Below are 57,671 nucleotides of genomic sequence, written 5' to 3'. Positions count from 1 at the left end.
CGCCGGCAAGCCGCTCCGACAGCCCGGAGACGTATCTTCTGGCGACCGGTTTTCGAGGCCGGCCGGAGGAGTAGGGGCGGCGAGTTTGCTGGGGAGGGGCGGAGGAGCGCCCCAAGTCTTCAATGAACCTGGAGCGCTCGAATGGAATGCAAAGATTATGTCACCGGCACCGTGATACCCGGCACCATAGCACGCAGCGATGTGTGCGCCGCTAGAATGTCGTTGTACAAACGATTGTTGTCTTTTTCCCGGATCGTTACGATCAATGCATAGGGTACCGATGCGCTGCGCTTCCCAACACCACCATGCGAGCGGGCGTGATGTTGAATGTCGAAGACCGGGCGCGCGAGGGTAGTGGGGTTAAAGCGACGGGTCTGGCGCTTAACCGCTTCCCATCGATGGGCATCTTCGCGAAGTTCCTGCTCAGTTTGGAAATGATCTCCGCTGCCGAAAAAGCGCTTTGTCGGGTGCAACCGAGGACGGCCTTGTTCAGTCACGCCAGGATCCGACACCGTTTCTGGACGAAAAAAGATCTGGGCACCAACCTGAGTATAGCTAACCGCGTCCTCAGGTTCGATTGGTGAGGCTACGACGAAGGTTGCGGACAACTCAACGCGTTGTGTGAATCCCGCAGCGGGGCATGGGATCGGATAGCGGCGCATTGATTGAAGCCCTAGTTCTCCCTGAAACACCACAGTCGCTTCGTCATCTGCGCACGCGATGATATCGGCGAGGTCATGGCGAACGCTTCCCCAACCGATTTCGTCGCGACTCTTGCCCTCGTCTTGAGCGGTATGAAAAAGCACGGCACGGATCGCCGTTGGAGATAACCGATCGAATGTTGCCTTGAGCCCCGAGGCTAGTCGAGTGACCGTAGGTGCCGCGAAACTCGTTCCCATAGTACCGCTGGCGATCCCATGATCTGAGATTGCAAAAAAAGGGTCGATCTCTGTTCCGCCAACAGCGACACAATCCGGTTTTACGCGCCCCGGCGAGCGACCCGGCCCGACCGCACTGTACGGCGCACGCTCCCACCCGGGGCCGAGACGGTCTAGCGCGCCGACCGCAATGACGTTAACGCCATCGGAGCAGGGTTGAACGCGATTATGACCCGCTGCAGCATCATCGTCACCGTTGTTTCCTGCCGCGCACACGATCGTCGTGCCGTTCTTCGCTGCGATCGCGTCCATGCTCGACGTCCATATGTGAACGTCATCGTCTTCAAGCGCCATGTCTGGCCCTAAGGAGAGGTTTGCGACGTCGTAGTCACCGCTCTCGAGAATATTCACGATACGATCGAGTGTCTGTGTAAGCTCGAAATCGTCGCCTTCATCATCGACCACACGCCAATGATCGATCGGTGCGAAAGGCTGTATCAATGGCTCGCCTTCCTCCAGCGGCCCGAACAATGCTGCCGATGTAACTTGCGTTCCGTGGCGGAGACCTTCCGGGAGCGGCGCACCAATCGAGGCAGGCGTCCGTGCAACGACGAGGGTGCCGAAGGGATGATCATTGGGGAGACCTCCATCAAGGATCGCGACGCGAGCGCGGTCCGACATAGGGGCGATGTGTTCGATATCGACCGAGAACGACTCGTTGATCGCAGCTGCACGGAGCGAGACGGGCCGAAAGGAGAGTTTCGGCATCCGCCGAGCTAGCCGCAGGAACGGGAACTTGACGAGATCTTCGAGCATGTCGTGGTCTGCGCGCGCATTGACGAAAGCAAGGCCGCCAATCATCCGATCGTTCAGTAGCTCGACGCCAACTACGTTGCACCAATCCTCGAAGCCCAAATAGATGCGCTCTCCGTCCTCGCCATCGCCTGCGACATGCAGGACAACCTCAAGAGGGATGTTCTCCCCCTTCATGTTCGTGCCGCGCAGTCGTTCAAGGCCTAGCGCGCGGACGGTCTCGATCTTGCGGAAATCATCCTTGAAAGCATCTGAGGGATTCTTGTTACGCGCGGGAAGAAGATGGTGAAGTGCCGGACGTGGACCCGCAATGAAGAGTTCGGTCGTTTTCGTGATCGGCGTCTTGCGAACGGACTTCAGTGGCTCAACAGTCTGCTCCCGGCTGCCAACTTGGCGAAGTCCCAGTTCTCGAAGCATGTTGGATGGATGGTAAGACCGTGCAAGATAGCTCGGGTGGAGAGTAAGGGCGACTACCGCCTCATCGTCTGGACAAGCGGCATCGGGGAGTTCGTCGACGTGCGCCAAAACCTCTTCGATCACTGGCGTTAGCGTTCGGACGCGATCCGCGAACTCGTAGGGATGTGCTTTGTCGCCCGACCCCGTGTTCTGCGTAACCTTCGTGACGAGGCTTTCCCCGTTACCGATCAGAAATTTGGTCTGGGCCACCTTCGTCATCCTTTTTCTTTTTGCGCAATGTGTCTCTGGACACGCCGGTCCACTCGCTTACGCGCCGTTGCGAATGGCCTTTTTCCAAAAGGGATAACGCGATCCGTTGGGCATCCTTGCGTGAACCACGCCCACCAGCCTCACGGATCGAGTCTAAGAGGGCGCGATCGAGCGGATCGCCGAAAAGTAGGGAGCGCTTACGAGCATTCATTACGACACTCGCCACGTCAGCGAGCGGGCGGCCGTCCATAAGTTCGGCGACCAGCGTCGCTAACTTGCCGTCGCCACCATCGCCCAGCGCCATGCGCGCGGTGGCTTGCGCAGTCTCCAAACTGCCCTGAGGAAAGTCGACCTGAAGATGGAAACGTCGCCACACGGCGCGGTCCAAGAGTTCGCCGTGGTTGGTCGCAGCCAAAAGGACGGAATGGGAGGGCCAACGGTCGATCAGCTGAAGGATGACGGTGACGATCCGTTTGGCCTCTCCGATATCCTCTTCGCCACGCCCTCTTGCGATTGCGTCGAACTCATCGAGAAGCAACACGCTCGGTCTCGCCTGCGCAGACTCCAACGCTTCGCGAAGGTTCGCGCCAGTTCGCCCGAAAAGGGAGCTCGCCACGGCGGCTAGATTGAGGACGAATAGCGGACGCCCGAGTTCGCTGGCTATCCAATGCGCCGTCATGGTCTTGCCGACGCCGGGCGGGCCGACGAACAACCCCGTGCTAATCGGAGTCAGGCCAGCCTTTTCCAATTTGCGCCGCTGACGCTGCTCTAGGATCAACTGATCGATCCGCGCCTGCAGGCGACTTGGAAGGCACGGGGCTACATTTTTCGGGTCCGTTGTCTCTATTAGGAGGTCCGTGCGGTCGATGGATGGCACAGGTAGGTCTCGTGCCACGCGCCGCATTGCTGGCGCTTGGCTGGAACCCTCGGAAACGATGTTGAGCAGTTGGTCCCCCAAATCGGATCCGTTTCGTTTGAGGCGGCGCGCTAGACGGCGTGCGGAAGCACCGAACTGCCGAACGTCCCCTGCTGCGCCAAACCGGACCATATGGACTAGGTCATCCTTCAATACCGCTATATCGTCCGCCTCACTGCCCACTTCATATCCCATATTTTTGAGACCATAAATCCGATCAATGGACTAGTCTTATCCGCTTTCGCTAAATTAGTCCACCCTTCAGTGGTCGGTCAAAACTCAATCGGAGACCTCGAAAGCCCTCCTCTCTTAAGGCGGCGAAGGATTCCATAGGCTGACCGAGGTTGGGAGGACCTTATGCGCGGTCAGCTGGTCTCTTGGATGTCGATAAGTGCGAAACTCGCCCGAGACGCAATCGTGAGGACAATCGCTTTCGCGATTGACCAACCCGGCGACGACGAGATTGGCAGCATCGTGGGACGTCCAACCGCGCAGGATTGATTGTCGCCTTCCAGTTCCTGACGTCCACCTCAGGCGGATCGTGAGAATCACCGAACGTCGGTTATGGGCTCGCCCACCGCCGTCCCGTTCCCCGGCGGCGGGTGCCTGGCCTTTGCCGCTTTCCGGCCGGTGCGGCAGCAATGCGCCCGCCAGAATCGTTTCGGCGGCCGGTGCTGCTTCTCGACAGCGGACTTCCGCCTGAACGGCCCATCAGCTCCGGTGGGCTTCTCGACCGACGGGCAGGAGCCGCCATGCCCTCAAAAGGCGGGCAGCGATCAGGCCAATCTCAACGCTGGCTCCCAAGGGCAAAGCGGCGACGCCGATGGTTGTGCGAGCCGGGAACGGTTTCGAGAACTGGCGTTCGTAGACCGCGTTCATGGCTGAGAAATCGTTCATGTCGGTCAGATAGACCGAGCACGAAACGACGTCGTCGGGGGTAAGTCCGCTTTCTGCCAACACGGCGAAAAGGTTGCGGAAGCATTGCTCTGTCTGTGCGCCGATGTCGCCGTCGATCAGTTTGCCTGTCGCGGGGTTGAGCGGCGTTTGCCCCGAAAGGTGGATGAAGCCATTGGCCTCGACAGCGTGGGAATATGGCCCGACGGCAGCGGCGCCGTCGGCATTATAGGCTTTGCGAGGCATAAGGTGTCGTCCTGCTGGGAAGGGATATCGTGGGCTACGCAAGATCTTCGCACGCTTCATACCAGCCAGGGAGCAGGCCCGATATGCGCCTCCGCCGCGCGACGCGGGCTATCCAGATCAGCCGGGCCGGAGTGCCGGAGATCGAGGCGCTCATCGGAGAACGGAACCTGGAAGGGATCGCCTACTCCGAGGCGTTGGGTTCAGGTCCTGGCGGCAGGTCCCCGGTGCCGTCTGCAAGTCGCTCAAGGTGGGCTGAGGCGAAGATTCCGGCGGCGCTCCGCCCTGTTGTCGTCATCCCGGGATCGAGCCCTGGCGTGATGAAGCGATGTTCGGGCGCTCCCGGCCCATCTGGCTGGCTCCTCCTCTGCGCACAGCAGAAGAGGGAGCGTCACCTTCTGGCGCGCGGGGTTCGGCCAAATGTGCGCTTGAAAGCATGCGCGAAAGCACTCTGGGAGTTGTAGCCAACCGCATTGGCGACGGCTGCAACGCTCTGGCCCCCGTCGAGCTTCCGCTGCGCCAGAACCATGCGCCAGTTCGTCAGGTAATCGAGCGGTGGGCGGCCGACGCGGTTGGCGAACCGCTCGGTGAAGGCCGAGCGCGACATGCCCGCCTCGGCGGCCAGCATCGGAACCGTCCAGCGGCGCGCGACGTCCCCGTGCATCGCTCTCAGGGCCTTGCCGATCCGGGGGTCCGCTAGCGCGGCGATCCAGCCCACGCTGTCTGAGGGAATGGTTGCGAGATACGCGCGGACCGCTTCGACGACCAGGATTTCCGCCAGCCTTTCGGCAACAAGCGATGCGCCCACCTCTCCATGACCGATTTCAGCCTGGAGGGAAGCAAGCGTCCGCGCGACGGCTTCGGCGTTCGGCGACGTGCAATCGATGCGCAGGAATGGCGGCAGCGCTTCGAGCACGAACGCGGCACAGCCATCCGCAAAGCCGCTGCCGCCGCCCATCATGACCGTGTCGGAGCCGTCGCCGAGGCGCACGACGTCCTGGCCCGGCGCGGCGTAAAGCGCCATGCCGTCGACCGGTTCGATCGTCGGATCGCTTGCCACCGTGTAGCTCGTGTCGCTGAGCAGGAAGACGTCGCCCTGGCTCAGAGCTTCCGCAGGATGGTCGGGAAGCAGGAGCCAACAGCGCCCGCGCGTGATCGCGACGAATTTGAGCCGCGATCGCCCATCGAAAGCGAGTGACCAGGCTCCCGATGCTTCGAGACGCGTACCCCGAACGCTTCGCGTACCGAGAGCTCTGAGAACGTCGGAAAATGGATCGGGCATGAACTTGGCGTATTGCGATAAAAATACGGCTGTTCGAGCATAGAATGTCCAGAAGGCGGCGCCTAGGTCAGATTTCGTATTCGAAACACGGAGTCTTCAAATGACCATTCAGGACAAGGTTGTCGCCATAACGGGGGCCGGGCGCGGCATCGGAAAGGCCAGCGCCATCCAGCTGGCCGAGCGAGGCGCGCATGTCGTCCTTGGCGCGAGAAGCGAAGCCGAGATCGCAGCGGTTGCGAGCGAGATCGAGGATGCGGGTGGCACGGCCGTCTACCGGGCAACGGACGTCACCAAGCGGGCGGACGTCGAAGCGCTGGTCGGCCTTGCCTGCGAACGATTCGGTCGGCTCGACGTCATGGTCAACAATGCGGGAATCGGGCCGCTCTCACGTTTCGATGCTCTGCAGGTTGAAGACTGGGACGCCATGATCGACGTCAACCTGAAGGGCGCGCTCTACGGCATCGCGGCCGCGCTTCCTGTCTTCAGCCGTCAAAATACCGGCCATTTCGTCAATGTCATCTCGACAGCCGGCATCAAGATCGTGCCGACGATGGGGCTTTATGCGGCGACAAAGAACGCGCTGCGGACCGTGACCGAAGCGCTGCGGCAGGAATCGGGGCCAAACCTGCGGGTAACCGAAGTGTCCCCCGGCTTCATCGACACGACCTTTGCCGATACCGGTATCGCCGACGCGGAAATCAAGGCGGCGATCCGCAAGCGCAAGGAAGAGATTGCCATTTCGCCGGACGCAATCGCGAGGGCGATCGCTTTCGCGATCGATCAACCCGGCGACGTCGAGATCGGCAGCATCGTGGTGCGCCCGACCGCGCAGGATTGATTGTCGCCTTCCGGTTCCTGCAGTCCGCTTCGAGCGGATCGCGAAAATCGTCGAATGTCGGTGATGGGTCGCCGCCTGCCGTCCCGTTCCCGGGCGGCGGGTATCCGGCCTTGCCGGCCCTGTCTCTCAGGCAGGGCAGCCCTGCAATCGGGGAAAGGACCGTCAGCGCCCATTTGCAAGCCGCCACCCCCATGTTAGTGACCCGCGTCAACCTCGTGCCGATTCAACCCGCACCGGCGCATCGGCCCTTCTGGAGGTGGCATGCCACGCATCATTGAATTTTCGACAGGTCGCGAAGCCCTTACCTTCGACGACGTTCTCCTGCGTCCCGCCCACAGCTTCGTGCTGCCCGGCGAGACGGACCTGACGACCCGGCTGACCCGCGATATCTCGCTGCGCCTGCCGATCATCTCCTCGGCGATGGATACGGTGACGGAATCGCGCCTGGCCATCGCCATGGCGCAGGCCGGCGGCCTCGGCGTCATCCACCGCAACCTGGAACCGGAGGCGCAGGCCGAAGAGGTGCGCCAGGTGAAGAAGTTCGAATCCGGCATGGTGGTGAACCCGCTGGTGATCGGCCCCGACGCGACCCTTGCCCAGGCGAAGGCGCTTATGCGCGCCCACGACATTTCCGGCGTGCCGGTGGTGGAAAAGGGCGGCAAGGGCGGCGCCGTCATCGGCCGTCTCGTCGGTATCCTGACCAACCGCGACGTGCGCTTTGCTTCCAATCCGGACCAGCCGGTGGCCGAGCTGATGACGCGCGATCTCGTCACCGTCACGGAGAATGTCAGCCAGGAGGAAGCCAAGCGCCTCCTGCACCAGCACCGGATCGAGAAGCTTCTCGTCGTCGACGGCGAAGGCAACTGCATCGGCCTCATCACGGTGAAGGACATCGAGAAGGCCCGCCTGCATCCGGCTTCCGCCAAGGATGCGCAGGGGCGTCTGCGCGTCGCGGCCGCGACCAATGTAGGCGATCCGGGGCTGGAGCGCTCCGAGCGGCTGATCGACGCCGGCTGCGACGTCATCGTCATCGACACGGCGCACGGCCATTCCTCGCGGGTCCTGGAAAGCGTGACCGCGATCAAGAAGCTCTCCAACTCCACCCAGATCGTCGCCGGCAACGTCGCCACCAAGGACGGGGCGAAGGCGCTGATCGATGCCGGCGCCGACTGCATCAAGGTCGGCATCGGGCCCGGCTCGATCTGCACCACCCGCGTCGTCGCGGGCGTCGGCGTGCCGCAGCTGACGGCGATCCTGGAAACCGTCGAGGAAGCGGACAGGCACGACACGCCGGTGATCGCCGATGGCGGGATCAAGTTCTCCGGCGACCTTGCCAAGGCGCTCGCCGCCGGCGCTTCCGTCGCCATGGTCGGCTCGCTGCTGGCCGGCACGGACGAGAGCCCCGGCGAGGTCTATCTCTACCAGGGGCGCTCCTACAAAGCCTATCGCGGCATGGGCTCCGTCGGGGCCATGGCCCGCGGCTCCGCCGACCGCTACTTCCAGGCCGAGGTGCGCGATTCGCTGAAGCTCGTTCCGGAGGGCGTCGAGGGCCAGGTGCCCTACAAGGGGCCCGTCGCCCAGGTCCTCCACCAGCTCTCCGGCGGCCTGCGCGCCGCCATGGGCTATGTCGGGGCGCAGAACCTTGCCGAATTCCGCGACAAGGCGGAGTTCTTGAGGATCTCCGGCGCGGGTCTGCGCGAAAGCCACGTCCACGACGTGCAGCTGACGCGCGAGAGCCCGAACTATCCCGGACAGGGCTGAACCGCCTTGCGCCTTCCCGGACGGATCGCCGCCGCCATCGACGTGCTCGCCGAGATCGAGGACCGGCACCGGCCGGCCTCCGAGGCGCTGAAGGACTGGGGCCTGTCGCACCGCTATGCCGGCTCCGGCGACCGGTCGGCGGTCGGCGACCTCGTCTACGATGCGCTGCGTCGCCGCGCCTCCATCGCCTTCAGGATGGGGGAGGAGACGCCCCGCGCGCTTGCCCTCGGCACCGCCGTTTTCGAATGGGGCGAGACGGCCGAAAAGCTGAATCAGATGTTCAGCGAAGACCGGCATGCGCCTGAGGCGATTCGTGAATCGGAATGTGAGCGACTTGAATCGGCGTCTGAAGAAGGCGCGCCGGACTGGGTGCGCGCCGACGTGCCGCAATGGGCGGCCGCCTCCTTCGAGGCGGCCTTCGGCGAGGCCTGGGTGGAGGAGGCGGCGGCCCTCGGCTCGCGGCCTCCGCTCGACCTTCGCGTCAACCTTCTGAAGACCGATCGCGACAAAGTGGCCGGCCAGCTCTCGCGCTTCGATGTCGCGCCGACGCGCTTTTCGCCCGTCGGCCTTCGCATCGCCGCCGTCGCCGGTGCCCGCCGCAACGCCAACGTGACGGCCGACGAGGCGTACCGGCGCGGCCGCGTCGAGGTGCAGGACGAGGCGAGCCAGCTCGCCGCGCTCATGGCCGCTTCCGCCTGTGCCGAGATCGCCGGCGAGGCCGCCCAGATGCTCGATCTGTGCGCCGGCGGCGGCGGCAAGACGCTCGCCCTTTCGGCCGCGCAGGGCAATCGCGGCCAGGTCTTTGCCCACGACGTCAACCGCTCCCGGCTCGCGCCGATCTACGAGCGCCTGAAGCGCGCCGAGGCGCGCAACGTCCAGGTCCGCGCGCCGGGCGAGGGGGCGCTCGCCGATCTCGAAGGCCGCATGGACCTCGTCCTCGTCGACGCGCCGTGCTCCGGCTCCGGCACGTGGCGGCGCCGGCCCGACGCCAAATGGCGCATGCGCGCGGACGCGCTCGATGCCCGCATGGGCGAGCAGGACACGGTTCTCGCCGAGGCGGCGCGGTACGTGAAGCCCGGCGGCCGGCTCGTCTATGTCACCTGCTCGCTCTTCGCCACCGAGAACGAGGACCGCGCCGCGGCCTTCACCGCCGCGCAGCCGGAATTCTCCCGCATCGATCCGGCACCGCTCTGGGAGAAGGTGACGGGAGCCGCCCCGCCGCGCTGGACGGCGCCGGGCTCCCTGACGCTGACACCCGCTTCCACCGCGACCGACGGTTTCTTCTTCGCCGCTTTCGCGCGGGGTTGACCACTCGCCGGGACATGGCTGCCGGGCGCTTGCCGGTAACCGAAGCGGCTCTAGATTCCGCATTCCGTTACCAAAAGAGAGTGACCCATGAGCGAGAACGAAGCCGACCTCCAGCTCCATTACTGGCCGACACCCAACGGCTGGAAGGTGACGATCTTTCTGGAAGAGGTCGGCGCGCCCTACGAGGTGAAGTTCGTCAATATCGGCAAGGGCGAACAGTTTCAGCCGGACTTTCTGGCGATCTCGCCGAACAACCGCATGCCGGCGCTCGTCGACCGGGCGGGACCTGGCGGCGAGCCGATCTCGATCTTCGAATCCGGCGCGATCCTTCTCTATCTCGGGCGCAAATTCGCGAAATTCTACCCGACCGACGAGCGCAAGCGCGTCGAGGTGGAGAGCTGGCTGATGTGGCAGATGGGAGGCTTCGGCCCGATGCTCGGCCAGAACCACCATTTCCGCAATTACGCGCCCGAAAAGATCCCCTACGCCATCAAGCGCTACGAGGACGAGGCCGACCGCCTCTACGGCGTCCTCGACAAGCGGCTGGAGGGGCGTGAGTTCGTCGCCGCGGGCGAATACACCATCGCCGACATGGCGATCCTCTCCTGGGCGCGCGCGCCCGAGCGGCAGGGCGTCGATCTGGCCGAATTCCCGAACATCTCGCGCTGGCGCGAAAAGCTGCTCGCGCGCCCGGCGGTCGAGCGCGGCATCAATGTCGGGGCCGACAAGCGCATGGACCTCTCGCAGGACAAGGATGCGCAGGCGATCCTCTTCGGCCAGCGCACTAAGCGGGCGAGCTAGAACGGGCAAACGCGACCGCGTGCGGGCTTGAAGGCCCGCCGCGGAGCCGGCACCCTGCCGGGCCTCAGGGATGCGGGCGGAGAGCGGGGAGATCGGCTTGGACAACGACGCGAGCGGGGGCGGCAGGCCGGCTGTCCTTTTCGTCTGCCTCGGCAATATCTGCCGCTCGCCTCTGGCGGAGGCGGCCTTCCGTGCCGAGGCGGAGCGGGTTGGGCTCGATGCGGAGGTCGATTCCGCCGGCTGCGGCGACTGGCATGCCGGCGAGCCGCCCGACCGGCGCGCCCAGGCGGTGGCGCGCCGCAACGGTATCGACATCACGCATTACCGGGCGCGCATGGTGAAGCGGCAGGATTTTTTCCGCTTCAGCCATATCGTGGCGCTCGACTTCGACAACCTTTCCCATCTTCAACGCATGCGCCCCGAGGACGGCACCGCCGAGCTGAGCCTCCTCCTCGACCATGTGGAGGGCCGGGCCGGAGAGGCGATCGCCGACCCCTATTATGGCGGGGCGGACGGCTTCGACGTCACCTGGGCGGAGGTGACGGCCGGGGCGCGCGGCCTGGCGCGCCATATCGCCGGGGCGCGATGAGCGGAAAGAGCGGCCTGGGCGAGGCCGGCGCGGCGCTTCTCCGCGGCCGGCTCGCCCGCATCGTCGCCCGCCATGGGGGCGACCTTTCCGAACTCGTCCATATCGCGCTCGAGGACGGGCGCGAGGCGATGGTCAAGAACGGCCCGGCTCCCGATGCCGAGGGCGAGATGCTCGAGGCGATCGCCGCCGCCGGCGCGCCCGCGCCGAAGGTGATCGCCATGAACGGCGACGTCCTCGTCATGGAGGTGCTGGAGGAGGGGGGCGGTGCGCACAGCGCCTCGGCAAGTCTGGGAAGGGCGCTGAAAACCCTGCATGCGGAGCGCGGCGAGCGCTACGGCTGGCACCGCGACTTCGCCTTTGGCCGTGTCGCCATCGAGAACGGCTGGGCCGACGACTGGCCCGCCTTCTGGGGCGAGCGGCGCCTGCTGACGAGCGTCCGCCATGTGGATGCGCGCCTAGCCCGCCGCCTTGAAAGCCTCGCCGCGGATCTTTCGAACCGGCTGCCGGCCCGGCCCGCCGCTTCGCTCCTGCATGGCGACATGTGGGCCGGCAACGTCGTCGCCGCCGGCGGCGAGGTGACGGGTCTGGTCGATCCGGCTTCGTACTACGGCCATGCGGAAGTCGACCTCGCCATGCTCACCCTTTTCGGCGGGCCGTGCGAGGCCTTCTTCGAGGCCTATGGGCCGCTCGAGCCGGGACATGAAGAGCGCCGGCCGATCTACCAGCTCTGGCCGGCGCTGGTGCATCTGCGCCTCTTCGGCAGCGGCTACCGTTCGATGGTGGAAAGGTTCCTCTCCGCCGCCGGCGTGTGACGCGCTCATTTGCCGGTCGCTGCAGCGGATGCGTCCGGCGCGCCGGGAAGGTAGGATCGCCGCCGCAAGGGGGCTCTCCCGCTCGATTCGGCGATGGCGCATGACGCTCTATGATCTCAAGCCGGCCTTCCAGGCACGCCTCAGGCCGCTCGTCGGCCGGCTCGCCGCGCGCGGCGTCACCGCGAACCAGGTGACGCTCGCCGCCGCTTCGATCTCGCTCATCGTCGGGACGCTGATCTGGGTCGCCGGCGCCCGCATCGCCTTCCTGCTCCTACCGGTATGGTTCGCCCTCAGGATGGCCTTCAACGCCGTCGACGGCATGCTGGCGCGCGAGCACGGCCAGAAGAGCCGCCTCGGGGCCTTCCTCAACGAGATCGGCGACGTCGTCTCCGATGCGGCCCTGATCGCGCCCTTCGCCATCCTGCCCGTCTTCGGCGGCTTCGCCGTCGGCCTCACCGTCGTCCTCGCCCTCCTGACGGAGTTCGCCGGCGTGCTCGCCGAGGCGCTCGGCGGCGCGCGCCGCTACGACGGGCCGATGGGCAAGAGCGACCGCGCCCTCGTCTTCGGCGCGGCCGGCGCCTGGATCGGCCTCGGCCTGCCGCTTCCGGGCTGGACGGTGCTTTTCTTTTACCTCCTCGCCGCGCTCCTCGTCTGGACCGTGGTCAACCGCGTGCGGGCCGGCCTTGCCGCGGCCTTCGCCGGAAGGCCCGCCGCATGATCGAGGGTCTCGCCGCCATGCTGATCGTGCTTCTGGCGCGCCTTGCGACGGGCGTGCGGGCCGAATGGCGCGGCACCGGGCCGGAGCGGCGGCGGCGCATCTATTTCGCCAATCATGTCAGCAACGGCGACTTCGTCCTTCTCTGGGCCGTGCTGCCGCCGGCGATCCGCCAGACGACGCGCCCCGTCGCCGCCGCCGATTACTGGCTCTCCTCGCCGGTACGCCGCTTCATCGCCGAGCGCGTCTTCCGCGCCGTGCTGATCTCGCGCAGCCCGAGGCCTGACGAGCCCCATCCGGTCGAGATGATGGCCGACGCGCTCGCCGGCGGCGCCTCGCTGATCCTCTTTCCCGAAGGCACGCGCAACACCGGCGAGGCGCGGCTTCTGCCGTTCAAGAGCGGGATCTTCCGGCTGGTCTCCAAGCTGCCCGAGGTCGAATGCGTGCCGGTGTGGATCGACAACCTCAACCGGGTGCTGCCGAAGGGGGAGGTGGTGCCTGTGCCGCTTCTGTGCACCGTCACTTTCGGCGAGCCGCTGACGCTCGGCGAAGGCGAGGAGAAGGAGGCCTTTCTCGCCCGCGCCCGCGCCGCGCTGATGGCGGCCGCGCCCGATGGCGGCGACCGGGACGGGGAGGCGGACGGCAATGGCGCCTGAATACCACGTCTTCGCCATCGCCGGCGGCATCCTGGCGATCCTTGTCCTCGCCTCGCTCGTCGGCGCCGCGCTCAAATGGTGGACCGGCTGGGAGCGCCCGCATGCGGTGATCGACAACCTCAACGACCGCATCAAGGCCTGGTGGGTAATGGTGGCGCTGATCACGCTCGCCTTCGCCCTCGGCCACTGGGCGGTCATCCTCCTCTTCGCCTTCGCCTCCTTTACGGCGCTGCGCGAGTTCATGACCCTGACGCCGACCCGCCGCGGCGACCATTACGCCCTGGCGGCGAGCTTCTTTGTCATCCTGCCGGTGCAGTACGGCCTCGTCTGGGCGAACGAATACGGCATCTACGCCGTCTTCATCCCCGTCTACGCCTTCCTTTTCCTGCCAATCCTCGCCGCGCTGCGTGGCGAGACGCGTCGCTACATGGACCGGGTGGCGCAGGTGCAATGGGGGCTGATGATCTGCGTCTTCTGCCTCTCGCACGTGCCGGCGCTGCTGAACCTGACCATTCCCGGCTACGAGGGGCGCAACCTCCTCCTCATCGCCTTTCTCGTCCTCGTCGTGCAGGCGAGCGACGTCCTGCAATACATCTTCGGCAAGCTCCTCGGCCGACGCCTGATCGCCCCGGCGCTGTCGCCCTCGAAGACCTGGGAAGGCTTTCTCGGAGGGGCGGGGACAGCGACGCTCCTCGGCGCCGCGCTGTGGTGGGCGACGCCCTTCACACCGCTTGAGGCGGGCGTCATGGCCGCTCTCGTCACGCTGATGGGCTTTGCGGGCGGGCTCGTCATGTCGGCGATCAAGCGTGACCGCGGCGTCAAGGATTGGGGCCAGATGATCGAGGGCCATGGCGGCATGCTCGACCGCATCGATTCGCTCGTCTTTGCCGCCCCGATCTTCTTCCACCTGACGCGGTTCTTCTTCTCCACCACCTGACGGCCCGTGGCGCCGGGCACGGGCGTCGATTCGACGCCCTCGGGCCCGCGCACCGGTGCATGACACTGGCGTGCGCGACGAAAGGAGCCCGCCATGCCGTCTTCAGATCTCCTGGTCCCCTTCTTCCTTGCCTCGGCCGTCTTCGCCTGCGTGCCGGGACCGGGGATGCTCTACGCGGCGGCGCAGACGCTCGCCGGCGGCCGGCGAGCCGGCTGGCTCTCCTGCCTCGGCTTCCATATCGCCGGCATCGGTCATGTTGCGGCCGCCGCTCTGGGCGTTTCGGCCCTTCTCCAGGCCGTTCCGGCGGCCTTCGTGGCAATGAAGATCGCCGGCGCAGCCTGCCTTGTGGCGATGGGGCTGCGCTATCTTCTTCGCCCCGCCCATGCCGAGCAGGCGCGTTCGTCGGCGGTAACGGCCCGGCGCGCCCTGCGCGGCAGCATTCTCGCCGAGGCCCTGAACCCGAAATCGGCCCTCTTCTATCTCGCCTTCCTGCCCCAGTTCGTGGACCCTGCCGCGGCGCTGCCCCTCTGGGCACAAATCTCCGTCCTCGGCCTCCTCACCAACGCCATGTTCACTCTCACCGACATGGTGCTGATCGAGGCTTCGCACTTCATGGCAAGCCGGCTGCGCGCCACCGTGCTGCTCGCGCGCCTGCGACGGCTCGGCGGCGGCGTTCTCGTCATGCTCGGTCTCCACCTTGCCTTTGCGCGCAATCCCTGAGGCGCTTCACACCGGCCATTTCTCCAGCCGGTAGGCGCTGTCCCAGAACATCCATTCCAGCTGAACCGCCCGGTCGAAGGCCTGGTGCGCGCGGGCGGCGAGCGAAGGGGAGGCGTCCGCCACCGCCTCGTCGGTCGCGCCGATCATGCCCCTGACCGCCTCGTGGAATTCCTCGCCCGCATAGGTGTCGATCCATGCCGAATAGGGGTTCGGCGAGGCCGCCCGTCCGAGAATGTCGCGCCCGACCTCGGCATAGATCCAGAAGCAGGGCAGGAGCGCGCCGAGCACCACCTCGTAGGGGGCCGCATAGGCCGTCCCCATGAGGAAGGAGACGTAGTGGTGGCAGGCGGGGGAGAGCGGTGTCGCCTCAAAGGTCTCCGGACCGATGCCGTAGGTCTTGAAGAAGGAGCCGTGCAGCGCCCGTTCCACCACGATGGCCTCTTCTGCGGCGGCGGCGAGCTGGACGATCCGGTCCGGCTCCGGCGCCTTCGCCGCGGCGATGGCGAGCGCCCGGCCGAAGCCGGTGAGGTAATGCGCGTCCTGCGTGATGTAGTGCTTGAAGCGGTCTTCGCGGAGCGTGCCGGCGGCGAGCTCGGCGTTGAAGGGCATCAGGCGGATGTCGTCGTAGAGCCCGGCATTGCGCGCCCAGGCCTCGGCGGAGAATGTCGTCACTTTCCTCTTTTCCTTCCCGCTGGCTTTCCTTTCCGCCTTCCTAGGCGATGCGCGAGGGCCTGCCTACCGCCTCCAGGGCCGTTCCGGCCCGGGGTGGCGCGTGGGTGCTTTTGCATGACAACCCGGTTTCCTTGGGCACTTTGTCGAAGCTATGCTGCCCGTTCCGCGGAAGGCTCGGCCTCCTCCGCAAGCGTTCATAACAAGGGAACAGAAAATGACATTCATCCCCTCCAGGAAGCTGGTCGCCGCCGCGATCGCGGTGGCGGGTCTGGCGCTCGCCGGCACCTCCGGCACCTCCCATGCGCAGGACATGAAGTTCTTCCGCATCGCGACGGGCGGCACCGCCGGAACCTATTTCCCGATCGGCGGGCTGATCGCCAACGCCATCTCCAACCCGCCGGGCTCGCGCCCCTGCGAGGAGGGCGGCTCCTGCGGCGTGCCGGGCCTCGTTGCGACCGCGATCGCTTCCAATGGCTCCGTCGCCAACGTCAACGCCATCGGCTCCGGCGCGGTGGAATCGGGCTTCTCTCAGTCCGACGTCGCCTATTGGGCGCAGACCGGCACGGGCGTCTTCGAGGACAAGGGCAAGGTGGAGAAGCTGCGCGCCATCGCCAGCCTCTATCCCGAAAGCATCCATCTGATCGCCAGCAAGGCCTCCGGCATCACCTCCGTCGCCGACCTTGCGGGCAAGCGCGTCTCGCTGGACGAGCCGGGCTCCGGCACGCTCGTCGATGCCCGCCTCATCCTCGGCGCCTACGGCCTCGACGAGAAGTCGATCGAGCCGGAATACCTGAAGCCGAACCAGGCGGCCGACCGCATGCGCGACGGCGCCATGGACGCCTTCTTCTTCGTCGGCGGCTTTCCGGCCGGCGCCATCGTGGAGCTGGCTTCCAACACCGACATTACCGTCGTGCCGATCGACGGCGATGCGGCCGGCAAGGTGATTTCCGACTACGAGTTCTTCGCCAAGAACACGATCCCCGCCGGCACCTATGAGGGCCAGGATTCCGACGTGACGACGCTTGCCGTCGGCGCCCAGTGGGTGACGAGCGCCGACCAGCCCGAGGAGCTGATCTACGAGATCACCAAGGCGTTGTGGAACGACAATACCCGCAAGCTGCTCGATAGCGGCCATGCCAAGGGCAAGGTGATCACCGCCGACACGGCTCTCAACGGCGTCGGCATCCCGCTGCATCCGGGCGCCGAGAAATTCTACAAGGAAGCCGGCCTCATGAAATAGGCCAGGCCAATGATCGCGCAGGCGGCGGCTCTCCCGCCGCCTGCTTTCGTTTGAAGCCTTTCGACCGCGAGCCGGAAAGCGCCCGATGCAGGAAGAGAAGGAACTCGACCCGGCCCATGTGAAGGAGCTGGAGGAGCGCTTCGATCCGGAGGTGCGCTTCCGCCCCCTCCGCCCGGCCGCCGGCATGGTGGCGGCGACGCTGCTCTTCGCCCTGTCGCTGTTTCACTACTACACCGCCGGCTTCGGCCTTCTGCGCGAGGTGAACCACCGGGGCGTGCATCTCGCCTTCGTTCTGTCGCTGATCTTCATCGTCTTCTCGGCGACGAAGAAGGGGCAGGAGACGCTCTATCCCTCGAGCCTGTGGCGGCCTGCCGGGCTGCCGCTCTACGACTGGCTGTTTGCCCTCGCGGCTGCCGTCGCCGCGCTCTACGTGCCCTTCATCTTCGACGATCTCGCCTTCCGCGTCGGCAATCCGCTGCCTATCGACGTCGCCATGGGCACGATCATGATCCTCGTGCTTTTGGAGGCCACGCGCCGCTCCATGGGCTGGCCGCTGCCGGTCATCGCCATCATTTTGATGGCCTACGCCGTCTATGGCCGCCAGGCGCCGGGCGTGCTCGTCCATCCGGGCAGCGACTGGAAGACGCTGGTCAACCACCTCTACCTGACGAGCCAGGGCATTTACGGCCTGCCGGTTGGCGTCGTCGCCACCTATGTCTTTCACTTCGTCCTGTTCGGCGTCCTGGCGACGCGCATCGGCCTTGGCCGGCTCTTCATCGATTTCGCCTCCGCCTTCGCCGGCCGCTTTTCCGGCGGGCCCGCCAAGGTCTCCGTCTTTTCCTCCGCGCTGCTCGGCTCGATCTCCGGCTCCTCCATCGCCAACACCGTGACGACGGGCGCGCTGACCATTCCGGCGATGATCCGCATCGGCTATCCGCGCCATTTCGCGGCGGCGGTGGAGGCGGCCTCCTCGACGGGCGGCCAGATCACCCCGCCGGTAATGGGCGCGGCCGCCTTTTTGATGATCGAGTTCCTCGGCGTGCCCTATACGACGATCATCACCGCCGCGATCGTGCCGGCGTCGATGCATTTCTTCGGCGTTCTCTGCCAGGTGCATTTCGAGGCCAAACGCCTCGGCCTGCGGGGCCTGACCAGAGAGGAGCTGCCGCGGGTCGGCGCCATCCTGAAGCGCGACTGGCCGACGCTCCTGCCGCTCTTCATCCTCATCGGCATCCTGATGGAGGGCTATACGCCCTATCTCGCCGCCTTCTGGGGCATCACCGCCTGCATCGTCATCGGCCTCGTCAATCCGCTCAACCGCATCACGGTGAAGGACGTCGTGGAGGCCTTCGTGCTCGGCGCCAAATACGCGCTCGCCGTCGGCGCGGCGGCGGCCACCGTCGGCATCATCATCGGCGTCGTCACGCTGACCGGCGTCTCCTTCAAGATCGCCTATATGGTGACCTCCACGGCCGGCCAGTGGGCCGAGCTGATCGATCCTTACATTCCCTTTTCGATCATGGAGGTCTCCACCCTCACGCTGCTCATCACGCTGATCCTGACGGCGATCGTCTGCATCGTCATGGGCTGCGGCATACCGACGACCGCGACCTACCTGATCATGGTGTCGGTCGCCGCGCCGGTGCTGGGCCTTCTCGGCATCGCCCCGCTCGTCGCCCATTTCTTCGTCTTCTACTATGGGGTGCTGGCCGACATCACGCCGCCCGTGGCGCTCGCTGCCTATGCGGGCGCGGGGATCGCCAACGCCAATCCCTTCAAGGCGGGCAACACCGCCTTCCGGCTCGGCATGGGCAAGGCGCTGGTGCCCTTCGTCTTCGTCTTTTCTCCCTCGCTGCTACTCGTGACCGACGGCTTCACCTGGTCCGCCTTCGCGCTCGCCTTCACCGGCACGGTGATCGGCATTCTCGCCCTTTCGGCGGCCTTCGGCGGCTGGCTCTTCGGCGCGCTCTATCTGGTGGAGCGCTGGGTGCTCGCCCTGGCGGCGATCCTGATGGTGGCGCCCGAATTCACCTCCACCGCGATCGGGCTTGCGATCCTCCTCCTCGTGGCCCTGCGCCAGGCCTTCTTCGCCATTCCGCCCCGCGCCGCCGAGGCGGCTTCCTCCGGCTGAGCCGCCGCAGCGCCGCCCGCCTGAAACTTGTGCGGCGGTTGCGGGGCAGCGGCGAAGAGATGCCCCACCGGTTGACGCGCGGCGCGAAACCGGCCATTTCCGGAGGTGGAGAGGTGGCCGAGTGGTCGAAGGCGCTCCCCTGCTAAGGGAGTAGACGGTTTATCCCGTCTCGAGGGTTCGAATCCCTTCCTCTCCGCCATCCCTAAGCCATTGATAAAAGTGCAGAATTTCGCGGATTCGGGTTTTTGGTACCCACCAATGTACCCAGGAGCGAACGATGCATCTCGCCCGCCGCGGCCCAATCCGGGATTGTTGGCTGGAGGTTCCAGATTCGCGTGCCGCGTGATCTGGAGCCGGTTCTCGGCTTCCAGAAGCTCAATCCTTGGTTCGCTGTCGTCGCAGGGGAGGGCCGCCCCGATGACCGCTGGCTGCCGCTCTCGGCACGCTGACCGGGGCGCGGCTCGCCGAGCTCATCTACCTGCAGGGCAGGCACATCTACGAGCTGAAGAAAGGGGCTCTAGCTCGCCGACCTGACGAGAAATCTGCTCCTGCCGGACGGCAGGGAGAGGCGGCGGGCAATCAGGACGGAGACCAGCATCCGCATCTTCGTGCTGCACGCGGTGCTCGAGGAGGTCGGCTTTCTCGACTACGCCCGCAGGAAGAAGGAGGGGCAGTGGCTCTTCTCGGCGCTGCACAGCGGCGTCGCCGACCCGCCGAGCACGGCCTCCAAGCGCGTCAATTACCGCCTGAAGAAGGCGGGCATCCACCGCCCGCGCGAGCTCGTCTTCCATTCATCGCGCCACACCTCGAAGGACCTGATGCGCATCGCCCATGTCGACCCGCGCACCATCGACAGGCAGACCGGCCACGCCCCGACGAGCGTCGGCGACCGCTACGGCTCCAAGCATCTGCGCGAAGACGAGATCGCAGTTCTTGCAGCCATCCCGCTGCCGGAAGGGCTGGATCTGAGTCCGTATCTGAGGCGGCGGGAAGAGGAGCTGGAGGGGCGGCGGAAATGACTTCCGTGGCCGAGAAAAGGTCGGTGAGCCTTCGGCCGATAAAGAATGGCCAAGGCGGAGGCAGAAATCGGCGACCCCACGTCGCAGACCGATAGCTAGTATCGGACTTTCAAACTGATATTTCTCGGTTGTTGCTATCTGTCTGGTTAAAATCCGAATGAGCGCACAATGAAGAAGGAAGGCGATTACCGAATCTGGCTCGAACAGGGCGGCGCTCAAACGGAAACGGGGCGCAACTCACGCGCATATGCGATCCGAACCATCGAACGGCATCTCTCCGCGCTGGCTATGCCATATCAGGATCTCGACGAAGCGTGGGAGGTCGACGGGTTCGAGGCGCTTCGCGAGCGTCTGCGAAGAATGCGAGAGGACGCTCGCGCCGGAGGGCAGGATTACCGCATCCTGATGCCGGAATCCGAAAATCCCCACAACCGGCTCTCCAATTGGGCGAGCTGGTTGGGGCAATATGGGCGGTTTCTAGCAGGCGACCCGCCGGGGTCCGCGAAGGATGCCGATCGGATAAGGCAATATGTCCTGGAGCGTTACATCGAGCCCGCGCGTGAGGAAGGTCGGGACCACGTCGAAGTGCTCGTCCGCGACGTCAGCGAGGCTCTGGGCCTCAATCAGGGATGGCCGAATATTTGTCAGGCTCTTGGCGGACGGACGTTTCAGGAAATGGCAGAGGTTGCCGAACCCGAGCGGATCGGAGCCGACCAAAGCTCAGCCACGGTGTTTCGCTTCGATCTTCGGGGGCGGGGCCTCAGCCGACGGGCGCTTGAAGGGCTTCGGGCGCGGTTTCTCGCCCTTTGCCCTGACTTTCGAACTTTCGCCGAACCGGGCACCGGCTGGGCCAAGGGCGAGAAAGCTTACAAGGTGGCCGCGATCGATCGGGTTCGCTCGATACTTGCCGAGGATGCAACGGACGAGATCCTCGGCAAGCGCGTCTTTGACGTCCTGAAGACCGCCGCGAAGGACGGCCCTCTGGTCAGATGGCAGACAGAGGACGCAGTCGCCAAGAACGGGGCGGATCTTTTGTCGGAGTTTTACACCGTCATCGGTCGGCTGCTGCGATCCAGCGAACCGCCAGAGATCGCCTTGGCTACGGCATATGACGCTCTCGATGCGCTGCGCGCCCATGGTGCGGCTTCGCTTACTTATGGCGAGAAAATCAACATCCTATCTTCGGCATTGGCGATGGTACGACCGAGCGCCATGGCCCCTTTTAAGGTCAGACGGATCAACGAGGCGTGGGAAGCGCTGACGGGCCAAAAACTGTTCGTCGGAGCTCACTCGAATTTGGCGACCGACTACCGCCGACTTGCCGATGGCTTCAGCGAACTCTTCGAAATCATGCGCGACGAGTGGCGTTGGGAGCCGCAGGACTGGCTGGACATCCAGGGTTTCCTTTGGATCGCCAGCGATAAGACCGTTACGGTTCCGTCTGGCTCAGAGAGCGCCGACGGACGTGAAGGGATGGAGAAGGCAATGTCGAGGTCGCCCGTCAACCTCATCCTCTACGGCCCGCCCGGGACCGGGAAGACCTTCATGACCGCAGCCGAGGCGGTGCGACTGTGCGGCGAGCCGGTCCCGGAAAATCGCGCGGAACTCATGGCAACCTACCAGAGCCTTCTGAGCGCGGGGCGCATTGAGTTCGTCACCTTCCACCAGTCGATGTCATACGAAGACTTCGTCGAAGGTCGGCAGCCCGTGACCGGATCGGAAGGGCACAGGGAGTCGGAGTCCGCCGGTTTCAGGCTAGAGACGGTTCACGGGATATTCAGACGGATCGCGAAGCGCGCCGAGACCAGCGGAGGGGCGTCCGCCCGGAGTGATAATATCGAGATCGGCGGGCGGCAGGTGTTCAAGATGTCTATCGGGCAGGCGAGCGCGGAGGGAGATGCGCGGTTTTTCGATGAAGCGATCCAGGAAAATTACGTGCTCCTGAGTTGGGAGGATCTGGACTGGAGCGATGGGAGGTACGCTGACATCGCTGAAATTCTAATGACTTGCCAGAATGAAGGGAGAATTTCAGGTCCGGTCACAACTCAGTCTGGGCAGGTCCTGCAGACCGACATCTTCCGCAATCGCCTCAAGATCGGCGACATCGTGATCATTTCGAAGGGCAACAAGCTCTTCCGAGCAATCGGGGAGATCGTCGGCGAGTATGAATACCAACCGCGGAGTGAGAGAAGATACACCCATAGGCGTGCGGTGCGGTGGCTTTGGAACGACGATGACGGAATGCCCGTACGCGAAATCTACCAGAAGGACTTTACTCAGGCAGCGATCTACCAGCTGCAAAAAGACGGCCTCAACATTCCCGCACTCGAACGATACATGAACAGCCAAATTTCCGATGGCGTTACGGAGCCAACCTCATTCGCTTTGATCATCGATGAGATCAACCGGGCGAACATCTCTAAGGTATTCGGCGAACTGATCACCCTTCTCGAAGCCGACAAGCGGCTGAGCCAGCCGAATGCGCTGCGGGTCCGACTGCCCTATTCGGGGGACGAGTTCGGGGTGCCGTCCAACCTCCACATACTAGGCACGATGAACACGGCCGACCGTTCCATCGCGCTTCTCGACACTGCGCTGAGGCGCCGTTTCACTTTTCGGGAGATGATGCCGGATGCATCCCGGCTCGCGAATGCCGCCCAGGAATGCGGCATCGACCTGCCACGACTTCTTGCGACGATCAACGAGCGGATCGAATATCTTTACGACCGCGAACATCAGATCGGCCACGCCTACTTCATGGCGTGCAGGTCGCGGGCCGATGTCGATGAGGTCATGCGCCACAAGGTCATTCCGCTTCTCGCTGAATACTTCTTCGAGGACTGGGCCAAGATCGCAGCCGTGCTCGGCGATTTGGAGCCGGGCGAAGGTCCGATTGCAGGGGGCTTTCTCAAACGTGCGAACCTGAAGGCGCCTCCGGGCCTCGAGGATGGCGAGGCGGTTTCCCGGTTCCGTTGGGAGGTGCGCTCCGAGGAGGAAGGCTTCGACTACGGGAAGTTGACGGGGGTATGATCCGCCGAACGATCCGCGAATGGGAGCGCATCGCCTACGGGTCCGACGACGCCGAAATCCCAGAGACGCAGGCAGACCGTCTCGCAGCTGTCGCGCGGGCCTCGGTCTTTTCCGACCGCGGCGGCGAGGGTGTGCTGGAACACGGACGCAAAGGGCTGCGCGCCCGTGGCGTCGTCGGCGTCATTGCCGCTCCAGACTGTCAGCTGGAGATTCTTCCGAAGATCGAGGGAGGAGGAGAGACCGCAGTCTCCGACGTGACCCGTCGTGCTCGCCTCATCCACATGCTGGCGGTGACCTACGATCTGCCGATCGAAGCCGGGGCAATGACACAGCTCGGCTGGCAGCACGAAACTGTGCTCGAACTCCTGATCCGTCTGTTCTGCGGGAAGCTCACGGACGCCGTGCGCCGAGGAATGCCGCGCCACTACCTTGAGCATGAAGACGATCTCCCTGCCTTGAGGGGACGCCTGAATGTAACGCGGCAATTCTCCACGCTCGCCCTCTCGCCACAGAAACTCGCATGCCGTTTCGACTCCCTGTCGCCCGACATCGCGCTGAACCAGGTCATGCGAGCAGCAGTCACCAAGCTGTCGCGCGTGGCTGCCGCGCCGGACAACCAGCGCGCGCTGCGCGAGCTGAGCTTTGTGTACGTCGACGTTGCCGAAGTTCCGCCGAGCGCGCTTCGGTGGGATCGGATTGTCCTTGATCGCACGAACCGACGCTGGAAGGATCTTCTCGCACTGGCCCGTCTTTTCCTCTCTGATCGGCACCAGCAGACGAGCGCAGGAACGATCGACGGGCATGCGCTGCTCTTCGAGATGAACGTGCTCTTCGAGAAGTATGTCGAGAGGATCCTGTCACGAGCGCTTGCTGGCACGGGCTTTCGTGTTTCCTCGCAAGGAGGGCACCGGCATTGTCTCTACGAGGGTGAGATCGGACGGTTCCGCACGCATCCGGACCTGATCGTTCGGCGAGGCGACCGGATCGTTCTGATCATCGATACGAAATGGAAGCGCATGACGCCGCGTATCGATGATCCCAAGCAGGGCGTCAGCCAGACAGATGTGTATCAGGGGATGGCCTACGGGAGGCTCTACGACTGCCCGAATGTCATGCTGCTCTATCCGCACCATGGCGGCCTTCCCCCAAATGCGATCCTCCAGCGGTTTGCAATTGCGTCGCGGCAGGCGGAAGAGAACTTCTTTGTAGCGACATTGGACCTTGCAGGCGCGCAGCGCGATCACACGGCCGCTGTACGGGCACTTCTGACTGGGTGTTTGGGTGCAACCGCCGAAGAAGAAGTAGACGCTTGAGTATCAGTTTTACAACTAAGCTCAGCCTGAGCCAATGTCCGGTGAGCAGATGCTGACGAAGAACGCTGAGTGACCGAGAAGGGGCGCAAAGCTGAGATCATTTCCAGCACTCCTTTGGGGCCCGGAGCCTTTACGCCCGGTGTGGCTTGAAAGAGTTCCCTTGGCATGCATTTGCCGCACCGCAGGATCGTCCGGACGACACTGGCTGACGCTTCTCGAGTCCGCTGACACGAGGGCATCCAGCCGAGCTTGTTCACCTGAAGGGCACGGACATCTACGAGCTGAAGAAGGGGCTCTGGGTCGCCAACCTGACGAGAGAACTGCCCCTGCCGGATGGCAGGGAGAGGCTGCGGGCGATCAAAGACGGAGATCAGCATCCGCATCTTCGCGCTGCACGCGGTGTTCGAGGAGGTCGGCTTTCTCGACTACGCCCGCAAGAAGAAGGAGGGGCAGTGGCTCTTCTCGGCGCTGCACAGCGGCGTCGCCGACCCGCCGAGCACGGCCTCCAAGCGCGTCAATTACCGCCTGAAGAAGGCGGGCATCCACCGCCCGCGCGAGCTCGTCTTCCATTCATCGCGCCACACCTCGAAGGACCTGATGCGCATCGCCCATGTCGACCCGCGCACCATCGACAGGCAGACCGGCCACGCCCCGACGAGCGTCGGCGACCGCTACGGCTCCAAACGCCTGCGCGAGGACGAGATCGCAGTTCTTGCAGCCATCCCGCTGCCGGAGGGGCTCGATCTGGGTCCGTATCTGAGGCGACGGAAAGAGGAGATGGAGGGCCCGCGGAAATGATTTCTGCGGAAACTCAAGCTGCAGGCGTCCGCGAATGACCGTGTTGCCGCTCGCGGCGGGGTCATTCGCCTTTGGCATCTGAACGATATAACTTCTCGATCTCCTCATTACGAAACCTGTATTCGGCTCTACAACCGCTGCCAATACTCGGCGGAATCGGGAAGTTCTTGGGAGAATTGTCTATATTCTCCTGGGAGTCCAGTCGCAATCGAAGTAAATTAAGTAAATCTATAGTATTCGATAGATTTTTTAGCACGTCGGCGGGATAAAGTTTCATTTCTGACGTAAGTTTTTCGTGGAGTTGATCGAGAGCCTGAAAATTCTCCCGAAATGCCCACGGCGCAACGACACTTGCAATCTTAATAAGATTGGCGCGCCCGTTAATCGCCGGGGTATCAGAAATGCTCGCCGCGACGTCTAGATAAGCAAAATCCACAACAACGCATGCGGTGCTGTTGTCCACGACATTTGCGAGTATAAACGCCGAATTTATCCGGATTCCGCGGTCGTGATGGCGTGCGCCGCGAGCCAAAATCTCAGCATCTAGCACATCATCTTCGGCTCTCAGCACTCGAATGGCATTCCTCGAACTGACGGAAATTGCGTTCCGAAGAGCGCCCGTAATCACTCGGAATCGCTGAGCATCAAGCGTTTCCTCCTTTTCATCTTTGGCCAAGAGAAAACTCGCGTGAGCGCGTATCTGGCTTAGCAAGCAAGGGACGACCTCCTCAGACGAGCCCAATTCCGCAACAGGGATTGGCTCGCCAGTCTCAGTAAATCTCTGTATCGCCGCACAGCGATCGGTTGACTGCCCTTGAGATGGCTTGACCATCGACCAGGGGGCCACGAGCGTCACAAGCGCGACGATAAAGAGTTTTGCAGCAAAGCGGCTAGAAGAGATCATTTGAGATCGTATGCTCCGTAGACAGATTATTCCGGATTTGCTCAAGGCTTCGCGCAATATTCCGGTTTACGCCAATGCCTTCGGTTGGTGGATTATCAGCATTACGAATAGCTGGGACGGAGCCGTGAGTTCTATAAATCGGCAAGGAAATAGTTCGTTCTTCCTCAAGACGACGAAATCCGAAGCCGCGCTCAAGAAAGTAATTATTAATATCGGAGAGAGTTATTTCATCACTACCTTCGACGTGCGCTTCGATTTGTGGATTTGGAGTCGATTTAATATAGTAAAGTTCTACATCAAATTTTATAGATCGAGACTGATCTAACGCGGTGCTGGGCACGGGCATGAGCGCTAAGAAGCTTCGACCTTGTCGATAGACTGGTACATTTTCGTCGTGAAACCGAACTTCAATAGCGAAGTCGTCAAGAATTATCTCATTTCCCAGCTCGTCTCGAGGACGAATTGGGACGACAACATAGTTGCTCTGGGAGGCAAATGCGGCGCGTATCTCTGGATATTTTTCAAGCATCCCGTACCCAAGCAGGAGTGCAATAACGCCTGCTCCACCTGCCAATGACGCCTGCACTACGAACCGCTGACCGGGGGGGGCCTCGAATCTGCCTGTGCTCTGGGTACCTGTGCCGTAGAGCACAAGTGCAACCCCGAGGACTACGAAAACGAACGTAAAAGCTGAGTGGGTTGCGGGGTCCGCGTGAGTGGTGAAGGCGATCCAAAGCACCACCGCCCCAAGCAAGATGAAGAAGATTCCGCTCTCCGAAAACGAAAGTGCCGCCCCTCCGATCGTCGAGGCAAGTTTCAGATATGGATTCTCTGTGCTGGGGGACGGCTGTGTCATCTCGGGATCTTCGCCATGGTTCTAGCGACAAGACCGGAAAGCTCCGATTGCCGACTGAGATTTAGTTTGCGGGTGATCGAAGAAAGCTGATTTCGTGCTGTCGCATAGGCCGTGGAGGAGCTTTCGGCTGCCTCCCGAACGGTCAGGCCCTCATGGAGCAACTGGGCCAGGCGCGCCTCGGCGCGCGTGAGACCGAGCGAAGATGCGAGCATTTCGCTGGGCGCGGGATCCACATCGTCGGGATCGATCACGTAGACCATGTACGCCGGAAGACCTTCGGAGAATGGGCGGACGATCGGGTTCGGCTCAGGCGAGTTTCCGACCGGAACAAAGTAGAGGACGAGTGGCGCACTTGTGGGTCGATCGATGCGCAGCGGTCCTATCGGGAGAGCGCCGTCCAAGACGCTCGCTGCCGCCGCTTCAATCAACCCTGAGGCGTCTGCGCGTCGGGCGCATAGTTTTCCCTCTCGCGAGAGGCGCAGAACGTCTCCTGCCCGGAATATCGCCGCGGCTTTCTTGTTCTGAGCTACCAGCCGTTCCTGCGCATCGAAGATTGCCACTGGAGTGCCGATCCATTCGATAATCGAGCTGGCTTGTGCCACCGCCGTGCGCTGAATGAGATTGCGCACCATGCGAAACGACTCCTGGACATAGGGCCGAATCCGATTGAGGGATTCGGTCAGAGCCGCGCGGTCGTCTTCACTCAAGCGCTCGGGAATTGTCGCACTGAAGAGGGCGATGCAGTCTGGTTTGCGAAAGATGTTGAAGCCGCAAGCGGCATCCATACGATCCCGAGGCCGGAGGTATGCATCGAAGAATTCGGTCTTGCGGACCAGTTCTCGAGGGATGAATTCTTCACTCTGATAGAGCCTGTCGGTGTGCATGACCGCCGCCACCGCGTCCATGAATGGATTGATGTGCGCGACCGCGGAGTAGTCCTTAAAGGCATCCTCGTCCGTGTTGACGGCCACGCTGTCGAGCGAGAAGCGATGGGGCTCAAGCTCTTCGACCTGAATCAGTATCCGTACATCGGGAAATAGATCTCCGAACACTTCGAGAGCTGCAGCATAGCTGCTTGGGTCGAAATGCGCTTCATAAAGCTTTTGTACGGCTTCCAGCTCAGATCGGTTCATCTCTTCCCTCAGCAACATGCCGCGCTGAGAATTCATCTCAGCCATTACGCGAGGATCTATCTAAGCGATTGAGGCAGAATATAGCATTCACCTGAAATGCCCGCATAGTACAAATGCATCATGCGAGCCGAAGTGGGAAAATGCTGGGGTATAGCAAGTATCAAACGATGCGTAAGTTACTGAGGGAGGATTCCAGCGATCGGGTGCACTCGAACTGGTTGAAAACGCGACGGCAAGGCTAAGAGACTGCGTTTGGAGTTGCTTGCTAGCCCGGAAATGAAGAGCGGACGCCCTTTCGCGAGGCTGCACCGTCATATTTGGGTTCGTGGCGTACAAGCGGTTGCCCCGCGCAAAGAAAGGTGGGCGATGGCCGTCTACACACTCCTGTTGCGTTTAATGGGCGCGCTGTTGTTGCTCTCACTTGAGGCATGTGCCTCTGGTCTCGCCGAGTTTCGGCTGTATGGCGAGGCCTTCGACGCACAATTTGTCCAAGGCGAGAAGGTTCTGGATCGTTTGGCAGTGGCCGAGCGGATTGTGATGCGCCGTGGCCGACAGCTGTCAAACATAAGGGCGTTCGATCCGCAGGACGCCCCGTACTATCTGAATGTGGGCGATCCGCCGTTAACACTCTCGATCCGCACAAGCCTCAAGGCTGTCAGGGAATACAATGCTGCCCTGATTGGTCTTGCGGACGGGACGTCGGCGACAAAGCTCGCGGCCGGACTCGGCCAGATCACAAACAACCTGAACACGGCGCTCGCCTCGCTCCCTTTGGCTGACAGGGCGATCCTTGCTGCAGGGGGCGAAGCAACGATCAAGGCCAGCGAAGAGGTGATCAGTCAAGCCTTGGGTGTCCTGAAGACGGCCTCCTCCTTTGCTCTCCGAGCATCATTCCGGCGTCAGTTGCTGAGGGCTTATCCCGCCATGTCGGAGCTCTTGGTGAGGATCCGCGACGGCACGGACGAAATGTATCTCGTGATGCAGCGATCACGGGTCGAGCCAGGGACACTTGGCGGCGGCAGTCTCGGAGTTCCTGCAGCGGAGCTTCCCAACCTCGAACAGGACCGCAAGCTTCTGGCGGGGTGGGTGGTTCTGCTTGACCAGACGCTTGAAGCGATGGACGCCGCGGCCGCTGCCGCTCTGGATGGCGCGTCACCACCTGATCTGGCTGCGCTCGTCGAGGCGTCCGTGCAGATCCGGGCCCTTGCTGAGGGGGTGAAGGCTGCCGACTAAGAGGGACACGGCCTCTTCACTGGGAGGGTAAGAGACATGTCAAAGGCTCAGATTGCAGAACAGCTTTTTGATCTTCGCGAGGCGCTCGAGGCGCCCTACGCCGCTGCGAAAGAAGTCGGCGACGAGCAGAAGATGCAAGAGCTGATAGCGATTGCCAAGGAGATCGACGACATCTTGGACACGATCGCGATCCGCAACTTGGCCGACCTGGCCACGGATGTCGGTCGCCTCAAGGCGAGAATCGACGCTTTAAGGCAATCTGTCTCGGATCCCCTGCGGGCCACGGTTGGTTCTGCAATTGCTGAGCTCAGGCAGATGGTTTCAGAAATCGTTGCGGACTCGGCCGAAGAAGAAGTGCGCGCCTTCGATGAGGTCGTTGATCGCGGCCCGCGCTATTTCGCGACGGTCGAAGTGGCTGGGTCCGGCGCCGCAGCGTCCGGCAACCCTGTTTTCTCGGAGGCACATCTGGTTGGGCTGTGGAAACGATCGCAGTTTCCGATCTGGGCCGAGGGGGCCACCGTGTTCGGGCTTCGAGGGTGTCGCCCTGTCGACTACGCCGGAACGGATTTCAAGCCAGAGCAGGAAATCCAAGTCGTCGATGTGAACTATACCACCATGAACTGCACAATCGGCCAGTGGCGTCCCGGCGGCGGCATATCCGTCTTTCCGGGGTCGACCGTGCCATACGGGCCTCTCGTGCGCGCGGGTATCGGCAAGTCCGGCGAGGGCGTCAATCAGCTCGGGCGTGGCCGCTACCAAAGCTACAAGGCGGGCTGGCACAAGCGCAGTGAAGGCTCTGCAGGCCACTGGGCGCTTCAGCAGAACTGCCCTGTCACCCTTCAGCGCACGGCGGACGATGCGGACTATGATGGCGAGGACCGCTGGGAATTCGGCGCCATTGCCGGAGACAACATCCACTGCGCCTTCGGTATGGGTGTCGACGGCCGGATTCCAGATTCGAAATACTCCAGTGCCGGTTGCCAGACCATAGCCGGTACGGTGATCAAAGGGAGGCGTGGCAGCGAGAGAGGACCTTGGAAGAAGTTCATCGCGCCGTTTCTTCCAGGTCCGGGCGGACAGGCGTTCACCGAATACGTGCTGTTCGATGCGCGCGAGATGATCCAGATGCTGTCGAACCAATACAAGGAGAAGACGATCATCCTTCGGTTCGGGTCCGAGGGCCCCCTCGTACAAGAGCTCCAGCAGGCACTGAGGTCTTCTGTCAACTCATCGCTTCAAGTCGACGGAGTCTTCGGCATCGAGACCTTTCGGGCCGTACTCGAGTTTCAGACAACGCACTTCGGGCCAAGTGCGGATGATGGCATCGTGGGCCCCGAGACGGCGATGCTGCTGGGGATTTCGCTTCCTGAGTTCGATTTCGCGAATGCCACAGGCGGTGGCCCGGGTTACAGGCCCGAACGCCGATCGGGGCGGGTCAGAAAAGGCGGGAGCAGCCGACCGATCGCATGGGGAAAGGTGACCGAGGATCTTCACGGATCTGAATTCAATCAGAAGGTGATCGACATGTCTGCGCGGCTCGACTGCGATCCAGATCACCTCATGGCTGTGATGGCGTTCGAGACTGGGAGATCATTCAAGCCAGATCAGAAGAATGCGGCAGGCAGCGGCGCAACAGGATTGATCCAATTCATGCCATTGACAGCACAGGATTTGGGAACAACGATCGAAAAACTTGAAACGATGAGTGCAATTGAGCAACTCGACTACGTCGAGATGCACTTTGATCGCTCTCGAAGAGGAAGGGCGATCAAAACTTTGTCGGATGTCTATATGGCAGTATTGTGGCCCGCCGCAGTTGGAAAGGCTGACAGCAGCGTCCTGTTCCAGAAGTCGTCCGACCCGAGGGTCAATACGAGGTACGTTCAGAATAGAAGCCTCGACATAAACAGGGACGGTCTAGTCACCAAGGCCGAGGCGACCAAGAGGGTAAGCGATATGCTGATCGAGGGTCTCAAGAGAACCAACGTCGCGTAAGCACTGAGCGTGGCGTTAGCACTGCTCGATGAACTTCAGCGGTGGCTCGATAGGGCTCTCCTAAATGTGTAACCCCGCCGTCTGCCTCCCGCGGATCAAAAAGCAGACTAGGCATGCCTCAAGCGAGTCAGCGGCCGGTGCGGCTCCAAGCGCCTGCGCAGATACGAGATCGCAGTCTTTGCAGTTGTCCCGACCTTAAGGGCTCGACGACGGCCCAAACCTCTAGCGGCGTGAGCCGGAACTGAAGGAAAGCGGAAATGATCTCCGCAGTGACTTTCGCCGCGTACCTTGGGCGATCCGTCAGCACCTCGGTTGGTATTCTTGGTCGCCTCGATCTTGGCGCAGCGAAGAGGTGTCTCCGCCGCCCAGTGATCGGAAATGCTGCGACACTTCGCATCACCGAGGCGCTTTTTGCGCGGGTTTAACGGCCTATCAGCGTGTCTAACTCCAACAATACACTCAGATCATTTGGAAGCTGAACGTCTGCCAGGTTCGGTCCGCTTGTGGGCGGGAAGCCCAAAGGTGGAGGGGGAAAGAAATGCCGCTGTTCTATTTCGATGTGAGACGTAAGACCTCCTTCGAAGTCGATCATAAGGGGCGTGAGTGCGCCGATATCAACGCCGCTTCGATAGTGGCCGAAAGGAGAGCGGCGAATGTTCTCGTGCGCGGAATCGACTTCAGCGAGGAGCGGCCAGTAACCGTCGAAGTTCGCAATGAGTACAGCCAACGGGCACTCACGGTCGAAGCGAAGCTGGCGACCTTCTTCGTCTGGCCTCAGCCGGAGCCCCCGGCGCCCAAGCGCGCAAAGCGAAGAAAGCGCACCAAAGCCGCATCCTAGGAACGATCGAAGGCGCTGCTTCGCGCTCGCTCCAGACGCGTCTCTGAATGCGCAAGGGGACGGCAGCCTTCGGCGGGCGCCCGTCTTGTCCTCTCAACACGACATCCAGCCGCCGCGGCGGCTCTTTCAATCTCCCGCGCAACCGTTCCTTGCTGCCTCGCCTGGCGTTCGTTACGACGAATAAAACCCTGCCTATTGTCGACTCGGTCCGCGATGTCAGAAAAGACGCAGAAATTCTTCGAAGAGCCGATCCTCAATTCACCCTATGAAGAGCCTTCCCGTCACTGGGAGCTGGATCTGCAGGGAAGACCGACGGATGTAATCCTTCCGTTGCGTCGCAAGGCCGAGCTCATTTCTGCCATACCGGGGCCCCGCAAGCGCAACGCCGATCAAAGAGAGCTCGTCTACGATACGGGCCATGGGCTCTCCACGGACGAGCAGGAGTTCAACCCGACACCCATCATCAACGAGCTGCGGCAGGAAATCGAGACATGGCGCCGCCTGCCGAATCCGGAGCAGTGGCAGGTGACACCCGTCACTGCCAGTCTGCTTCGTCACTGGCGGGCGCTGCAAGAGGATGTGAGCCGCTCGATCCGCCCGTTCTTCTGCCAGCTGGAAGCGGTCGAGACGGCGATATGGCTTGCGGAAGTCGCGCCGAAATCCGGGCGGCGCGGGCGTCGCTATCTCGACTGGCTGAAAGAGGCGAATGCCAGCGCGACGGCTGCCGACGGACCAGCGCTCTTCCGCGTCGCGCTCAAGCTTGCCACCGGGGCGGGCAAGACGACCGTCATGGCCATGCTGATCGCCTGGCAGGCGATCAACGCCGCGAGGGCCCGCAATTCCAAGCATTTTTCCCGCGGCTTCCTGATCATCACGCCGGGCATCACCATCCGCGATCGGCTCCGCGTTCTCCTGCCGAACGAGCCCGACAACTACTATCGCAGGCTCGATCTCGTTCCGACCGATCTCATGCAGGACATGGGCGCGGCGAAGATCGTCATCACCAATTACCACTCTTTCAAGCCGCGCGAGCGGGTGCAGCTGGCGAAGGGGACGCGCGAAGCCCTCAAGGGTCACGGCGAGGATGTCGAGACGCAGGAGACCGAAGGTCAGATGCTCCAGCGCGTCATGAAGGAGCTCATGGGCCTCGGGCCGCTCATCGTCATCAACGACGAAGCGCATCATTGCTACCGTCAGCGTCCGGAAGGCGAGGCAGCCAAGCTGACTGCCGAGGAGAAGGCGGAGGCGAAAGAGAATGAAGAGGCGGCTAGGCTTTGGATTTCTGGGATCGAGGGGGTCAAGCGCCAGCTCGGGCTGAACACCGTCTACGACCTTTCCGCAACGCCCTTCTTCCTTGCAGGCTCCGGCTGGCCGGAAGGTACGCTCTTTCCCTGGGTCGTCAGCGATTTCTCGCTCATGGATGCGATTGAGTGCGGCATCGTCAAGCTACCGAGAGTGCCCGTCGCCGACAACCTCGCCTCCGGCCGGACGCCGCTCTATCGTAACCTTTGGCCAACGATCCGCGACAAGATGCCGAAGAAGGGGCGGGGTGCGCTCAAACCCGATCCGCTCAAGATCCCGATCGAGCTGCAGACGGCGCTTGAGGCACTCTACGGCCACTACCGCAAGACCTACGACGCCTGGGCCGCCAAGAAGATCGGCGTGCCGCCCGTCTTCATCGTGGTCTGCAACGACACGGTCAATTCCGAGACCGTGGCGAACTACATCGCGGGCTTCGAGCGCGAGACAAAGGAAGGTGACGTCCACTTCCACCAGGGACGGCTGGAGCTCTTCCGCAACTACACCGACGAGGGGGATCGGCTGGCGCGGCCGCGTACGCTCCTCATCGACAGTCAGCGCATCGATTCCGGCGAGGCGATCGACCCGAAATTCCGCGATGCCTACGAGGACGAGCTTGACGCGTTCCGGCGCGAGAAGGCGGCCCGCGAAGGTGCGGACGCGGCGCGAACGCTGACCGATGAAGACATCCTGCGCGAAGTGCTGAACACCGTCGGCAAGGAAGGGAAGCTCGGCGCCGAGATCCGCTGCGTCGTCTCCGTCTCCATGCTGACGGAAGGGTGGGACGCCAACACCGTGACGCACATCCTCGGGCTGCGCGCCTTCTCCACCAAGCTCATCTGCGAACAGGTGATCGGCAGGGCGCTGCGCCGCCTGTCCTACGATGTGGATCCGGCGACCGGGCTGTTCGGCGTGGAATACGCCGATATCATGGGCATCGACGACCTCAACTTCTCCGCCCAGGCGATCGCAGCCCCCGTCAAGCCGCCGAAGGAAGTGATCCACGTTCAGGCCGTGAGCCCCGAACGTGACCATCTGGAGATCGATTTCCCCCGCGTTGAAGGCTTCCGCGTCGAGCTGCCGGATGAGAGGCTGACGGCCGATTATTCAAAGCTCGAGCCCTACATCCTCGATCCCGACAAGGTCGGCGCCACCGAGGTGACGATGCAGGGCATCGTCGGTATGCCGGAGAAGCTGACGCTGGACTACCTGAAGGCGATGCGGCCCTCGGAGATCGTCTTCAAGCTCGCCACGCACCTCCTGACGGAGAAGCTCCGCGATGCGGACGAGGAGCCGAAGCTGCACCTCTTCCCGCAATGCCAGCGGCTGGTGAAGCAGTGGCTCGATCAGGGCCTCCTCGTCTGCAAGGGCGGAACGGTGCGGGGGCAGGTGACCTACAAGCAGCTCGCCGACGAGGTGACGGACCAGATCGCCGCTTCAATCAATGTCGGTGCGGCGGGCGAGACGGTGGTGCGGGCGATCCTCGATCCCTATGCGCCGACCGGCTCGACGATGGACGTCAGCTTCAACGTCACCAAGGCCGATCTCTACGACCCCAATCCCGACAAGAGCCACATCAACTGGATCGTCCTCGATTCCGACTGGGAGGGGCAGTGCGCCCAGGTGATCGAGGATCATCCGCGCGTTCTCGCCTATGCCAAGAACCACAATCTGGGTTTCGAGGTGCCGTATCTCGCGGGGGGAGAGCCTCGGCGCTACCGCCCCGACTTCCTTCTGCGGATCGACGACGGCGGCGATACGCCCCTCACGCTCGTCCTGGAGGTGAAGGGGTTCCGGGGCCACGACGTCCCACTGAAGACGGCGGCGATGCGCGATCGCTGGATACCTGCGGTGGAGCGGCTCGGCCGCTTCGGCCGATGGGCTTTCGGCGAGATGAGCGATCCCTACCGCATGAAAGAGGAGCTGGATGCGCTCATCATGAAGGAACTCGGGAGGGAAGCAGCATGAAGTTCAAGACGCGGGAGAGGCGCAGGCTGAAAGAGGCCTGGGCCCAGGAGTTCGCCCCGACCGAACTGATGCCGTCCGGCGTTCAGCTCCGACGCGATCTCGCGCGGACCAACCTTGCCCCATGCATCAGGACGAGCGCGGTCGAATATTTCGGGCCGCCGCGGAAGATATCCTGGCACACGCACGCCAACCATGCCCTCTCTTCCCAGGTCGCCTGCCTCAACTTCTTGATGCCTCTGGCGACGCGCCCGGCGCTTCTCTCCGAGGTCATCGGTCGTGCGCTCGGTATATCTCCGCCCAAGATGCTGGAGGTCGAAAAGGGCGCCCAGGACGCGCCGTGGTTCGTCGGCTTCGAATGGACGGGACGGCAGGATCATCTCGGCGAATGGCGCAACGGATCGGTGACCCGCGGCGCGAACGCGACAAGCGCCGACGCCATCGTTCGCTTCCAGAACGAGGCGGGCGCGACGGAGGCGCTTCTCATCGAGTGGAAATACACGGAACGGTACGGCACGCGCCCGCTGGACGAGCGCGGAAATCCGACCCGTCTTGCCCGCTACAGCAAGAAGGCGTTTGCCCCGGATGGCCCGATCAAAAACGATCTCGGCCTGTCGGTGAAGGACTTCTTCTACGAGCCCTTCTATCAGCTTCTTCGCCAGCAAATGCTGGCATGGCGGATGGAGCGCGCAACAGAGGGTGGTGCGACCCGGGTGCGAGTTCTGCATATCGCTCCAAGCGCCAATACCGACCTGCATCGCGTCACGGCGCCCGCGCTACAGAGTTTTGGGGCCGATGCTTTAGCCGTATTTCGGCAGCTCTTGGTGCGGCCGGACGACTTCCTTCAAAGGACCACGGAAGAGCTGTTCGGCACCCTGACGCCTGACATCGCATCCGATGCGGAGACGAAAGACTGGGCCTCCTATCTGCAGCGCCGCTACACCTTCCTGAACGAGCCCGCCGGATGAGCAAACCGAAGAAAACCCCCGTCGAGACGATCACTTATCCCGACAAGCGCGCCAACATTCCGCCTGCCGAGCTTGAAAGCGTACTGGAGCCGGAGGATCGCGCGACGATCAAGGTTGCCTATGAGCGGCGCAACCGCGATCTCGACCCGCAACTCGTCTGGCGCGGCAAGGATGTTCTGGGTTGGTCCGATCTCGTCGTCGATGCGCCGCCCGTCTATCTGCAGGAGCAGGTGCATCCCAAGGCGCTGATCGAGGATCTGCGCGCCCATGCGGCGAACGGGCGGCCGCGCTCGGGCTCAAACGGGGAGGGGCCGAGCCTCTTCGACCATTTCGGCCTCGCCGGCGAGGACCTGGAGGCGGAGATCGAGTTCTACCGCCACACTAAGAACTGGTCGAACCGGATGATCCTCGGGGATTCGCTGCAGGTGATGGCCTCGCTTGCCGAGCGCGAGGGCCTGCGCGGCAAGGTGCAGTGCATCTATATCGACCCGCCCTACGGCATCCGCTTCAACTCCAACTTCCAGTGGTCGACCACGAGCCGAGACGTGAAGGACGGCAAGCTGGAACACCTGACGCGCGAGCCGGAGCAGGTGAAAGCGTTTCGCGATACCTGGCGCGACGGCATCCACTCCTACCTCACCTATCTGCGCGACCGCCTGACGGTAGCGCGCGACCTTCTGACGGAGAGCGGGTCTTGCTTCGTGCAGATCGGCGACGAGAACGTGCACCGGGTTCGCGCACTGATGGATGAGGTATTTGGGGAGGAGAATTTCCTCAACCAGATTTTCTTCGAAAAGACGTCAGGTGATACCGGCGCCTTTCTGAATCACGTCGGCGACTACATACTCTGGTACGGAAAGAATTCCGATCGAACGAAGTACCACCAGCCGTATTTTATCAAACGCGTGGGTGATCCGGGGGGCACCCAGTACAACCAGATACAACAGGAAGACTTCACCCGCCGCAGCGCAACGCCGGCAGAGAAAGCGGCCCCTCCGAAGAATTTCCGCTTCTGGGCGCATGACAACATGACGAGCCAGAGGCCACCCGGAGATTTCCCGGTCTCGATTAGAGGGAGCCGAATTCGACCCAACAGAGGTTACTGGAAAACCGGTGAGACCGGCATGGGCCGCCTCCTCCATGCAGAGCGGCTTATGCTGATGGGTCGAACGCTCCGATACATACGGTTCCTTGACGACTTCGGCGTATATCCCATCTCGAATACTTGGTCGGACACCGTCATCTCCGGGTTCGGCATTGACAAGACGTATGTGGTGCAAACGCTTCCGAAAGTCGTGGAGCGTTGCCTCCTCATGACGACCGACCCCGGCGATCTCGTCCTCGACCCGACCTGCGGCTCGGGCACGACCGCCACCGTCGCTGAGCAATGGGGCCGGCGCTGGATCACCATCGATACCTCCCGCGTTGCGCTGGCGCTCGCCCGCGCCCGTATCATGGGCGCAAAATATCCCTACTACCTTCTCGCCGACAGCCCGGAGGGGCTGAAGAAGGAGGCGGAGGTGACCCGCGCCGCCCCCTCCACGCGCGAGACGCATGGCGATATCCGTCAGGGCTTCGTTTACGAGCGCGTGCCGCACATCACCCTCAGGGACATTGCCCGGAATGACGAAATTGACGTCATCTGGGATAGCTTGCAGCCGATCGTCGAGGCGGCGCGAGAACGCCTCAACGCCGCGCTGAAGGGTTTTGCGACGCCGTTCAAGGTCGAGACCGGCGGGCGCGCCGGAAAGACGATCGATTTTGCCGCTTCCGGCACCGCGACCCTACCTTCCGGCGAGGAGGCGCCCGCCAACGGCTTCATGGAATGGGAGGTGCCGCGCGAGGCGCCCGACGGATGGCCTGCGGAGGCCAAGAGGGCGCTCGAGGAATTCTGGGAAGCACGGATCGCCCGCCAGAAGGAGATCGACGTCTCAATCGCCGCCAAGGCGGAGCACGAATTCCTCTACGACAAGCCCTACGAGGACAAAAAGCGCGTCCGCGTCGCCGGGCCTTTTACGGTGGAATCCCTCTCGCCCCATCGCTCCGTCGGCGTCGACGAGGATTCCGAGCTGATCGATTCCCTCCAGGCCGCCGAGGGGCTGCGCCGTCGCGAGAGCACGGAGGCGGAGAACTATTACGAGGCGATCCTCGAAAATCTCAGGAAGGCGGGCGTGCAGCAGCGCGACCGGGCCGACCGCATCGCCTTCACCACGCTGAAGCCCTGGCCGGGCGAGTACATCTCCGCCGACGGCCGCTACCAGGAGGGCGAGCGGGAAAAGCGCGCCGCGATCTTCGTCGGTCCCGAATACGGCACGGTGCAGCGGGCCGACCTCGTCGCTGCCGCGCGCGAGGCCGGCGAGGCGGGTTTCGACGTTCTCGTCGCCTGCGCCTTCAATTTCGACGCCCATGCCGGAGAGATCAGCCATCTCGGCGCCGTGCCCATCCTGCGCGCCCGCATGAACGCCGACTTGCACATGGCCGGCGACCTGAAGGCGGGCGGCGGCAACCTCTTCGTCATCTTCGGCGAGCCCGACATCGACCTCGAAGAGACGGAGGATGGCAAGCTGCAGGTGCGCCTGAAGGGCGTCGATATCTTCAAGCCGCAGACGGGCCAGGTCGTCTCTTCCGACGCGGAGGACATCGCCTGCTGGTTCCTCGATACCGACTACAACATGGAGAGCTTCTTCGTCCGCCACGCCTACTTCCCGGCCGCGGACGTGCCCTACAAGGCGCTGAAGAACACGCTGAAGGGCGAGATCGACGAGGAGGCCTGGGAGAGCCTGAAGCGCACCGTCTCACGGCCTTTCCCCAAGCCGAAGACCGGCCGCGTGGCGGTCAAGGTGATCAACCACCTCGGCGACGAGGTGATGAAGGTGTTGAGGGTTTGAGATGGATGAGGATGACTATCGCGGTCTCATCGAGCTCGTGAAGGAGCAGATGGCAAGCCATGGGCTTTCCGAGCTTGGCGCTGACGAGAACTACCTCGTCTTCTCCTCTGAGGATGATGAAAGCCGGCTGCCTGCGCCGCACCAGCATCTCCTGGCGCTGCTCGAGGCTTTTCGCGTGCATGTGAAGCTGACCCACCGCGGGACGGTGGAGGAATCGCTCGCACGGATCCATGAGGCTTGTAGCGGGGAGGGGCCGAGTGCTGCTGAGATCATCCTCTCACGAGAAATAGGTGAAGGGAGGGATAGCGTGCGAGTTTTTCTGCCCGAGGAACTTCCGGATCGCAGTGAAGTCTTATTCCAAATTGAGTTTTTGATTCAAAGACTTCGCGACGAACCGGGCCCTGATGTGCCTACATCCCGCTTCCGCCGTTAAAATTTAGGAGAAGGGCGTGGACAAAAATCAGGCTGAAAGCGACATCGTCGGTGTATTCGATCTCTATGGGGCGACGTCGTCCCCAACGATTTCGAAGCTCGGCTCGACGGCCGATGGCAAGGTGTTTGAACTCTGGATTCTGTCGGAACTCTTAGAGGAAATTGCGGGCAAGGGATACACAATCCAATACTCGCATCCGGGAAGCACGATCCCTCTCCCTGGCGGACCCTGCAAATTGGATCAGAGCAGCCCGCACTTTGACGTTTTCGCGCCGGGATCTAGCGGCGCGCTATGGCAGGTATTTTTGAGCGTCGAATTCCGAACGCTTGGCGCGCAAATCCTAGATAAATCGGGACTGAGCTTGCATGGGTCAGTGTCAGGCGCGTCTCATCTAAGCTCCTATCATGAGATCGACGTCGGAGTGTTCAAAGGGGTGCAGGCGGATGGTCGACCTCAGCACGACCAAGTCGTTCTAGCGACCGAATGCAAGGCGGTGAGGAAAGGGGACAAGAGCTTAGTGCGCGGTGCGCTCGGAATGCGCAGGGAGCTGAGCTATCTCACGCATAGCCGACCTAGCGCGTTCGACAGTCGGCTATCGGTCAACGCAAATCCGCCGAGTGTTGTTAGGCTGGTCTGCGCCTATTCGTGGATAGATAATTATTCAGGAAGTCCCTCGGCCTATAGCGTTGACGTTATCCATAGAGCACCCTGACGTCGGCGGAGGATCTTAGGGTGGGGCGAGGGAAAGACAAAAATGCCAAAGGTCTTTTTTTCGCGTTGCAAGCCCTACGGGATCGACGCGGTCTGTGTAGCACGCGAATGCAAGCGTCTTTTCTTCGGTTATCCGATGCGCAAGCAGGGTGCACACTATGACCGCCACAGTTTGAGATCCTGCATCGTCGACGTGACGTGCGACGAGGCAACCTGGGCGGCGGAACATGCCGCGAGCGACCGCCTTCGCCAGTACAATCAGAACCGGAATTTCGTGAGCCAGATCGAACCCGGTTCGATCGCCCTTGTCCCGCGCCCGGCCGAAGGGGTCATCTATTGCGGATACGTCGAGGGCGGCTTTGAACTCGTGAACGACCCGACCTGGTACGACATCTGGGAGAGCATCTGGCGCAAACACAAGAGCGAAGATCCGGACGAGTACTGGATTGCGAGCGAGGTCGCGCAGACCTGGAAGGTGGACAAATTCCGCGCCGTCCCCGTACCGCGCGTTCCGGTATGGATCCGGCGCTCGCTCTTCGGCCGCTCCACTTACGGCATCGTGCGTGGCTATCCCGATTTAGACCCCCACAAGACCATGCGGGACGTCCTTGGAAGCGATGCCTTCCTGCCGCGCAGTTGGACCACTGATCCACGCGAAGCAGAGCGGCGACTGATCACGGACGTGACGCCGGACGCCCTCGAGCATCTGATGGTTGCCCTCCTCCAGCTGGAGAACCCGGAGGAGTTCTGGACGCATGTCGGAGGCTCTGGCGATGGCGGCCTGGACGGCTTGGGAGCCAACGCGTCAGGGGAGGTGGTCGGGCTTCTCCAGTGCAAATGGGCGTATGACGGAGAAGATCTGAAGCTCAACACGCAGTGGGCCTCGGAGAGGCACAGGCCGCGCACAATCCTCGCCGCCGCCTCTCATCGCGATGGCGTGGCTGCTCCGTCGGGAGTCGAATTCTTTGATAAGGCGATGGTTGCGCAGCTCCTGGTCAAGCATGCAGAGGCGCTGCCGCAGGCCAGGGCACTGCGGATCGGCAATGGAAGGTAAGGGGGTAGGGAGTGAGCGACTGGTTTCTGCTTGAGAGGAAGGCGGCGCGCGCCACTGGATACCCTGTGTCTCTTTCCGGGAAGCATTTCGTGGTTCGAGAAGGGTCTACCGCTCTCAAAGTCGGCGGACACCGCAAGGCCCGAAATCACCGGCTTCGCGACGCTCTGGTGCGGCGACGCGTTTTGGAGGAGCATCCATCCGATACAACGCTCTACGTTTTTGCCTCGGATTTTATCTTTGATAACCCGAGTGCAGCAGGTGATATTGTGAACGGCGCAAATGAAAGTGGTCCTGAAACTTGGAAGCATTCTGGAAGTGGTCTGTCGCTGAAGGAATGGCTCCCAAGCGTTCGCGCTGCTCTCGCTGCGTCGGCTATTTTGCCGTGAGGTTCGAATGCATACGGTAATGAAGCCAATCGTTTGGAATGACGCCGGGTACATGCACCCATCGGGCGGCCCTTTCATGGCCGGTTTCCCGGCTGAGAACGGCTATGGACATGAGGAGTGGAACCATCGGCCCGACCTCGTATTCGAGCGGAATGGAAAGCCGATGAAGATCTTTCATACGGAACAGCTGTCGAGACCCGAGGCCGTATTTGACGGTGCATCCATCACTTTGCATCTCTACGCGTCGAGGGGTGGCAAACAGGCAATAATGTCGACGGCACGCAATTGCGAGCCGTTGCTGAGATCTTCCGATCTTGAGGCCCGGCGCGCGATTTTGGATGAAGTTCCTCTCATTCGGGATCTGTGGGAGGAGGCGTGGGCTTTACGGCGTGTGCAGGAGCTGCACGACGACGATAGGCATCAGTTCAGGAAGCAATGGCTCGAAATGGACGCGCCGTGGTTTCCCACTTGGCTTTGCCCGGTTGAGGATTTCTTCGCATGGCAGACACCGATCCCGGTCGACGGCAGAGCCATCAAGGGAGCCCGCTTCACCACACGCTACAAGACCTCGGAACTCCTCAGTGCTGAGCAAGCCAGCCGGATAGAAGAGCTCCTCCCATACCCGGCCACCGCGCCACGTTCTGTTGAGGCGGATGTGGAGGTAGTCAACGCCCGACAGCTCGACGCGACGACAAAGAAACAACTGATCGACGCTCGCCGTGGGCAGGGGCAGTTCCGTGAGGATCTTAGGAAGCTATGGCGAGGCCGGTGTGCGGTGACTGGCTGCGAGGTCGATGACGTCCTTCGCGCCTCTCACATTAAGCCATGGCGTGACGCGAGCGACCAAGAGAGGCTCGACCCGCGCAATGGTTTGCTCTTGAGCGCGACGCTAGACGCGCTGTTCGACCGCTACCTCATCTCGTTCGAAGATGGCGGGAAAATGCTCATATCTCCGGCAATCAAGGCGGTTGAATTCGAGCACCTGCCGCTAAATCCCGAAAGCCAGATCGATGTGCCCGAAGGGACGAAGAAGTACCTCACGTATCATCGTCAGCGCTTCGAGGATCGAGCGAAGAATGTGAAGTCATAGCGGGGGTTCCCCTTCGTAGCTCATGACCCTCCGCATCGCCGATTCCTTCACGGCCTCGCTCGCGAAGCTGACGCCGCAAGAACAAGGTCTCGTGAAGCAAACGGCTTTCGACCTGCATTCGGGCCTCGATCGCCCGGGCCTTTCCTTGCACCGGGTGGATGGCGCGCGCGACAAGGGCTTCTGGACCGCGCGGGTCAATGACGACATCCGCATCGTCCTGCATCGGAGAGGCGAGGACACGCTTCTTGCCTATGTCGGCCATCACGACGACGCCTATCGCTGGGCGGAGCGACGGCGGCTTGATGTGCACCCGAAGACGGGCGCGGCCCAGCTCGTCGAGATCCGGGAACGGGTGGAAGAGGTTGTCGTCCCCGTCTACGTGGCGGGCGAAGCGGCGAAGCCGAAGCTTTTTGCCGAGACGCCGGAGGCGACGCTGCTCCTTTGCGGCGTTCCGGAGGACTGGATCGGCGATGTTCGCAAAGTCGACGAGGACACGATCTTCGCTCTTGCCGAGCATCTTCCGGCTGAAGCGATGGAAGCCCTCCTCAACCTGGCGGTGGGCATCGAGCCGGTTGTCGCTTTCATGCAAAAGCTCGATCCGTTTGCGCATCCGGACGCGCAGCGCCGCTTCCATCTCCTGACGGATGAGACTGACCTGCGGCGCGCGCTTGAAGCGCCCTGGGAGACCTGGTCGATCTTCCTGCATCCGGCTCAGCGCGAATTCGTCGAGCGCAACTTCGCCGGTCCGGCGCGGGTGATCGGCAGCGCCGGGACGGGAAAAACCGTCGTGGCGCTTCACCGCGCTGTCAGGCTGGCGCGAGAAAATCCGGCGGCACGCATTCTCCTGACCACCTTCAATTCCGCGCTGGCGACCGCGCTGCGTCTCAAGGTCAAGACGCTCGTCGGAGATGAGACTCCGGTTTTCGAGCGCATCACGGTCGCCGATCTCCCGACTGCGACCCGGGAGCTGTTTGAGAGAACGGTCGGTCCGATCCGGCTGGCCGACGAGGAGGATGTTGCCCGGGCCTTGGCGAAGGCTACGGCGGCGAGCGATCTTAGCGTCGACGAACGCTTCCTTTTGGAGGAGTGGAAGCTGATCGTCGACGGACGCCAGATCCAGGATCGCGAAACCTACCGCGACTTGCCGCGCCTCGGCCGCAAGAAACGCCTGGCGGGCGAACGTCGAGAAACGCTCTGGACGATCTTCGAGAACGCGCGAGAAAGCCTGCGCGCCAGCGGTCTGACGACCTATGCCGAGATGCTCAGGCTTCTGGCGGACGGTATCACCGCTGCGGAAGTCCCTTTCGATTATATTGTCGTGGACGAGGCGCAGGACATCCTGGCTGCTGAACTGCGCATCCTCGGCAGGCTGGCGGGTGACCGCCCCAACGGCCTCTTCTTCGCCGGAGATATCGGCCAGCGCATATTCCGGCCCGCCTTTTCATGGCGCTCCGAGGGCGTCGACGTGCGCGGCCGTTCGCGCAGCCTGCGCGTCAACTACCGCACTTCGCAGCAGATCCGGCGGCAGGCAGAAGGTCTTCTGCCCTCCATGCTTGTCGAGGTGGATGGTTCTGAGGACGATCGACTGGGTGTGCAGTCGCTCTTTTCTGGGCCGACGCCGGTGGTGCGCGTCTTCCCGGACATCGAAGGAGAGAAAAAGGCTGTCGCCGCGTGGCTCTCGCAATGCGTTTCCGAGGGCATGGGGCCCTCTGCGATCGCTTTGGTCGTCCGGTCATCAGAGCTCTTTGAACGGGCCGAGGCCGCCGCAGCGCTTGCCGATCTCATTTCAGGCCGGGAGGGCGAGGATCGAAACGCCGTGCGTGTGGCCGCCATGCACGACGTGAAGGGCCTCGAATTCCGGGCGGTCGCTGTCATGGCATGTGAGGAGGGCGTCATTCCTTCCGAGGCCCGCATGGTGGAAGCCGCGGACGAAGGCGCTCTGGCTGAGGTCTATGCGACGGAGCGGCATCTTCTTTACGTGGCCTGCACGAGAGCCCGAGAAAACCTCCTGGTCACAGCGGCAGAGCCCGCCTCTGAGTTCCTGCAAGATCTGCATAGCTGACAACGGAACGCCGTTTCGTCCAGTGCCCAGAGCATGACGCAAGGTGAAGGCGCGTCCTCTTGGCTGAGATTTGCATCCGAATGAGCGTTCAATGAAGTATCGATCTCTCCTGATACAACCGCTTGAAGCAGCTTTGGCGGTTCGATAAGCCTTGCAGGGCGCTAGCCGCGAATTGGGGCTAGGTCACAGATATTTGGGGCGGCGAGATCTGAAAAAGTAGGCATCTGTTTAGGTGCCGCTGGGGAAGGGGCTCATGGGTTCAATTGTCTGGAATGGCGGGGTCCGTTTCCTGGCTTTCTGGCTAGTGGTCGGCGCCATTCTTGTCTTTCTGGCTTCCTGGTGGCCTTGGCTCGATGCAAGTCTGGTTCTTGCAGTTTTCCGCGAGGCGATAGACGGCAATCTCGAACGTGTGAGCCAACCCGAATTTGCTTACGCGCTAGCCGCTGGCCTCGGGGCTCTCGCGATTGCGCTTCTGACAGCGTTCCTGCTGCTCCATGTCGTGGCTTTGAGGTTGGCGCTTGGACGCCTCCGGCGGGCGGTAATGCGCACCAGCGGCATGGTCGATTTCGCTGATCAGTACGAAACGATCGATCAGCGCCTGTCGCGCAGCCCGCTCCTGAGGCACGCATGGAAGGAGTTTGACGAGACGCTGGTGAAACCGGAACCGGGTTCATCCGAGCCGATCCGCAACACCGTCAGACCGCAGACCTTCTTTAACATCTCTCTTGCCCGGGAACGCCTTTTCGGCCTCAAGATGATGGGCAGCATTCCGAGCTATTTCGTCGGAACCGGGTTGCTTCTCACTTTCATCGGGCTTGTTCTTGCGTTGCACACCGCAGCGGGAGGGGTCAGCAGCCCGGATGCGGACGCGATGGGGATTGCGACGCGAGAGTTGCTCAAGGTCGCCACCTTCAAATTTGCCACCTCTATCGCTGGACTTGGCGCCTCGATCGTCCTCTCTTTTGCCTTCCGCGCCTATCAGATCTCGATCGAAAGCGGGTTCAGTGCTTTCTGCGAGGGGGTCGAGGAGCGTCTTCTTTATACCGCACCGCAGCTCATTTCCTCGCAGATGAACGAACGTATCGGCGCGCAGCTTGACGAGCTTAAGCAGATCAACAGCGCCGACTTTTTCGCTCGGATGGGCGAGGCGGTTTCACCGCAGATCCAGGGCGCTTTCACAACAGCGATGGCGCCGGTCACTCAGAGCCTCGACCAGGCGGTCGGCAGGCTGACCGAGAACAGCCAGAGCGGCGTCCAGGAGCTCATTGCCCGGTTTACCGAGGGCGTCCAAGGAAGCGCGGGTGAAGAGCTGCGCGAACTCAGCTCCACACTCCGCCAGGCGCAGGAGTCGCTGGCGGCTACTCAGCGAGGCATTTCCGGGACAGGCGAAGACTTCGGTCGGCGCATGAGCGAAGCCGCGGAGAATCTCAACAGACTGGTCGGGGAAGCGGGCCATCGGCTCGAGGCGAGCGCAGAGACAAATCGGACTGCGTTGGCCGAGACTGTCCGGGCGCTCCAGGAATCCTTCGAAAGGGCCAACCAGAAGGTCGACGAGGAGCTGGCTCGCTCCGCGGTCGGAGCGTCTTCGCGTCTTGAGGAGGCGATGGGCCGGGTGATGGAAAAGCTCGAGAGCCAGATTACGAACCTCGGAACGGAGATGGGAGGATTTCAGGAAGCGAGTTCGCGGCAATTGGAGGAGAGCAGGCAGCACCTGCATGCGGTGCAGAACGAGGCAGCGGGTGCGATACACACGGCCGCCTCCGGCGCGGCACAGGCGCTTGCGGCGGGGATCAGGGAATCGGTTGCGCGCATACATGCTGAGATCGAGCGCTTCGCCACGACGATGGAGGCCGCGCGAAATGATTTCTCCGCGCATGGCGGCGCGATCCGCGATGCCACGGACAAGACCCGCTTGATCTCCGATGCGTTCAGCCAGACGGCTGACGACGTGAGAACGGCCTCTGCGCCTCTCGCGCGCTCAGGCGAAGCAATGGCATCGGCTGCGCGCGAGATGTCCAGCTCCGTCGCGTCGACGGTTTCAACGCTCCAGGCCGAACATGCTGCCGCGGAGAGGATGTCCAATGAACTCGCGGCCGTGCTGACCCAGATGAAAGAGCTTTGGGCTGGCTATGCGAACCGCTTCCAATCCATCGATCAGGAGCTGGGACAGGCCCTTAACAAGATTTACGAGCAATCACGCGCACAGGGAGACTCGCTGGCGGAGTATAGCACCAAGGTCGACCAGGATCTCGCAAAGGCGGCAAGCCATTTGCACACCACCTTGGCCGACCTGCGAGACAATACGGACGAATTGTCAGAGGCGGTGGTAGCTCTCCGGAACGCCTTGATGCGCGAAGCCGCCGAGTAATCCGGCATGTTGGTCGAGGAGGATCTCAACAGCGGAACGGCGGAGGAAGGAGAGAACTATTTCGTCTCAATGACGGACATGATGATTGGGGTGTTGTTTATCTTCATCATCATGCTCATGGTTTTCGCTCTCGATTTGCGTCAGCGCACGGATGTCCAAGAAGATGCGGTAAGCATCGCTAAGGAAGTCGCCGAAAAGCTGGAGGCTCTGCAGGCCCGCGTAGATGCGGAGATCAGCGCAATCGAGGAAGCACAGAAACGACGACAGGAGCTCCTCGATCGAATCCAGGACGAGCTGCGACAGGCAGGCCTCGAAGTCGTCGTCGACGAGCAACATGGCGTTCTACGTCTAACTGAGCAGGCGGTGCAGTTCCCGTCCGACAGCTCCAACCTCGGTACGGTTGCGAGAGAAAACGTTCGAAAGATTGCGATAGCCCTCTCGGCAGTCCTTCCGGATTTTGTCGTCTGCGAATCCGATGTGGCGGCAGCGACCGGATGCCGGAAGACGGATTCTCATGCAATGCTTGAGACGCTCTTCATCGAGGGACACACTGACGAAACAGGCCCTGACGAACGCAATTGGCAGCTCTCGACAGAGCGAGCGGTGAATACCTACCGCGCTCTCGTCGAAGACGCTCCACTGCTTCGAAGGCTTAGGAACCGGGCCGACGAAGAAGTCGTCTCCGTCTCCGGGTATTCGTCGACCCGGCCGATCGATGCGTCACGAACGCACGATGCGCGGACGCTCAATCGCCGTATCGATCTCCGCTTCGTCATGGAAACGGACAACCGCGAACGGCTGCGGGAGATCAACGGGCTTACGAAGGCCATGAAGTCGGAGATCGACCGTCTTCGGGCGGCGAGCGGAGAGGGCCGATGACAAGCCTCCGCGACGTTTGTCGGGAGATCCGTGGTGCGCGGCCTCCGGCTTTACGTCTCCCAGAGATCCCTTCAGTTACCGTGGTCTCGAAGCAGTTCGGCGAGCGGGTGGGTTACCTGGAACAGCCGCGGGCGAAAGACCTGGACGAGGTGGCTGCACACATCCTTGACCAGATACGGGGAGGGGAGGGGCTGTCATCTCGCGAGCTACGTGAGTCGGCGTGGTGCCTTTGGGAGACTTCCCCAGCCCTCGCGACCGAGAAGGACGTGCTCGACGAGCTACTCATGGCTCTCGCCCGGAGCGAGCGACCTCGTGCCTATCGAAGTTTCGCAGCGTCCTATCTCGCAAGCTTCGATGCTGGGCTGCCGGGCATCTCGACCGTTGTGAGGGTCTTGGGAGCGCTCGCGGGACGCGCGGGCCAGCCATGGAATGAGCTGCACAGGGAATTATCTCTGTTTGACCTTTCCGCCGGACCGGAGCACGTCGCCAAACGGGCGCTGGCCGATCGTTGTTCGCCGACCGAGGTGCTGCAGGCGACCGGCCTGCGGGCGCTGGATGCGACGTCCGGCTTCGCCAGAGCCTGTGTGCAGGTGCTTTTGCGCCATCTCGCTGAAGGAGCGATAGCTGATCCGGACGAGCGACTGGAACACGCACACGCTGCGGCGATCGTGGACGGGCGTCTGCGCTTTGAAGAGCAGGGGCCGGACTTCGCCGGTGCTCTCGTTCGGCCCTTTGCCGGGGCAACGCCGGACAAGGCAATACGAGATCGCTACCTCGACGTGTTGTTGAGCCTGTTCGGCGATCCGCGTCTCTATCCGGCCCGCTGGAGCCGGATACCCGAGGCGAAGTCCGTCATTCTTGGATGGCTCACGGAGCAATCCCTTCGTCAGTTCCTGGACGTGGTCGATCGGGTCGCGGTGGAGCGGATGTGGAAGTATCGCCGAGCGTTCTGGGAGGCTGTCTACGACGCCGGTTTGATCGAGGAGGCATGGGTTGCGTTCGCACCGTCCGGCGCGGCCGAGGCCAGAAGGGCCTTCGGCAAGACGACATCCTTCGCTTCACTTTACGCGCCGCCAGGCAGACAGGTGGAAGCGGGCCACGCGGTCCTGCTCTTGCGGATCGGTGGTGCGATTGTGGCTGAATGGAGTCACAACGGAAGATGCAATATCTGGAGCAATCCAGGCATGCGGGACATGCCCAGCTTATATCGCAGGAACTACTCATCGGATGAGCTGCGTCACGGCTCGGAAGTGACGGATGCGCCCGATGGGCCCCGTTTTGCCGTAGCGCATCACCACCCTGAGACACTAAGCTGGCAGCGCAAAGTCTCGGAGAAAATATATCGCATGACGGGAATACGCATCCGAGAATCTCAGTATCGGATCCCGTAATGCGATTGCGCTTTGAGAGCCAGATTACTAACGGGGGCGTGCTATTCCGGGCGAGAAGCGGAGGCATCCTTGGTGCCCGCTCCGTTCCTGTCTCGGAATGGCATGGCATCGCTGGCGCTCCGGGAACTGCAGCGCGCGTCATCCTCGGTTGTGTTGAGCGGGGGCAGGCGACCGAGCAGGATGAGGGGATTGTCCTGTCTCACTCAGCGAGTGCGAGGCTCCCGGCTTCCATAGCTGCGGCCGTCGGACTTCCCGGTCTCGCGCGGGTCTCCTTAAGCTTGAAATTCGATGGTCGCGTGGAAAGTACGGATAGCCAAATCGTGGCCCAATGGCTCGATCCCAACAAGCGGCCGCTCAGAGCCTCCCGTATGGGAGCTTTCCTGCAATGGGGACAAGAGCAGGGGCGGCTCTCCCCTGAGCTGTTCAGTTTGGCGGAAGCGATTGACTGCTTCAACTCAACGACGGGGCAGCCGCCGGAGAGCCGCGTCGCAGCCTGGGGGCCTGTAGAGGCGGACTTGAAGGCCATCACCGGGCAGCAGGTCACGGCAGATGCCTATTTGCGCACGCTTTCGATCTACCAAGCTGGAAGTTTCGCATTGGATGTCCGGGAGACGGAAGCTGGACCGGACTTTGTTCCTATCCTGATGGGTCGCGATCGGGCGCCGACTTTGGAAGATGACGCGCCGCTTGATGAAGCGAGCGGAGAGGTGCCTGCGGAATTACCAGATGCCGAGGCAGTTTCCCTCCTGACACCAGATTTGCGAGATCGGTTCGTCGAGCAGGCATGGCCAAGGAGCGCTCATACCCGCGCTGCCTATGTGCTCGAAAGGAACACCTTCCTTGTCCTCGTCCCCGGCTTGCGCACGGCTCTCGATGTTGTGCGGGAAAAGAGACGTGCGGATCCGGAAGAGAGACGCGCCTTTATTCGCAATCCGAGACCCGCAATTGCCGAGGCGCTCGGCTCTGAAGATGCGGAAGACCTCTCGCACCTCCTCTTTGTCGAGACCAAGCAATACTCTGAGCGGGTGCTCGGTCTGAAGGTCTGGGAAGCGCCTCAGTTTCCGTGGCTTACTCGCAAGAGTGAGCAATGGTTGCCAGAAAGCTTCTCAGCGAAGATCGGCGGGAGCGAGATCGAACTGAGTTCGGAAGAGATCGAGGAGCTAAGAGACGAGGTCGAGCATGCGCGAGAATGCGGACTATCGGACGTCGAACTCAAGGGGCAGCGCTATCCGATTGAAGACATCGAACGCATCTTCGCGTCGTTGCCCGAAGCTGAGGACCTGAGCTCCGAAGTTCATTCGTCCAAGGATGACGAAGAGCCTGGTTCGCCCGCCACCCGCAGCGTTCTCGATCTCAAAGAGAATTTCGATACAATCGATTTTTCGGCCGCGCTTCAGAAGCGGCTCGTCTTGGAATCGCGGGCATTTCCCGACGATCTTTGTCCGGTCTCTCGCCCGAAAGAGCATCAGCTTCGCGGGTTTGAATGGCTGGTGGAAGCCTGGGAAAGCGGATTGCCCGGCGCGCTTCTGGCCGATGACATGGGGCTCGGCAAGACTTTCCAGGCGCTCGCATTTCTTGCCTGGTTTAGAGAGAACAGGCAGGCAGCCCGCCTTCGCCGAGCAAGGCTTAACAATGGACCGATCCTGATCGTTGCGCCGACTGCCTTGCTACGAAACTGGGTGGCTGAGGCTGAACGACATCTTTCGCCCGGAGCTCTAGGGGAAAAGGTGGAGGCGTTCGGACCAGGCCTTCGTCGGCTGAAGCGGCCCGCGGAGGGCGACGGGGCTTCCAAGAGCAGGTTGGACCACGAGCTTCTCACAGAGGCGGACTGGGTTCTGACCACGTACGAAACGCTCGCTGACAATCACCTATCTTTCGCCCGTGTGCCGTATTCAATCGGCGTCTTTGACGAGATGCAGAAGGTGAAGTCGCCCGGTACCATCAACACCCATGCCGCCAAGGCGATGAATGTTGATTTCGTCATTGGGCTGACCGGCACGCCGATCGAGAACCGGCTGGAAGATCTCTGGTGTATCATGGACAGGATTTTCCCCGGCTACCTCGGCCCGCTGCGGCAGTTCTCTGAAATGCACGGCGAGGGCGATGGCGAAGCGCTCCAGGCGTTGAAAGCTAGAATGGATCAACCAAAGCCTCCGGCCCCGGCCATCATGCTGAGACGGATGAAGGAAGATATCCTTGACGGGCTTCCCGAGAAGACAATCGAGTGCCGATCCGTCGAGATGCCAGAACGTCAGGCGGAGGCTTACGAGCGAGCGGTAGCCGAAGCGAAGACCGGGCCGACCACGCGTGGCGCCATGCTGAAGGCACTGCACGCCTTCCGAGGAATCTCGCTCCATCCCGCCGGCGCAGATGATGTCGACCCGTATGAGCCGGAATCGGTGAAGGAGTGGATCGCCGGCTCCGCCCGGCTTGCTCACGCTGTCGGCGTGCTGCGCAAGATCCAGGAAAAAAACGAGAAGGCGCTGGTCTTCCTGGAAGATCGGGCTGTGCAGACAGCCTTCGCCGCGGCCGCAACCGTCCTATTTGATCTCCCCTCCGAGCCGGCCGTCATCAATGGCGCAACGCCCGGTGACCGAAGGCAGGCTGTTGTCGACCGCTTCCAGAAGCAACCTCCCGGCTTTCATCTTCTGGTGCTCTCGCCGAAGGCCGCGGGCGTCGGCCTCACAATCACCGCCGCCAATCATGTTGTGCATCTCAGCCGCTGGTGGAACCCGGCTGTCGAAGAGCAGTGCAATGATCGCGTGTATCGGATCGGGCAAGAACTGCCGGTTACGGTCCATATCCCGATGGCGGTTCATCCTGATTTCGGAGAGGCCTCCTTCGACCTCACCCTTGATCGCCTGCTTCAGCGCAAGCGGGATCTCTCTCGCAACATGCTGGCCCCGCCAGTCGCAGAAGGAGACGTTGATGCGCTGTTCGGGGCAACGCTCGGAGCCGAGACCGCGCCCTCCCGCCAATGATACAGTTCCGTCCACTGGGAGGGCTCGGACACCAGGGCGAGGCGGCGTATTCACTATGGCGCCTGGAGAATAGGGACCGGAGTCCTGCAACGCCGTTTCCTCTTGAATCAAAGATCTCGGTAACGCCGTTTCAGGTAGTAATGGGGGGAATCATGGCAGTTCGTCGTCGGGAATCCCGTGAATGACACGCCGAAGATGGGGTTTGGCCGGAAGTCCCAGCCGTCCTCGTAGCGAGCTACGATCTCGTCGAAACGGCACCGTGCTCCTTCCTCGGAGAATTCCTGCTCGACAAGGCGTTCGATCACCATATTGCGCAGGCCGGTCAGCTGCTTCTCCTGGCCGGGCTCCAGAGCGCCGGTGATAGCCCAGTGCAGGACGATGCGGGCGACGTCATCGCGCGAGGGAATCCGGTCCGCCTTCTGTCGGGCGCGGTAGGCGCGCTGCTTTTCCTTCTGCTCCGGGCGGCGTGGCTTCGGCTTTCTCATGGCGCCAGCTTAGGTCGCGTGGCGATCTCATGCGACCCGAGCCGGTGACGCACAGGGGAAGAGCTCGGATGTTTCTCCCGGGATAAGGGATGCCCGCCGGTCCCCTCCGGATTTCCCGCCTGCTGGCGTCACGCGCCCCTCTCCAGCGAGTTCGCCATTTCCGAACAGGCGACGACGACCCAACACAGGAGACAACCGACCGGGAAGAGCAGCTGCGTCGTTTGGTGCCTCACCGGTCGGCACGGTCGTTCTCCTTCCGTCCAGTGGACCCCGCCTCGGCAGGGGGCACATGCTGCCGGTGGGACACGCCGGTCACTGCACTTCCTCTTCCGCCTTCCATCTGTCACGCGCCATGAGGAGCCGCTCTACCAGCCGCCGAAGGACGCGGACGGAGCCGCCGGGCCACGCCGCCTGCAACGCCGCCAGCTCCTCGCCATCCAGCGGGATCGCCCACCGCCGGTCCAGTCCGCACTCGACGATGATCTCCGCCATCAGTCGTTCCGCCAAGGGAACGAGATGCTCAGGTCCCGGCTCCGGGAAGCGAAACACCCGGAAACGATCTCTCAGCGGCCCCGGAAGGCTTCGGAGCTCGTTCGCGGTTGCGATCCAGACCACATGGGAGAGGTCGACTGGCGACTGAATGTACGGATCGTGCCAGTGCGCTGCCGACAGCGGTTCAAGCATAGGCAACAAGGCATCGAGGGCGTTGCCGTTGTGACGTCCGGTGCCCACTTTCTCGATCTCATCGAGAATGATCCCAGGCGATGCGTGCCGGAGACGACGGATCAGGCTCACCGGAAGAGAAGGCTCCGCCGACATCCAGCGCCTTGCCGTTCCGCCGAGCGCGGCATCAGCAACCCCGCCGCAGGAGTAGGTCTCGTGCGGAAGACTGAGCGCATCGCAAAGCCGCTCGGCGAAACGCGTCTTCCCCGCGCCGGGCTCGCCGACCAGAAGGATCGGCCGGAGCCGGACAATGTCGAGAGGGACGAGCTCGGAAAGGATCGCGGAAATGATTTCCGCGGCATGTGGAAACTCATCGGCGAGAGCTTTTGAGACGGTCGTGAGATCCGGTCGTCGGGCAAGCCGCAGCCTCTTGTTCAGGAGGCGGGAGAACTCCCGCGCCACGCGCTGCGAGGTCTCCACATTGCCGACGGCCCGGAAGACGATGGCGCCCGGATCTCCCGGCTTGAGGTCGCCAGCTCCGGCCTCACCGGTATCGGGCGGCGATGACATGCCGACCCTGTCCGGCTCGTAGAGCCGCTTGAAATAGGCCTCCACGCGCCGGTAGAGACGCCGCTTGCGTTCGTTGAGAATGCGCTCCAGGAGATCGAGGCCAAGATCGGTCGCGTCGGCCCGGAAGCTCGATCGCGGCCGGGACGGCTGCCGGGCGAGCCGGTCGGCGGAAAGCGGCTCGTAACGCCCGGCATGGAGCAACCAGCCGACCGCGGCGACCGCATAGTCGAGCGCCTGGTCCTGCGGCGTTTTTCGGTCATGCGCGCGCGAGATCGCCTCTCCGGCAATCCGCCATGGCGTGTGCCGGTCGCCAACGCAGGCGCGATAGTAGTCGAGCCGCATTGCGGCCTCTGATGCGTTGATGCGTTTCAGCTTCCCGGCTCGTCGGAAGGCTTCGGACGCATCGGTGAGATCGTCGAGGCTCGCGGAAACCGTAAGGATGATCAGGTGCTCGCGCAGCGCCTGATGATCGTCGCGGTCGTCTTCCGGGATGAGTGCGTAGACGCGTTCGGCCCACGTCTGGACGTCGGCGGGAAGGTCGTTGCCGAAGAAGGTCATGCCCAAGATCAGCTCGGCGAGGTCGGGAAGATGCCGCCGTTCCTTCGCGGCTTTCTCGCGCCGGAACCATCTTCGCTCTCGCCTTTCCCGTCCTTCAGGATCTGGATCCGGCCACACCGGGGAAGGCGGGTCGTCGTCATCGCCGTCAGGACCGGGACGCCTCGCGAAGTCGGCAAGCGCGCTTTTCTTCTCTTTCTTGTCGTCGCTCATGAGCCGGTCTCCCTCTCCGCGGCCGGGAGGCCGAGGCGGTAGTAGCGCGACAGCGTCCTGACGAATCCATGTCCGGGCGTAGCGACCCAGACAGCCGAAGTCAGGACTTCGCGGGTGCCGAGAAGCGGATGACCAAAGACGTGACCGATGAGCGCCGTGGCGGGTATGGTGACGAAGGACCATCTGTCGATCATCGGGGCATCGACGAGGTCCTGCGGTGTCGGAATTCGGCCTTCATGCAAGGCACGAAGATCGTTGACGAGGCCCTCCGCACGCTCAAGATCGCGGCCGATCGGGGTGGTGAAGCCCTGCGGTTCGAGGATATGCATTGGTCTTTTCCTTGGAAGGCGAGACGAGTTGTTCCTGCCGGACCGGCGTGCCGGTCCGGTTCTGTTCTCGTGCTGTGGAATGTTGGGGAGTTCTGAGACTCGGCCCGGCTTACTCGACGACTTCGAGCGACCTCCACGGGTGGATCGGGCGCCAGACATTGCTCGGGACGTGCGAGCCTGCGAGCACGCGAGCCGCGATCGACTTCGACCAGAAGGCCACTGCGGAATTAAGCCGCTGCCGGTCGCTCACGCCGGGGATCGGGGTCAGAACGCCGCGCTTCTCAAGGATCGCCCGGCGGGTTCTGACGGAGCTCTCTTCATTGCCGTTCTCGCCGAGAACGCGGACTTCGGAGCCCGGAAGCACGATGAAGAGATTGTCGCACTCAAGCCCGCGCGCGAAGAGATCGGCGTAGGCGAGCTCCATCATCGGACGCTTGGCCTGTTCCGGAGAGATGAAGGTGGGATCGGCAGCCTCTGCATCGACGATGCCGAGCGCCGGATGACGGAGTGAGGGCTCCAGCAGGGGGCAGCCGAGGTCCCAAAGGAGCGGACGCTCCTGGTCCAGTAACGGATCGGCGACGGCGGCGAAGACGGGCGGAAGCTCTGCCGCCTCGGGAGGAGCTCCCACCAGCTTCGCGCGGCCGGAAGCCGCGATGAGGGCCGCGTACTTCGCCTGCCGGTGGCGCGCCAGATCCTTGGAGTTCAGGCCGCTCTTCGAGGTGACGACAAAGACCATTTCGGCGAACGCTTTCTGCTTGTCGTGCTTGTGCCGGTCCAGGCGTCTCATGATGTCGGCGGTCTCGCCGACATAGGAGAGCGTCTCCCCGTCTTTGCGGCCGACCAGAATGTAGGTCACCGCCTCACCGGACCTCACGCCGAATTCGCGCAGCGCTTCGAACTTGCGGAACGGCACGACGAAAGCACGGGCAGTGCCGACCAGGTTCTCTGCGGAGCGTGCCGAGAGTGGGCCGGACATCGCGTCCAGCCTGCGGATCACGCTGAGACTGCCGAGGTCGGCGCCGGAGCACATGGTCGGCACCAGATCTTCGGCGCTGAGGTTGAGAACCCCGCCTGCCGGTTCGTTCCCGGCCTCGGCCTCGGTGCCGGTGGGTGCCCCGTCCGGCTGGGCTTCGGAAGCGCCGGTCGCGGCCGGTGCCGCTTCCTCCATGGCCGGTGCGGCTTCAGCCTCGGGGCGGGCTGCCGCTTCCTCGGCAAGATCATTGGACGCTGCAGTTTCGTTGGCGGTGGTGGAAATGATTTCCGACATGGGTGTCTTCCTTGAAGTGCGGTGTGGAAGGAAGACGATCGGGAGAGCGGCCAGCAGACGGCTGGCGCCGCGAGGGCCGGGGACACGGAAGCCCCCGCGGACAGGGTGATGGTGTCCGCAGCGGAGATCACCCGGACATGCGCAACCGCCGCCGGTCCCGGCCGCCGAGGCGGACGGATGGAAGGGGCATCCGCAATGTCCGAGAAAATCCGCTGAGCGTCAGCCGTCGGCCAGCCGCTCTTCCCGATCGTCAGATCAAAGGGAAAGCTACGTCAGGCGCGCCGCACCGGGCGACGCCGCCGGCGGACGCTGTGACGAGCGCGTGAGCGACAAGGGTATTTCGAGAAAGGCCCATCTCGGGCTAGGACGGCGATCAGCCATTGCAAGCACTCCAATTGCTTGTGTGGTCAGGCCATCGGTGCTGTTCCAGCAGCGCCGGTGGCCGCTCATTTCGCTCCCGTCATCGAGAGCGCCGCCACCCTGGCAGTACTCGTTTGAGTTGTGAGCTCGAAATTCCGTACATGGTTAACGGGCACGCCGTGAAGGGTTCCGAAGGGGAGGAGGTGCCGCCCCGGCCAGGAGTTCAGCGGTGCCGATCAGGGGCTATATCGGCCGCCTGAGGCGGCAAGCGACCCCGTTCAAAAAGGCCTCCGGGAGCACCCCAAAAAGCCCATTCTGTTGACAGAATGTACCCGTTTGTGTACCCAGTCGCGAAAAATTCCACTTCTGCATCAAAGACTTGGGTATGTTTTGGGAGAGGTTCCCTTCCTCTCCGCCACCCTCACGCCATTGATAAAAGTGCAGAATTTCGCGGATTCGGGTTTTTGATATCCGCCAATGCATCCATGAGCGAAGGATGCATCTCGCCCGCCGCGGCCCAATTCGGGATGGCCGGAGGTTCCAGATTCGCGTGCCGCGTGATCTGGAGCCGGTTCTCGGCCCCACGCCGATCCGCATTCCGATCGGCACTGCGACAACACGCGAGGCCCAAAGCCAGGCGCGTTTGCTCGCTGGAAGGGCGGAATCCGCATTTCTCGCCCTGAAGGCGAGGGGCGGCGAAATGAGCGAGGGCGACGAAACGCGCGACGAACTGCCTCCGGAGCCCTCGAAGGCGTCCCAGGAA

The 57,671-nt window shown here is 62.7% G+C and carries 46 protein-coding genes and 1 tRNA gene (2 of these 47 only partly in view); 35 read left to right on the top strand and 12 right to left on the bottom strand.

Annotated features, from left to right (window positions below; all coding sequences use genetic code 11):
- On the top strand, positions 1–74 hold the final stretch of the coding sequence (locus CLD20_RS14230; protein WP_224407320.1) for an RlmE family RNA methyltransferase. It extends 589 nt beyond the left edge of the window; 74 of the gene's 663 nt are visible here — the last part of the coding sequence; the start codon falls outside the window, past its left edge; its stop codon occupies positions 72–74.
- 81 nt (positions 75–155) lie between these two features.
- Here the strand turns inward: CLD20_RS14230 and CLD20_RS14225 are convergent, their stop codons facing one another.
- From CLD20_RS14225 to CLD20_RS14210, 4 genes are all read right to left on the bottom strand, one after another.
- Entirely contained in the window at positions 156–2,366 is a 2,211-nt protein-coding gene (locus CLD20_RS14225; RefSeq protein ID WP_224407319.1) for a S8 family peptidase, read from the bottom strand.
- On the bottom strand, positions 2,329–3,234 hold the full coding sequence (locus tag CLD20_RS14220; RefSeq protein WP_224407318.1) for an ATP-binding protein: 906 nt from the start codon (positions 3,232–3,234) through the stop codon (positions 2,329–2,331). Before CLD20_RS14220 ends, CLD20_RS14225 begins: the two co-directional genes overlap by 38 nt.
- Before the next feature lie 750 nt (positions 3,235–3,984).
- Positions 3,985–4,413: a RidA family protein gene (locus CLD20_RS14215; RefSeq protein WP_224407317.1), complete on the bottom strand. Its 429-nt coding sequence runs from the start codon at positions 4,411–4,413 to the stop codon at positions 3,985–3,987.
- Between the two features lie 388 nt (positions 4,414–4,801).
- Positions 4,802–5,692, bottom strand: coding sequence for an AraC family transcriptional regulator (locus CLD20_RS14210; protein WP_224407316.1), 891 nt, complete (start codon positions 5,690–5,692; stop codon positions 4,802–4,804).
- Positions 5,693–5,792: 100 nt separating this feature from the next.
- Between CLD20_RS14210 and CLD20_RS14205 the strand changes: the two genes are divergently transcribed.
- The 10 genes from CLD20_RS14205 to CLD20_RS14160 all read left to right on the top strand — a co-directional run bounded on the left by CLD20_RS14205 (position 5,793) and on the right by CLD20_RS14160 (position 14,829).
- The gene (locus CLD20_RS14205; protein ID WP_224407315.1) at positions 5,793–6,530 is read left to right on the top strand and encodes an SDR family oxidoreductase; all 738 of its coding nucleotides are present in this window, start codon (positions 5,793–5,795) and stop codon (positions 6,528–6,530) included.
- 261 nt (positions 6,531–6,791) lie between these two features.
- Positions 6,792–8,291 carry an IMP dehydrogenase gene (gene guaB / locus CLD20_RS14200; protein ID WP_224407314.1) on the top strand — a complete coding sequence of 500 codons (1,500 nt, stop codon included), beginning with the start codon at positions 6,792–6,794 and terminating at the stop codon, positions 8,289–8,291.
- 6 nt (positions 8,292–8,297) lie between these two features.
- Entirely contained in the window at positions 8,298–9,599 is a 1,302-nt protein-coding gene (locus CLD20_RS14195) for an RsmB/NOP family class I SAM-dependent RNA methyltransferase (protein ID WP_224407313.1), read from the top strand.
- An 87-nt stretch (positions 9,600–9,686) separates the two neighbouring features.
- Entirely contained in the window at positions 9,687–10,400 is a 714-nt protein-coding gene (locus tag CLD20_RS14190; RefSeq protein ID WP_224407312.1) for a glutathione binding-like protein, read from the top strand.
- 97 nt (positions 10,401–10,497) lie between these two features.
- A complete protein-coding gene (locus tag CLD20_RS14185; RefSeq protein ID WP_224407311.1) occupies positions 10,498–10,989 on the top strand; it encodes a low molecular weight protein-tyrosine-phosphatase in 492 nt (163 codons plus the stop codon).
- Entirely contained in the window at positions 10,986–11,801 is an 816-nt protein-coding gene (locus CLD20_RS14180) for a fructosamine kinase family protein (protein ID WP_224407310.1), read from the top strand. The genes CLD20_RS14185 and CLD20_RS14180 overlap by 4 nt, the downstream gene beginning before the upstream one ends.
- A 100-nt stretch (positions 11,802–11,901) precedes the next feature.
- Positions 11,902–12,519: a CDP-alcohol phosphatidyltransferase family protein gene (locus CLD20_RS14175; RefSeq protein WP_224407309.1), complete on the top strand. Its 618-nt coding sequence runs from the start codon at positions 11,902–11,904 to the stop codon at positions 12,517–12,519.
- A complete protein-coding gene (locus CLD20_RS14170; RefSeq protein ID WP_224407308.1) occupies positions 12,516–13,172 on the top strand; it encodes a lysophospholipid acyltransferase family protein in 657 nt (218 codons plus the stop codon). Before CLD20_RS14175 ends, CLD20_RS14170 begins: the two co-directional genes overlap by 4 nt.
- Positions 13,162–14,109, top strand: a complete 948-nt coding sequence (locus CLD20_RS14165) for a phosphatidate cytidylyltransferase (protein WP_224407307.1) — start codon at positions 13,162–13,164, stop codon at positions 14,107–14,109. The genes CLD20_RS14170 and CLD20_RS14165 overlap by 11 nt, the downstream gene beginning before the upstream one ends.
- A gap of 93 nt (positions 14,110–14,202) precedes the next feature.
- A complete protein-coding gene (locus CLD20_RS14160) occupies positions 14,203–14,829 on the top strand; it encodes a LysE family translocator (RefSeq protein ID WP_224407306.1) in 627 nt (208 codons plus the stop codon).
- 6 nt (positions 14,830–14,835) lie between these two features.
- Here the strand turns inward: CLD20_RS14160 and CLD20_RS14155 are convergent, their stop codons facing one another.
- Positions 14,836–15,501: a TenA family protein gene (locus CLD20_RS14155; protein ID WP_224407305.1), complete on the bottom strand. Its 666-nt coding sequence runs from the start codon at positions 15,499–15,501 to the stop codon at positions 14,836–14,838.
- Positions 15,502–15,715: 214 nt separating this feature from the next.
- Between CLD20_RS14155 and CLD20_RS14150 the strand changes: the two genes are divergently transcribed.
- The 7 genes from CLD20_RS14150 to CLD20_RS14120 all read left to right on the top strand — a co-directional run bounded on the left by CLD20_RS14150 (position 15,716) and on the right by CLD20_RS14120 (position 25,032).
- The gene (locus tag CLD20_RS14150; protein WP_224407304.1) at positions 15,716–16,741 is read left to right on the top strand and encodes a TAXI family TRAP transporter solute-binding subunit; all 1,026 of its coding nucleotides are present in this window, start codon (positions 15,716–15,718) and stop codon (positions 16,739–16,741) included.
- 85 nt (positions 16,742–16,826) lie between these two features.
- Complete coding sequence (locus CLD20_RS14145; RefSeq protein WP_224407303.1) at positions 16,827–18,872, top strand: TRAP transporter permease; 2,046 nt, start codon at positions 16,827–16,829, stop codon at positions 18,870–18,872.
- A 107-nt stretch (positions 18,873–18,979) separates the two neighbouring features.
- Positions 18,980–19,071: transfer RNA gene (locus CLD20_RS14140), tRNA-Ser, on the top strand.
- Between the two features lie 409 nt (positions 19,072–19,480).
- A complete protein-coding gene (locus tag CLD20_RS14135) occupies positions 19,481–19,891 on the top strand; it encodes a hypothetical protein (RefSeq protein WP_224407302.1) in 411 nt (136 codons plus the stop codon).
- Positions 19,892–20,059: 168 nt separating this feature from the next.
- Entirely contained in the window at positions 20,060–22,921 is a 2,862-nt protein-coding gene (locus CLD20_RS20415) for an AAA family ATPase (RefSeq protein WP_370636904.1), read from the top strand.
- Complete coding sequence (locus CLD20_RS14125; RefSeq protein WP_224407301.1) at positions 22,918–24,234, top strand: McrC family protein; 1,317 nt, start codon at positions 22,918–22,920, stop codon at positions 24,232–24,234. Before CLD20_RS20415 ends, CLD20_RS14125 begins: the two co-directional genes overlap by 4 nt.
- 333 nt (positions 24,235–24,567) lie before the next feature.
- Positions 24,568–25,032: a hypothetical protein gene (locus CLD20_RS14120; protein WP_224407300.1), complete on the top strand. Its 465-nt coding sequence runs from the start codon at positions 24,568–24,570 to the stop codon at positions 25,030–25,032.
- A 61-nt stretch (positions 25,033–25,093) separates the two neighbouring features.
- Here CLD20_RS14120 and CLD20_RS14115 read toward each other — a convergent pair whose 3' ends face one another.
- From CLD20_RS14115 to CLD20_RS14105, 3 genes are read right to left on the bottom strand one after another with little or no spacing between them, the layout of a single operon-like run.
- The gene (locus tag CLD20_RS14115) at positions 25,094–25,936 is read right to left on the bottom strand and encodes a hypothetical protein (protein WP_224407299.1); all 843 of its coding nucleotides are present in this window, start codon (positions 25,934–25,936) and stop codon (positions 25,094–25,096) included.
- Entirely contained in the window at positions 25,923–26,792 is an 870-nt protein-coding gene (locus CLD20_RS14110; RefSeq protein WP_224407298.1) for a hypothetical protein, read from the bottom strand. The genes CLD20_RS14115 and CLD20_RS14110 overlap by 14 nt, the downstream gene beginning before the upstream one ends.
- Positions 26,789–27,970, bottom strand: coding sequence for a hypothetical protein (locus tag CLD20_RS14105; RefSeq protein WP_224407297.1), 1,182 nt, complete (start codon positions 27,968–27,970; stop codon positions 26,789–26,791). Before CLD20_RS14105 ends, CLD20_RS14110 begins: the two co-directional genes overlap by 4 nt.
- 321 nt (positions 27,971–28,291) lie before the next feature.
- On the opposite strand from CLD20_RS14105, the gene CLD20_RS14100 reads away from it, so the two are divergent.
- The 16 genes from CLD20_RS14100 (at position 28,292) to CLD20_RS14025 (ending at position 52,466) form a co-directional block, all read left to right on the top strand.
- Positions 28,292–29,158: a hypothetical protein gene (locus tag CLD20_RS14100; RefSeq protein ID WP_224407296.1), complete on the top strand. Its 867-nt coding sequence runs from the start codon at positions 28,292–28,294 to the stop codon at positions 29,156–29,158.
- 36 nt (positions 29,159–29,194) lie between these two features.
- A complete protein-coding gene (locus CLD20_RS14095; RefSeq protein ID WP_224407295.1) occupies positions 29,195–31,153 on the top strand; it encodes a peptidoglycan-binding protein in 1,959 nt (652 codons plus the stop codon).
- A 538-nt stretch (positions 31,154–31,691) separates the two neighbouring features.
- Positions 31,692–31,991: an F-actin-capping protein subunit alpha gene (locus CLD20_RS14090; protein WP_224407294.1), complete on the top strand. Its 300-nt coding sequence runs from the start codon at positions 31,692–31,694 to the stop codon at positions 31,989–31,991.
- A 213-nt stretch (positions 31,992–32,204) separates the two neighbouring features.
- On the top strand, positions 32,205–35,258 hold the full coding sequence (locus CLD20_RS14085; protein ID WP_224407293.1) for a BPTD_3080 family restriction endonuclease: 3,054 nt from the start codon (positions 32,205–32,207) through the stop codon (positions 35,256–35,258).
- A 68-nt stretch (positions 35,259–35,326) separates the two neighbouring features.
- Positions 35,327–36,223, top strand: a complete 897-nt coding sequence (locus CLD20_RS14080; protein ID WP_224407292.1) for a hypothetical protein — start codon at positions 35,327–35,329, stop codon at positions 36,221–36,223.
- Positions 36,220–39,111: a site-specific DNA-methyltransferase gene (locus CLD20_RS14075; protein WP_224407291.1), complete on the top strand. Its 2,892-nt coding sequence runs from the start codon at positions 36,220–36,222 to the stop codon at positions 39,109–39,111. Before CLD20_RS14080 ends, CLD20_RS14075 begins: the two co-directional genes overlap by 4 nt.
- A gap of 1 nt (position 39,112) precedes the next feature.
- Positions 39,113–39,544, top strand: a complete 432-nt coding sequence (locus tag CLD20_RS14070; protein ID WP_224407290.1) for a hypothetical protein — start codon at positions 39,113–39,115, stop codon at positions 39,542–39,544.
- Between the two features lie 16 nt (positions 39,545–39,560).
- The gene (locus CLD20_RS14065) at positions 39,561–40,256 is read left to right on the top strand and encodes a hypothetical protein (protein WP_224407289.1); all 696 of its coding nucleotides are present in this window, start codon (positions 39,561–39,563) and stop codon (positions 40,254–40,256) included.
- A gap of 42 nt (positions 40,257–40,298) precedes the next feature.
- On the top strand, positions 40,299–41,309 hold the full coding sequence (locus CLD20_RS14060) for a hypothetical protein (protein WP_224407288.1): 1,011 nt from the start codon (positions 40,299–40,301) through the stop codon (positions 41,307–41,309).
- A gap of 11 nt (positions 41,310–41,320) precedes the next feature.
- Entirely contained in the window at positions 41,321–41,695 is a 375-nt protein-coding gene (locus CLD20_RS14055) for a DUF4357 domain-containing protein (RefSeq protein WP_224407287.1), read from the top strand.
- Between the two features lie 19 nt (positions 41,696–41,714).
- On the top strand, positions 41,715–42,785 hold the full coding sequence (locus tag CLD20_RS14050; RefSeq protein WP_224407286.1) for an HNH endonuclease: 1,071 nt from the start codon (positions 41,715–41,717) through the stop codon (positions 42,783–42,785).
- A 154-nt stretch (positions 42,786–42,939) separates the two neighbouring features.
- Positions 42,940–44,847 (top strand): UvrD-helicase domain-containing protein, encoded by a 1,908-nt coding sequence (locus CLD20_RS14045; RefSeq protein WP_224407285.1) that lies wholly within the window; start codon positions 42,940–42,942, stop codon positions 44,845–44,847.
- Between the two features lie 253 nt (positions 44,848–45,100).
- Positions 45,101–47,215 carry an anti-phage ZorAB system protein ZorA gene (gene zorA, locus CLD20_RS14040; RefSeq protein ID WP_224407284.1) on the top strand — a complete coding sequence of 705 codons (2,115 nt, stop codon included), beginning with the start codon at positions 45,101–45,103 and terminating at the stop codon, positions 47,213–47,215.
- A gap of 6 nt (positions 47,216–47,221) precedes the next feature.
- Entirely contained in the window at positions 47,222–48,094 is an 873-nt protein-coding gene (locus tag CLD20_RS14035) for an OmpA family protein (RefSeq protein WP_224407283.1), read from the top strand.
- Positions 48,091–49,485 (top strand): EH signature domain-containing protein, encoded by a 1,395-nt coding sequence (locus CLD20_RS14030; RefSeq protein WP_224407282.1) that lies wholly within the window; start codon positions 48,091–48,093, stop codon positions 49,483–49,485. The genes CLD20_RS14035 and CLD20_RS14030 overlap by 4 nt, the downstream gene beginning before the upstream one ends.
- 320 nt (positions 49,486–49,805) lie before the next feature.
- Entirely contained in the window at positions 49,806–52,466 is a 2,661-nt protein-coding gene (locus CLD20_RS14025; RefSeq protein WP_224407281.1) for a DEAD/DEAH box helicase, read from the top strand.
- Positions 52,467–52,573: 107 nt separating this feature from the next.
- Here CLD20_RS14025 and CLD20_RS14020 read toward each other — a convergent pair whose 3' ends face one another.
- The 4 genes from CLD20_RS14020 to CLD20_RS14005 all read right to left on the bottom strand — a co-directional run bounded on the left by CLD20_RS14020 (position 52,574) and on the right by CLD20_RS14005 (position 56,548).
- Positions 52,574–52,951, bottom strand: a complete 378-nt coding sequence (locus tag CLD20_RS14020) for a hypothetical protein (RefSeq protein WP_224407280.1) — start codon at positions 52,949–52,951, stop codon at positions 52,574–52,576.
- A 312-nt stretch (positions 52,952–53,263) separates the two neighbouring features.
- A complete protein-coding gene (locus tag CLD20_RS14015; RefSeq protein ID WP_224407279.1) occupies positions 53,264–54,952 on the bottom strand; it encodes an AAA family ATPase in 1,689 nt (562 codons plus the stop codon).
- The gene (locus tag CLD20_RS14010; protein WP_224407278.1) at positions 54,949–55,281 is read right to left on the bottom strand and encodes a DUF6634 family protein; all 333 of its coding nucleotides are present in this window, start codon (positions 55,279–55,281) and stop codon (positions 54,949–54,951) included. The genes CLD20_RS14015 and CLD20_RS14010 overlap by 4 nt, the downstream gene beginning before the upstream one ends.
- Before the next feature lie 109 nt (positions 55,282–55,390).
- On the bottom strand, positions 55,391–56,548 hold the full coding sequence (locus CLD20_RS14005) for a hypothetical protein (RefSeq protein ID WP_224407277.1): 1,158 nt from the start codon (positions 56,546–56,548) through the stop codon (positions 55,391–55,393).
- Positions 56,549–57,404: 856 nt separating this feature from the next.
- Here CLD20_RS14005 and CLD20_RS20410 point away from each other — a divergent pair.
- Positions 57,405–57,671: the 5' portion of a DUF6538 domain-containing protein gene (locus CLD20_RS20410; protein ID WP_370636902.1), read on the top strand. It continues 93 nt past the right edge of the window; only the first 267 of its 360 coding nucleotides appear in the window; it begins with the start codon at positions 57,405–57,407; its stop codon lies beyond the right edge, outside the window.

Origin of the sequence: Afifella sp. IM 167 (assembly GCF_020144925.1) — a bacterium.
In the GTDB taxonomy this organism is placed as follows: Bacteria; Pseudomonadota; Alphaproteobacteria; order Rhizobiales; family Afifellaceae; genus Afifella.
The sequence above is the reverse complement of the archived record's forward strand: the minus strand, read 5'-3'. Positions and strand labels throughout refer to the sequence as shown.

Excerpts from the sequence above, each read along its gene's own strand:
- CLD20_RS14180 (WP_224407310.1), top strand. The coding sequence starts at position 10,986 with ATGAGCGGAAAGAGCGGCCTGGGCGAGGCCGGCGCGGCGCTTCTCCGC.
- CLD20_RS14165 (WP_224407307.1), top strand. The coding sequence starts at position 13,162 with ATGGCGCCTGAATACCACGTCTTCGCCATCGCCGGCGGCATCCTGGCG.
- CLD20_RS14085 (WP_224407293.1), top strand. The coding sequence starts at position 32,205 with ATGTCAGAAAAGACGCAGAAATTCTTCGAAGAGCCGATCCTCAATTCA.
- CLD20_RS14110 (WP_224407298.1), bottom strand. The coding sequence starts at position 26,792 with ATGACACAGCCGTCCCCCAGCACAGAGAATCCATATCTGAAACTTGCC.
- CLD20_RS14170 (WP_224407308.1), top strand. The coding sequence starts at position 12,516 with ATGATCGAGGGTCTCGCCGCCATGCTGATCGTGCTTCTGGCGCGCCTT.
- CLD20_RS14215 (WP_224407317.1), bottom strand. The coding sequence starts at position 4,413 with ATGCCTCGCAAAGCCTATAATGCCGACGGCGCCGCTGCCGTCGGGCCA.
- zorA (WP_224407284.1), top strand. The coding sequence starts at position 45,101 with ATGGGTTCAATTGTCTGGAATGGCGGGGTCCGTTTCCTGGCTTTCTGG.
- CLD20_RS14125 (WP_224407301.1), top strand. The coding sequence starts at position 22,918 with ATGATCCGCCGAACGATCCGCGAATGGGAGCGCATCGCCTACGGGTCC.
- guaB (WP_224407314.1), top strand. The coding sequence starts at position 6,792 with ATGCCACGCATCATTGAATTTTCGACAGGTCGCGAAGCCCTTACCTTC.
- CLD20_RS14095 (WP_224407295.1), top strand. The coding sequence starts at position 29,195 with ATGTCAAAGGCTCAGATTGCAGAACAGCTTTTTGATCTTCGCGAGGCG.
- CLD20_RS14050 (WP_224407286.1), top strand. The coding sequence starts at position 41,715 with ATGAAGCCAATCGTTTGGAATGACGCCGGGTACATGCACCCATCGGGC.
- CLD20_RS14015 (WP_224407279.1), bottom strand. The coding sequence starts at position 54,952 with ATGAGCGACGACAAGAAAGAGAAGAAAAGCGCGCTTGCCGACTTCGCG.
- CLD20_RS14160 (WP_224407306.1), top strand. The coding sequence starts at position 14,203 with ATGCCGTCTTCAGATCTCCTGGTCCCCTTCTTCCTTGCCTCGGCCGTC.
- CLD20_RS14070 (WP_224407290.1), top strand. The coding sequence starts at position 39,113 with ATGGATGAGGATGACTATCGCGGTCTCATCGAGCTCGTGAAGGAGCAG.
- CLD20_RS14060 (WP_224407288.1), top strand. The coding sequence starts at position 40,299 with ATGCCAAAGGTCTTTTTTTCGCGTTGCAAGCCCTACGGGATCGACGCG.
- CLD20_RS14090 (WP_224407294.1), top strand. The coding sequence starts at position 31,692 with ATGCCGCTGTTCTATTTCGATGTGAGACGTAAGACCTCCTTCGAAGTC.
- CLD20_RS14075 (WP_224407291.1), top strand. The coding sequence starts at position 36,220 with ATGAGCAAACCGAAGAAAACCCCCGTCGAGACGATCACTTATCCCGAC.
- CLD20_RS14100 (WP_224407296.1), top strand. The coding sequence starts at position 28,292 with ATGGCCGTCTACACACTCCTGTTGCGTTTAATGGGCGCGCTGTTGTTG.
- CLD20_RS14005 (WP_224407277.1), bottom strand. The coding sequence starts at position 56,548 with ATGTCGGAAATCATTTCCACCACCGCCAACGAAACTGCAGCGTCCAAT.
- CLD20_RS14030 (WP_224407282.1), top strand. The coding sequence starts at position 48,091 with ATGACAAGCCTCCGCGACGTTTGTCGGGAGATCCGTGGTGCGCGGCCT.
- CLD20_RS20415 (WP_370636904.1), top strand. The coding sequence starts at position 20,060 with ATGAAGAAGGAAGGCGATTACCGAATCTGGCTCGAACAGGGCGGCGCT.
- CLD20_RS14010 (WP_224407278.1), bottom strand. The coding sequence starts at position 55,281 with ATGCATATCCTCGAACCGCAGGGCTTCACCACCCCGATCGGCCGCGAT.
- CLD20_RS14120 (WP_224407300.1), top strand. The coding sequence starts at position 24,568 with ATGGCAGGGAGAGGCTGCGGGCGATCAAAGACGGAGATCAGCATCCGC.
- CLD20_RS14105 (WP_224407297.1), bottom strand. The coding sequence starts at position 27,970 with ATGGCTGAGATGAATTCTCAGCGCGGCATGTTGCTGAGGGAAGAGATG.
- CLD20_RS14035 (WP_224407283.1), top strand. The coding sequence starts at position 47,222 with ATGTTGGTCGAGGAGGATCTCAACAGCGGAACGGCGGAGGAAGGAGAG.
- CLD20_RS14080 (WP_224407292.1), top strand. The coding sequence starts at position 35,327 with ATGCCGTCCGGCGTTCAGCTCCGACGCGATCTCGCGCGGACCAACCTT.
- CLD20_RS14225 (WP_224407319.1), bottom strand. The coding sequence starts at position 2,366 with ATGACGAAGGTGGCCCAGACCAAATTTCTGATCGGTAACGGGGAAAGC.
- CLD20_RS14145 (WP_224407303.1), top strand. The coding sequence starts at position 16,827 with ATGCAGGAAGAGAAGGAACTCGACCCGGCCCATGTGAAGGAGCTGGAG.
- CLD20_RS14115 (WP_224407299.1), bottom strand. The coding sequence starts at position 25,936 with ATGATCTCTTCTAGCCGCTTTGCTGCAAAACTCTTTATCGTCGCGCTT.
- CLD20_RS14190 (WP_224407312.1), top strand. The coding sequence starts at position 9,687 with ATGAGCGAGAACGAAGCCGACCTCCAGCTCCATTACTGGCCGACACCC.
- CLD20_RS14175 (WP_224407309.1), top strand. The coding sequence starts at position 11,902 with ATGACGCTCTATGATCTCAAGCCGGCCTTCCAGGCACGCCTCAGGCCG.
- CLD20_RS14020 (WP_224407280.1), bottom strand. The coding sequence starts at position 52,951 with ATGAGAAAGCCGAAGCCACGCCGCCCGGAGCAGAAGGAAAAGCAGCGC.
- CLD20_RS14150 (WP_224407304.1), top strand. The coding sequence starts at position 15,716 with ATGACATTCATCCCCTCCAGGAAGCTGGTCGCCGCCGCGATCGCGGTG.
- CLD20_RS14210 (WP_224407316.1), bottom strand. The coding sequence starts at position 5,692 with ATGCCCGATCCATTTTCCGACGTTCTCAGAGCTCTCGGTACGCGAAGC.
- CLD20_RS14205 (WP_224407315.1), top strand. The coding sequence starts at position 5,793 with ATGACCATTCAGGACAAGGTTGTCGCCATAACGGGGGCCGGGCGCGGC.